42 protein-coding genes, 1 other RNA gene and 1 pseudogene are annotated in these 48800 nt (G+C 73.8%); 19 read left to right on the forward strand and 25 right to left on the reverse strand.

The genetic code is table 11. The features are described 5' to 3' along the window. Window positions 1-145 precede the first annotated feature (145 nt). From ABZ873_RS22120 to ABZ873_RS22130, 3 genes are read left to right on the forward strand one after another with little or no spacing between them, the layout of a single operon-like run. Window positions 146-1030: a Nif3-like dinuclear metal center hexameric protein gene (locus ABZ873_RS22120; RefSeq protein WP_360874712.1), complete on the forward strand. Its 885-nt coding sequence runs from the start codon at window positions 146-148 to the stop codon at window positions 1028-1030. Beyond that, window positions 1027-1770, forward strand: a complete 744-nt coding sequence (locus ABZ873_RS22125) for a C4-type zinc ribbon domain-containing protein (RefSeq protein ID WP_360874824.1) — start codon at window positions 1027-1029, stop codon at window positions 1768-1770. The genes ABZ873_RS22120 and ABZ873_RS22125 overlap by 4 nt, the downstream gene beginning before the upstream one ends. Further along, on the forward strand, window positions 1770-3080 hold the full coding sequence (locus tag ABZ873_RS22130; protein WP_360874716.1) for a bifunctional RNase H/acid phosphatase: 1311 nt from the start codon (window positions 1770-1772) through the stop codon (window positions 3078-3080). The genes ABZ873_RS22125 and ABZ873_RS22130 overlap by 1 nt, the downstream gene beginning before the upstream one ends. A 5-nt stretch (window positions 3081-3085) precedes the next feature. On the opposite strand, the gene ABZ873_RS22135 is transcribed toward ABZ873_RS22130, so the two are convergent. From ABZ873_RS22135 to ABZ873_RS22145, 3 genes are all read right to left on the reverse strand, one after another. Continuing rightward, the gene (locus ABZ873_RS22135; RefSeq protein WP_360874718.1) at window positions 3086-3652 is read right to left on the reverse strand and encodes a Uma2 family endonuclease; all 567 of its coding nucleotides are present in this window, start codon (window positions 3650-3652) and stop codon (window positions 3086-3088) included. Window positions 3653-3784: 132 nt separating this feature from the next. Continuing rightward, window positions 3785-4186: RNase P RNA component class A (rnpB, locus tag ABZ873_RS22140), an RNA gene on the reverse strand. An 85-nt stretch (window positions 4187-4271) separates the two neighbouring features. Further along, window positions 4272-5726 carry an RNB domain-containing ribonuclease gene (locus tag ABZ873_RS22145; RefSeq protein ID WP_360874721.1) on the reverse strand — a complete coding sequence of 485 codons (1455 nt, stop codon included), beginning with the start codon at window positions 5724-5726 and terminating at the stop codon, window positions 4272-4274. 101 nt (window positions 5727-5827) lie between these two features. On the opposite strand from ABZ873_RS22145, the gene yaaA reads away from it, so the two are divergent. Then, entirely contained in the window at window positions 5828-6631 is an 804-nt protein-coding gene (gene yaaA / locus ABZ873_RS22150; RefSeq protein ID WP_360874724.1) for a peroxide stress protein YaaA, read from the forward strand. Window positions 6632-6724: 93 nt separating this feature from the next. Here yaaA and ABZ873_RS22155 read toward each other — a convergent pair whose 3' ends face one another. Together ABZ873_RS22155 and ABZ873_RS22160 are read right to left on the reverse strand one after the other, a co-directional pair. Beyond that, the gene (locus tag ABZ873_RS22155) at window positions 6725-7477 is read right to left on the reverse strand and encodes a bifunctional DNA primase/polymerase (protein WP_360874727.1); all 753 of its coding nucleotides are present in this window, start codon (window positions 7475-7477) and stop codon (window positions 6725-6727) included. Between the two features lie 169 nt (window positions 7478-7646). Beyond that, window positions 7647-8258: a TetR/AcrR family transcriptional regulator gene (locus ABZ873_RS22160; RefSeq protein WP_360874730.1), complete on the reverse strand. Its 612-nt coding sequence runs from the start codon at window positions 8256-8258 to the stop codon at window positions 7647-7649. Window positions 8259-8349: 91 nt separating this feature from the next. Between ABZ873_RS22160 and ddaH the strand changes: the two genes are divergently transcribed. Next, complete coding sequence (gene ddaH / locus ABZ873_RS22165; RefSeq protein ID WP_360874827.1) at window positions 8350-9225, forward strand: dimethylargininase; 876 nt, start codon at window positions 8350-8352, stop codon at window positions 9223-9225. A gap of 68 nt (window positions 9226-9293) precedes the next feature. On the opposite strand, the gene ABZ873_RS22170 is transcribed toward ddaH, so the two are convergent. Both ABZ873_RS22170 and ABZ873_RS22175 read right to left on the reverse strand, forming a co-directional pair. Continuing rightward, window positions 9294-10307: a small ribosomal subunit Rsm22 family protein gene (locus ABZ873_RS22170; RefSeq protein WP_360874733.1), complete on the reverse strand. Its 1014-nt coding sequence runs from the start codon at window positions 10305-10307 to the stop codon at window positions 9294-9296. After that, the gene (locus tag ABZ873_RS22175) at window positions 10304-11626 is read right to left on the reverse strand and encodes a Bcr/CflA family multidrug efflux MFS transporter (RefSeq protein ID WP_360874736.1); all 1323 of its coding nucleotides are present in this window, start codon (window positions 11624-11626) and stop codon (window positions 10304-10306) included. Before ABZ873_RS22175 ends, ABZ873_RS22170 begins: the two co-directional genes overlap by 4 nt. Window positions 11627-11735: 109 nt before the next feature. Here ABZ873_RS22175 and ABZ873_RS22180 point away from each other — a divergent pair, with 109 nt between their 5' ends. The 3 genes from ABZ873_RS22180 to ABZ873_RS22190 all read left to right on the forward strand — a co-directional run bounded on the left by ABZ873_RS22180 (window position 11736) and on the right by ABZ873_RS22190 (window position 14026). Further along, window positions 11736-12497: an SDR family oxidoreductase gene (locus tag ABZ873_RS22180; protein WP_360874739.1), complete on the forward strand. Its 762-nt coding sequence runs from the start codon at window positions 11736-11738 to the stop codon at window positions 12495-12497. An 84-nt stretch (window positions 12498-12581) separates the two neighbouring features. After that, window positions 12582-13445 carry a PhzF family phenazine biosynthesis isomerase gene (locus ABZ873_RS22185; RefSeq protein WP_360874742.1) on the forward strand — a complete coding sequence of 288 codons (864 nt, stop codon included), beginning with the start codon at window positions 12582-12584 and terminating at the stop codon, window positions 13443-13445. Beyond that, entirely contained in the window at window positions 13442-14026 is a 585-nt protein-coding gene (locus ABZ873_RS22190; protein WP_360874744.1) for a GNAT family N-acetyltransferase, read from the forward strand. Before ABZ873_RS22185 ends, ABZ873_RS22190 begins: the two co-directional genes overlap by 4 nt. On the opposite strand, the gene efeU is transcribed toward ABZ873_RS22190, so the two are convergent. The 6 genes from efeU to ABZ873_RS22220 form a co-directional block, all read right to left on the reverse strand. After that, entirely contained in the window at window positions 13974-14822 is an 849-nt protein-coding gene (gene efeU / locus ABZ873_RS22195; protein ID WP_360874747.1) for an iron uptake transporter permease EfeU, read from the reverse strand. The two genes, ABZ873_RS22190 and efeU, sit on opposite strands and share 53 nt — an antisense overlap. 25 nt (window positions 14823-14847) lie before the next feature. Further along, complete coding sequence (efeB, locus tag ABZ873_RS22200) at window positions 14848-16152, reverse strand: iron uptake transporter deferrochelatase/peroxidase subunit (RefSeq protein ID WP_360874750.1); 1305 nt, start codon at window positions 16150-16152, stop codon at window positions 14848-14850. Window positions 16153-16183: 31 nt separating this feature from the next. After that, window positions 16184-17332, reverse strand: coding sequence for an iron uptake system protein EfeO (gene efeO, locus ABZ873_RS22205; protein ID WP_360874753.1), 1149 nt, complete (start codon window positions 17330-17332; stop codon window positions 16184-16186). 282 nt (window positions 17333-17614) lie between these two features. After that, a complete protein-coding gene (locus tag ABZ873_RS22210; RefSeq protein ID WP_360874830.1) occupies window positions 17615-18439 on the reverse strand; it encodes a heme ABC transporter ATP-binding protein in 825 nt (274 codons plus the stop codon). Window positions 18440-18525: 86 nt separating this feature from the next. Then, window positions 18526-19809 (reverse strand): iron ABC transporter permease, encoded by a 1284-nt coding sequence (locus tag ABZ873_RS22215; protein WP_360874756.1) that lies wholly within the window; start codon window positions 19807-19809, stop codon window positions 18526-18528. 1 nt (window position 19810) lies between these two features. Beyond that, window positions 19811-20827, reverse strand: coding sequence for an ABC transporter substrate-binding protein (locus tag ABZ873_RS22220; protein WP_360874759.1), 1017 nt, complete (start codon window positions 20825-20827; stop codon window positions 19811-19813). Window positions 20828-20943: 116 nt separating this feature from the next. Between ABZ873_RS22220 and ABZ873_RS22225 the strand changes: the two are divergent. The 3 genes and pseudogenes from ABZ873_RS22225 to ABZ873_RS22235 all read left to right on the forward strand — a co-directional run. Further along, window positions 20944-22320, forward strand: a pseudogene (locus ABZ873_RS22225) (HtaA domain-containing protein); the annotation flags it as partial. A gap of 689 nt (window positions 22321-23009) precedes the next feature. Beyond that, window positions 23010-24482 (forward strand): HtaA domain-containing protein, encoded by a 1473-nt coding sequence (locus ABZ873_RS22230; RefSeq protein WP_360874762.1) that lies wholly within the window; start codon window positions 23010-23012, stop codon window positions 24480-24482. A 19-nt stretch (window positions 24483-24501) separates the two neighbouring features. Then, window positions 24502-25173: a PhzF family phenazine biosynthesis protein gene (locus tag ABZ873_RS22235; RefSeq protein ID WP_360874765.1), complete on the forward strand. Its 672-nt coding sequence runs from the start codon at window positions 24502-24504 to the stop codon at window positions 25171-25173. Between the two features lie 70 nt (window positions 25174-25243). On the opposite strand, the gene ABZ873_RS22240 is transcribed toward ABZ873_RS22235, so the two are convergent. Both ABZ873_RS22240 and map read right to left on the reverse strand, forming a co-directional pair. Further along, entirely contained in the window at window positions 25244-25891 is a 648-nt protein-coding gene (locus ABZ873_RS22240; RefSeq protein WP_360874767.1) for a biliverdin-producing heme oxygenase, read from the reverse strand. 144 nt (window positions 25892-26035) lie between these two features. Continuing rightward, window positions 26036-26893 carry a type I methionyl aminopeptidase gene (gene map, locus ABZ873_RS22245; protein ID WP_360874769.1) on the reverse strand — a complete coding sequence of 286 codons (858 nt, stop codon included), beginning with the start codon at window positions 26891-26893 and terminating at the stop codon, window positions 26036-26038. Window positions 26894-26973: 80 nt separating this feature from the next. Between map and ABZ873_RS22250 the strand changes: the two genes are divergently transcribed. After that, complete coding sequence (locus ABZ873_RS22250) at window positions 26974-27210, forward strand: hypothetical protein (protein ID WP_360874772.1); 237 nt, start codon at window positions 26974-26976, stop codon at window positions 27208-27210. Window positions 27211-27244: 34 nt separating this feature from the next. On the opposite strand, the gene ABZ873_RS22255 is transcribed toward ABZ873_RS22250, so the two are convergent. Beyond that, window positions 27245-27850 (reverse strand): hypothetical protein, encoded by a 606-nt coding sequence (locus ABZ873_RS22255; protein WP_360874775.1) that lies wholly within the window; start codon window positions 27848-27850, stop codon window positions 27245-27247. A 116-nt stretch (window positions 27851-27966) separates the two neighbouring features. Here ABZ873_RS22255 and npdG point away from each other — a divergent pair, with 116 nt between their 5' ends. Next, window positions 27967-28671 (forward strand): NADPH-dependent F420 reductase, encoded by a 705-nt coding sequence (gene npdG, locus ABZ873_RS22260; RefSeq protein WP_360874778.1) that lies wholly within the window; start codon window positions 27967-27969, stop codon window positions 28669-28671. A 109-nt stretch (window positions 28672-28780) separates the two neighbouring features. Here the strand turns inward: npdG and ABZ873_RS22265 are convergent, their stop codons facing one another. Next, entirely contained in the window at window positions 28781-30781 is a 2001-nt protein-coding gene (locus ABZ873_RS22265) for a TerD family protein (RefSeq protein ID WP_360874782.1), read from the reverse strand. Between the two features lie 295 nt (window positions 30782-31076). Between ABZ873_RS22265 and ABZ873_RS22270 the strand changes: the two genes are divergently transcribed. Continuing rightward, window positions 31077-31265 carry a hypothetical protein gene (locus ABZ873_RS22270; protein ID WP_360874784.1) on the forward strand — a complete coding sequence of 63 codons (189 nt, stop codon included), beginning with the start codon at window positions 31077-31079 and terminating at the stop codon, window positions 31263-31265. 3 nt (window positions 31266-31268) lie between these two features. On the opposite strand, the gene ABZ873_RS22275 is transcribed toward ABZ873_RS22270, so the two are convergent. Further along, window positions 31269-32078, reverse strand: a complete 810-nt coding sequence (locus ABZ873_RS22275) for a site-2 protease family protein (protein ID WP_360874787.1) — start codon at window positions 32076-32078, stop codon at window positions 31269-31271. A gap of 73 nt (window positions 32079-32151) precedes the next feature. On the opposite strand from ABZ873_RS22275, the gene ABZ873_RS22280 reads away from it, so the two are divergent. Next, the gene (locus ABZ873_RS22280) at window positions 32152-35859 is read left to right on the forward strand and encodes a BTAD domain-containing putative transcriptional regulator (RefSeq protein ID WP_360874790.1); all 3708 of its coding nucleotides are present in this window, start codon (window positions 32152-32154) and stop codon (window positions 35857-35859) included. 56 nt (window positions 35860-35915) lie between these two features. On the opposite strand, the gene ABZ873_RS22285 is transcribed toward ABZ873_RS22280, so the two are convergent. The 3 genes from ABZ873_RS22285 to panB all read right to left on the reverse strand — a co-directional run bounded on the left by ABZ873_RS22285 (window position 35916) and on the right by panB (window position 38834). Further along, the gene (locus tag ABZ873_RS22285) at window positions 35916-36764 is read right to left on the reverse strand and encodes an ABC transporter permease (protein ID WP_360874792.1); all 849 of its coding nucleotides are present in this window, start codon (window positions 36762-36764) and stop codon (window positions 35916-35918) included. Further along, on the reverse strand, window positions 36761-37774 hold the full coding sequence (locus ABZ873_RS22290) for an ATP-binding cassette domain-containing protein (protein ID WP_360874795.1): 1014 nt from the start codon (window positions 37772-37774) through the stop codon (window positions 36761-36763). The genes ABZ873_RS22285 and ABZ873_RS22290 overlap by 4 nt, the downstream gene beginning before the upstream one ends. 190 nt (window positions 37775-37964) lie before the next feature. After that, entirely contained in the window at window positions 37965-38834 is an 870-nt protein-coding gene (gene panB, locus ABZ873_RS22295; protein ID WP_360874798.1) for a 3-methyl-2-oxobutanoate hydroxymethyltransferase, read from the reverse strand. Between the two features lie 353 nt (window positions 38835-39187). On the opposite strand from panB, the gene ABZ873_RS22300 reads away from it, so the two are divergent. Further along, window positions 39188-40216 carry an endonuclease/exonuclease/phosphatase family protein gene (locus ABZ873_RS22300; protein ID WP_360874801.1) on the forward strand — a complete coding sequence of 343 codons (1029 nt, stop codon included), beginning with the start codon at window positions 39188-39190 and terminating at the stop codon, window positions 40214-40216. Between the two features lie 60 nt (window positions 40217-40276). Here ABZ873_RS22300 and ABZ873_RS22305 read toward each other — a convergent pair whose 3' ends face one another. Both ABZ873_RS22305 and ABZ873_RS22310 read right to left on the reverse strand, forming a co-directional pair. Continuing rightward, window positions 40277-42031, reverse strand: coding sequence for an NAD+ synthase (locus ABZ873_RS22305; protein ID WP_360874804.1), 1755 nt, complete (start codon window positions 42029-42031; stop codon window positions 40277-40279). 138 nt (window positions 42032-42169) lie between these two features. Beyond that, window positions 42170-44392, reverse strand: coding sequence for a hypothetical protein (locus ABZ873_RS22310; RefSeq protein ID WP_360874807.1), 2223 nt, complete (start codon window positions 44390-44392; stop codon window positions 42170-42172). Window positions 44393-44693: 301 nt separating this feature from the next. On the opposite strand from ABZ873_RS22310, the gene ABZ873_RS22315 reads away from it, so the two are divergent. The 3 genes from ABZ873_RS22315 to ABZ873_RS22325 all read left to right on the forward strand — a co-directional run bounded on the left by ABZ873_RS22315 (window position 44694) and on the right by ABZ873_RS22325 (window position 47555). After that, window positions 44694-45473 carry a hypothetical protein gene (locus ABZ873_RS22315; protein WP_360874810.1) on the forward strand — a complete coding sequence of 260 codons (780 nt, stop codon included), beginning with the start codon at window positions 44694-44696 and terminating at the stop codon, window positions 45471-45473. Between the two features lie 397 nt (window positions 45474-45870). Further along, window positions 45871-46572 carry a DUF998 domain-containing protein gene (locus tag ABZ873_RS22320; RefSeq protein ID WP_360874812.1) on the forward strand — a complete coding sequence of 234 codons (702 nt, stop codon included), beginning with the start codon at window positions 45871-45873 and terminating at the stop codon, window positions 46570-46572. Next, complete coding sequence (locus tag ABZ873_RS22325; RefSeq protein ID WP_360874815.1) at window positions 46569-47555, forward strand: alpha/beta hydrolase; 987 nt, start codon at window positions 46569-46571, stop codon at window positions 47553-47555. Before ABZ873_RS22320 ends, ABZ873_RS22325 begins: the two co-directional genes overlap by 4 nt. Here the strand turns inward: ABZ873_RS22325 and ABZ873_RS22330 are convergent. Further along, window positions 47540-47959, reverse strand: coding sequence for a CBS domain-containing protein (locus ABZ873_RS22330; RefSeq protein WP_360874818.1), 420 nt, complete (start codon window positions 47957-47959; stop codon window positions 47540-47542). The two genes, ABZ873_RS22325 and ABZ873_RS22330, sit on opposite strands and share 16 nt — an antisense overlap. Window positions 47960-48144: 185 nt before the next feature. Next, a partial coding sequence (locus ABZ873_RS22335; protein ID WP_360874821.1) for a DUF305 domain-containing protein occupies window positions 48145-48800 on the reverse strand: 656 nt, incomplete at its 5' end.

Below are 48800 nucleotides of genomic sequence, written 5' to 3' on the forward strand. Positions count from 1 at the left end.
CACTCTTACCCACCCCGAGGACCGACCTATCTGGTGGCCGGGCTGCACGCGGGGCGGGACGCGGGGCCGGGCGCCGGGCCGGACCCCGGCCGGACGCCCGGCCCGCGCTGACCGGGGCGCCTTCGGCGGACGGTAGCCTTGGCCCGTGCCCCGTCTCTCTGAAGTCATCGCCGCGCTGGACGCTCTCTGGCCCCCCTCGCGGGCCGAGCAGTGGGACGCGGTCGGAACCGTGTGCGGTGATCCCGAAGCCGAGATCACCCGGGTCCTCTTCGCCGTGGACCCCGTCCAGGAGATCGCCGACGAGGCCGTCTCCCTGGGCGCCGACCTGATCGTCACCCACCACCCCCTCTACCTGCGGGGGACCACCACCGTCGAGGCCGGCACCTTCAAGGGCCGCGTCGTGCACACGCTGATCAAGAACGACATCGCGCTGCACGTCGCCCACACCAACGCCGACACCGCCGACCCCGGCGTCTCCGACGCCCTCGCCGGCGCCCTGGACCTGCGCATCACCGGCCCGCTCGTGGCCGACCCGAGCGACCCCGAGGGCCGCCGCGGCCTCGGCCGGATCTGCGAGCTGGACCGGCCCGAGACCCTGCGCGAGTTCGCCGCCCGGTGCGCCGCCTGGCTGCCGCCGACCGCCCAGGGCATCCGCGTCGCCGGGGACCCGGACATGCTGATCCGCCGCGTCGCCGTCAGCGGCGGCTCCGGGGACAGCCTCTTCGCCGAGGTGCGCGCCGCGGGCGTGGACGCCTTCGTGACCTCCGACCTGCGCCACCACCCGGTGTCCGAGGCGCGCGAGCAGAGCCCGCTGGCGCTCGTCGACGCCGCGCACTGGGCGACCGAATGGCCCTGGTGCGAGCAGGCGGCGGCACAGCTCGACGCGATCTCCGAGCGCCATGGCTGGGGCCTGCGGACCCATGTCTCGCGCACGGTCACCGACCCCTGGACGGTGCACGCGCCGTCCGTCACTCCCTCTGCTGTCCCTGCTGTCCCTGCTATCCCTGCTATCCCTGGAGCCCCCAACTGAACGCCGAGCCCGCCGACCAGATCCGACTTCTCGACGTCCAGGCGCTGGACGTCCGGCTGTCTCAGCTCGCCCACAAGCGCAAGTCGCTGCCCGAGCACGCCGAGCTGGACTCCCTCACCAAGGACCTGAGCCAGCAGCGCGACCTGCTCGTCGCCGCCCAGACGCAGGCGAGCGACACGGCGCGCGAGCAGACGAAGGCGGAGCAGGACGTCGACCAGGTCCGCCAGCGCGCGGCCCGCGACCAGCAGCGGCTCGACTCCGGCGCGGGCATCTCGGCCCGGGACCTGGCGAACCTGCAGAGCGAGGTCGTCTCCCTCGCCAAGCGGCAGGGCGACCTGGAGGACGTGGTCCTGGAGGTCATGGAGCGCCTGGAGGCCGCCCAGGAGCGGGTCTCCGAGCTGACCGGCCGCGTCTCCGGCCTGGAGGCGAAGACGGCGGACGCGACCGAGCGGCGTGACGCGGCCACGGCCGAGATCGACGCCGAGGTCGCCAAGGTCACCAAGGACCGCGAGGTGATCGTCACCTCGATGCCGGCGGACCTGATGGCGCTGTACGAGAAGATCCGCGTCAAGCAGGGCGGGGTCGGGGCGGCGCGCCTCTACCAGCGGCGCTGCGAGGGCTGCCGGCTGGAGCTGGACATGGCCGAGGTCAACGAGATCAAGGCCGCGGCGCGCGACCAGGTCGTCCGGCACGAGAACTGCGGCCGCATCCTGGTCCGCACGGCCGACTCGGGCATCTGATGCCGGAGCCACGTTTTGTCGTCGAGGCGGACGGCGGGTCCCGGGGCAACCCGGGGCCGGCCGGCTACGGCGCGGTCGTCCTCGACCCGGCGTCGGGCGAGACACTGGCGGAGCGCGCCGAGTACATCGGCGTGGCGACGAACAACGTGGCGGAGTACAAGGGTCTGATCGCGGGCCTGACGGCGGCCCGCGAGCTCGCGCCGGACGCGGTGGTCCTGGTCCGGATGGACTCGAAGCTCGTCGTCGAGCAGATGTCGGGCCGCTGGAAGATCAAGCACCCGGACATGAAGCCCCTGGCGGCGGAGGCGGCCCGCATCCTCCCGCGTGCGCAGGTGACGTACGAGTGGATCCCGCGCGAGCGCAACAAGCACGCGGACCGCTTGGCGAACGAGGCGATGGACGCGGGCAAACGCGGCACCCAGTGGCAGCCACCGGCCCCGTCGGCCCCGCCGGTCCCCTCGCCCCCGCCGGGCGACGCGGCAGCGGGCGCGGCAGCGGCCCGCGCAGCCCTGGCCGCGGCCCGCGGCGCCACACCGGGGGGCGAAGCCCCCACCGAGCCCGACGCGGCTTCGGCCGCAGGGCCCGACACCCTCTCCCCGGAGCCCGGCTCCGAACCTGGCGCGGCCACGGCCGGTACGCCGGCCACTGTGGCGCCCGCGGGTGGGCAAGGGTGGGGCCCCGACATGGGGGCGCCTGCCACCTTTGTGCTGTTGCGGCACGGGGAGACGGCGCTCACGCCGCAGAAGCGGTTCTCCGGGAGTGGGGGGAGTGACCCCCAGCTGTCCGCGGCCGGGCGGCGGCAGGCGGCCGCCGTGGCCGAGGCGTTGGCCGCGCGGGGCACGATCCAGACCGTGCTCAGCTCACCGCTGCGCCGCTGCCGCGAGACCGCTCAGGCCGTCGCGGACCGGCTCGGACTCGGCGTGACCGTCGAAGAGGGTCTGCGCGAGGTGGACTTCGGGGCCTGGGAGGGCCTGACCTTCGGCGAGGTCCGGGACCGCTTCCCGGACGACCTCCAGGCATGGCTGGACTCCCCGGAGGCCGCCCCCACCGCCGGCGGCGAAAGCTTCGCGGCCGCCACCCGCCGGATCTCCGCCACCTGCGACCGGCTCCTGGCCGCGCACGCGGGCCGTACGGTCCTGCTCGTCACCCACGTGACCCCGGTCAAGATCCTGGTCCGCCTCGCCCTCGGCGCCCCACCGGAATCCCTGTTCCGCATGGAACTCTCGGCGGCGTCCCTCTCCGCGGTCTCCTACTACCGCGACGGCAACGCCTCCCTCCGCCTCCTGAACGACACCTCCCACCTGCGGTAGGGCCGTTACAGCCCGGCGGTGTCGATCTCGATGCCGAACGGCTCGGGGAGGGCGACGGGCGTGCCGAACGGATGCGGGCCCTCCTCCGTCGCGTACCCGTCGTGAACGGGCCCGGAGAACAGGGTCCAGGTCCCGTCGACGCGGTCCACGAGCAGGTGGAGCGGCACGCCGAACTGCCCGTACCGGCGACGCTTCTTGACCCGGTCGTCCGCCGCGTTCGACTCGGAGGTCACCTCCACCACGAGCAGCGCCTCGTCCACCGGCAGGGATGTGGCGCCCTTGGCGATCTCCTGCGGGACGATCGCGATATCGGGCAGGTACCAGTTCTCGGTACCCGGCAGGTCGAGGTTCCCCGAACCCTTGACGCACTTGAGCTCGCGGGCCCGGCGCGCGAGGCCGTCCCGGACGAGGTCCACGGTGTTCTCGTGGTCCCAGGTGGGAGCCATGATCTCGAATTCCCCCTCGACGAGCTGAGCGCGCACGCCGCTCTCGTTGAGCCGCTGGACGGCGAACTTCAGCGAGGTCTCCCGGTCGACGGGCAGGTACTCGCGGTGCCGGTGCTGTGCGGACATCGTGGGTGCTCCCAGGGGTCTACGCGGCGGGTACCGGTCAGGGGGAACGTACCGCCGACGGACGCGCGGCGGCGGTGCTTCCGAGCAACCGTAACCCGATCCGGGGACCCGGACGGGGAGGGAGAGGGAGGGCAGACGAGTCGGCCTGTACGCCGGGTTCTGTCGCCCGGGGACCTCGCGGTCGCCGGGGAGACGGCCATCCATCTAGGACCGGCGTTGCCGCCGGCCTCGTGCGGTCTACCCGCGAACTCGGGCGGGCAGCCCTCAAGCGTTCGCGCAGACCCGTCCGGGGACGGATCCTCTTGACCTTGCTCCGGGTGGGGTTTACCTAGCCGCCTGGGTCACCCCAGGCGCTGGTGGTCTCTTACACCACCGTTTCACCCTTACCGAGGGCCGAAGCCCCCGGCGGTCTGTTTTCTGTGGCACTGTCCCGCGGGTCACCCCGGGTGGGCGTTACCCACCACCCTGCCCTGTGGAGCCCGGACGTTCCTCGGCGGGATCCGAGGATCCCGACGCGGCCGCCCGGCCGACTCGTCTGCCGTGGGGGACATGTTACCCGCCCGGCGTGAGCCGCTGATCCCGCGGTCCCTCGGTCCCCCGGCCCTCGCGCCTGCGGGGATCACGCCGGCGTGAAGAGGATTTTCGCCGTGCCCGGGTCCGCCTCCGTCAGGCGGACCCGGATGCGCTCGCCCAGGGGGAGGTCGCCGTCGTCCGAGTGGATGCGGCCGATCACCGCCGGGTCCGTGAGGTGGACCGTGCCCGCCCGGGGCTCGCGGTCCTTCACGTCGATCACCGTGGCCTCGAAGGTCTCCCCGACGCGGTCCTTGAGTACGGCCGCCTCCACGAGGTCCACCGACTCCCGCTCCACCGTGTTCGCCAGCCGGCTCCCCTCCGCCATCCGCTCCGGCAGCCCGGCGAGGCCCGCCACCGCCCATTCCGGCGGCTCCGTACCCGCGGCCGCCGCCACGCACAGCTCCCCGGCGTACCGGTCGACGAGCCGGCGCAGCGGCGCCGTGCAGTGGGCGTACGGGGCCGCCACCGCGGAATGGATCGCCGGGTCGGGGGTCTCGCCGCCGGTGAAGACGGTGTAGCCGGCGCCGCGCAGCAGGGCCGTGCACTCCTGGAGGAAGGCGGCGTGGGCGGGCCGGTGCGGATCGAGGGAGCGGACGAGTTCCGCGTACGGGACATGGTGCGGCCAGTCGATCCGCAGGGCCGCCGCCGTGCGCCGGAGCCGGCCGACGGCCCCGTCGGGGGCGGTGGGCAGGGTCCGCAGGATGCCGGTGCCGGTGGCCAGCATGAGATCGGCGGCGGCCATGCCGGTCAGCAGGGACAGCTGTGCGTTCCAGCCGTCGGCGGGCAGCGGGGCGCGGTAGGAGAGGCGGTAGGTGCCGTCCTGCTCGACGACCTCCTGTTCGGGCACGTCGAGGGAGATGCCGCCGCGCTCGCGCTCCAGGGCCTCCCGCAGCCGGCCGATGTCCGCCAGCAGGGCGAGGGGTTCCCCGGCGGCGCCGGTGCCGGTGCCGGTGTCGACGGCCTTCTGCACGCCCTCGTAGTCGAGCTTGGCCCGGCTGCGCACGAGGGCGCGGCGGACGTCGGCGGTCTCGACCCGGCCGTCGGCGTCCAGGTCGAAGCGCCACAGCAGGGCCGGCCGGTCCTGGCCGGGCAGCAGGCTGGCGGCGCCCTCGGAGAGCACGGGCGGGTGCAGCGGGATCCGGCCGTCGGGGAAGTACAGGGTCATCACGCGGCGGTGGGCCTCGGCGTCGAGCGGGCCGCCGGGGGCGACGAAGGCGGCCACGTCGGCGATGGCGTAGTGCACGCGGTAGCCGCCGGAGGCCCGCCGCGCCAGGTGCATGGCCTGGTCCAGGTCGACGGAGGCGGGCGGGTCGACGGTGAAGAGCGGCAGGTCGGTGCGGTCCAGGTCCGGCAGCCGGGGGCGGGCGGTGGCCCGCTCGGCCTCGGCCAGCACCTCGGGCGGGAACCCGGCGGGCACCCCCAGCTCCTCCCGCAGCGCGCGCAGCGCGGCCCGCAGGGCGGTCCCGTCCGCGCCGGTCATGTGCATCTGACGCCGTGGCATGGACCGAGCCTAGAGGCGACGGGGCCGGAGGGCGCGGCGGGACGTCTACCCTGGGCCGGGGGCCGCACCCCCGCGCCGTGCCGTACCGAAGGAGAACCACCGTGCTCGTGCTGCTGCCGCCCTCCGAGGGAAAGGCCGCCGGGGGCTCCGGCGCCCCGCTGGAGCCGGCCGAGCTGTCGCTGCCCGGTCTGGCCGCGGCCCGCGCGACCGTCCTGGCGGAGCTGGTCGACCTGTGCGCGGGGGACGAGCTCAAGGCCCGTGAGGTGCTGGGGCTGAGCGAGGGGCTGCGCGGCGAGGTCGCCAAGAACGCGGAGCTGCGCTCGGCGGGGGCCCGCCCGGCGGGGGAGATCTACACGGGCGTGCTCTACGACGCCCTGGACCTGGCCGGTCTGCCCGCGGCGGCCCGGACGGCCGCCGAGGAGGCGCTGCTCGTCTTCTCGGGGCTGTGGGGCGCGGTGCGGATCACCGACCGGATCCCCTCCTACCGCTGCTCGATGGGCGTGAAGCTGCCCGCGCTGGGCGCGCTCGGCGCGTACTGGCGGGCGCCGATGGCGGAGGTGCTGCCCGAGGCGGCCGGGGACGGGCTGGTGTTGGACCTGCGCTCGGCGGCGTACGCGACGGCGTGGAAGCCGAAGGGCGAGGTGGCGGGCCGCACCGCGACCGTACGGGTGCTGCACTCCCAGATGGTGGACGGCGTCGAGAAGCGCTCCGTCGTCAGCCACTTCAACAAGGCCACGAAGGGCCGCCTGGTACGGGACCTGCTGGTGGCGGGCGCGGCTCCGGCCGGTCCGGCCGAGCTGGTGACGGCCCTGCGGGACCTGGGCTACGTGGTCGAGGCCGAGGCCCCCGCGAAGGCGGGCCGGGCCTGGTCGCTCGACGTGGTCGTGACGCAGATCCACCACTGAGACAGGTCCACCACTGAGGCGGATCCGCTCCTGACGGCCTGCGGTGGCCGGGGCGCGCCCCGGCCACGGGGTCGGTACCCCCGGCCCACCGGGTCAGTGCCGCCCGAGGGGCCAGGCCACCGCGTCCGGGCTCCGCTCCGCGGTGTCCGCGTACTGGGCGCAGGCGTCGGTGAGGGTTTCGAGCAGGGTGAGCGGGTCCGGCAGGGGGTGTTCCATGCCGCGGATCCACCGCACCGCGTGGTCACCGGGGAGGGCGGCGGGCGGCAGCAGCACATAGCTGCCGCGGCAGTGCCAGCGCAGGCCCGGGTGCTCGTCCATGGTCTCGGGGTGGCAGTCCAGGGCGCAGGGCCACCACTCGTCCTCGTCCTCGGGGGTGCCGCGGGTGGCGGTGAAGAAGAGCATGCGGGCCTGGTCGCCGGTGCCGCCCGATTCGGCGACGGGGCCGACCTTGATGCCGGCGAGGAGGAGGCGGTCGAGGGCGTCGGTGCCGGCTTCGAGGGGGACGTCGAGCACGTCGTGGACCATGCCGGTCGCGGTGATGAAGTTGGCCTGGGGCTGGTTGCGGGCCCAGCGCTCGATCTGCGCGCGGTCGGTGGTCGACTGGGTCTGCCAGGCGAAGGAGACCGGATGCCGGGCCGGGGTGGGACAGCCGATGCGGTCGCACGAACATCGGTATCCGGCCGGATGGGCGGCGGGGGCGATCGGCAGCCCGGCGGCGGCCACGGCCAGGAGGAGTTCCTCGCGCTCGCCCGCGGGGTCTTCGGCGGCGGGTTTGCGCCGCCGGCGCAGCCACTGGGAGATCCTGCTCTGCTCGCCGCGCTCGGCGCGGCCGGATTCAGACCCCATCTATCCCCTCACCTCACCGTTGCCCGGCAGACCTTCACATGGTCCCACCATCCTGAGCCCCGGGTGACCGCTCCCGAGGACTGGGGGGCGGGGGAGGGCCGGGGCGGAACCACCGCAAAGGTGAGGAAGCAGGGCATACGGTCCCGGGTGAACGCCGGTGGTCCGGCGCCTAGCGGGCGGTGACGTTTGCCACCCCGCCCAGCACCCGGTCCACGAGCGCGTCGGTGAAGGCGTGGGTCAGCGGGCCCGTGCGCAGCAGCCAGCGGTAGGTCAGCGGGCCGAGCAGCATCTCGACCGTCAGCCGCAGATCGGTGTCGGGGGCGAGCCGGCCGGCCTCGCGGGCGGCCCGCAGCCGCTCCTCGTACAGGGCGAGCTGCGGCTCCAGTACCCGTTCGGTGAACTGGGCGCCCAGCTCGGGATCGGTGGCCCCGGCGGCCGTGAGGGCGCGCGCGGAGGCCGCGTACTTCTCGTCGGTGAACTCGTCGACCGTGGCCCGCAGGACGTACTTGAGGTCGGCCGCGAGGTCCCCGGTGTCCGGGAAGCCGGTCCACTCCGCCTCCGCCTCGGCCTCCCCGGCGAGGGCGAGCGAGGCGTCGAGCAGGACGGCCGCCTTGGAGGGCCACCAGCGGTAGATGGTCTGCTTGCCGACGCCGGCGCGGGCGGCGATGGCCTCGATGGTCAGCTTGTTGTAGCCGACCTCCCCGACCAGGGCGAGCGCGGCGTCCAGGATGGCGCGGCGGGAGCGGTCGCTGCGGCGGGTGGCGTCAGGGGTCTTCGTCATGCCCCGAACATAGCAAAGCGAGACGTCTCGTCTCCTCTCGCCCTGTCATGCGGGCTTCCGCGAAACCACCCCATCGGTCCACTGTGTTGTCCTGGTTCCGGAGAGACGATTCTCTTCAGAACTCGACCCGAGTCGTGAAAGTCGTGAGGAGCCTTCTTTGCGCAGAGACGCCACACCCCGGCGCTACCTGATGTGCCCACCCGCACACTTCAAGGTCACGTACTCCATCAACCCGTGGATGGACCCCACGAAACCGGTGGACCTGCCCCTCGCACTCGCCCAGTGGGAGGACCTGAGGGACCGCTACCGCGCCCTCGGCCACACCGTCGACACCCTCGAACCGGACCCCGCCCTGCCCGACATGGTCTTCGCGGCGAACGGCGCGCTGGTCGTCGACGGCCGGGTCCTCGGGGCCCGCTTCGCCTACCCCGAGCGCACCGGCGAGGCCGAACGGCACCTCGCGTGGTTCCGCGCGAACGGCTACCGCGACATCCACGAACCGGCCCACATCAACGAGGGCGAGGGCGACTTCGCCGTCACGGCCAGCTGGATCCTGGCCGGCCGGGGCTTCCGCTCCAGCCCGCTCTCGCACGACGAGGCCCAGGAGTTCTTCGGCCGCCCCGTCATCGGGCTCGACCTGGTCGACCCGCGCTACTACCACCTGGACACCGCGCTCAGCGTCCTCGACGGCGACGAGGTCATGTACTACCCCGACGCCTTCTCCCCGGGCAGCCAGGGCGTGCTCAAGCGGCTGTTCCCCGACGCGCTGATCGCCGGCGCCGACGACGCGGCCGCCCTCGGCCTCAACGCGGTCTCCGACGGCCGGCACGTGCTGCTCCCGCAGGCGGCGACCGGTCTGCTGGCGCCGCTGCGCGACCGCGGCTTCGAGCCGGTCCCGATGGACCTCGGGGAACTGCTCAAGGGCGGCGGCAGCGTGAAGTGCTGCACCCAGGAGCTGCGCCCCTAGCGGCTCAGGCCGCCAGCGGCCCGGGCCCCTGGTGGCTCAGGCCCCCAGCGGCTCAGGCCCCTGGTGGCTCAGTCCCCGGAGGGCGGCGGCCAGGCCATGCCCCAGTCGGCGTCCCGCGCGGCCTTGTACAGGTCGCCGTGGCGCTTGGTCACACTGACCCGGGTCAGGCCCGAGCCCTCGCCCTCCGCGGGACCGCACAGCTCCAGCAGGACCAGCCCCTTCCGGATCTGCGGCCTGCGCGTGATCCGGGAGGCGGCCGGCTCCACCGGGAAGCGGGTCGCGGCCACGTAGCTGAACTTCTCGTCCTCGTACGGCAGGGAGCCGCCCTTGACCTGCCGGTGCAGGGAGGACCGGCTGACCCGCGCCGAGAAGTGGCACCAGTCCCGCCCCTCCTCGATCGGGCAGGCCCTGTCGTGCGGGCAGGGCGCGGCCACCCGCATCCCGGCCGCGATCAGCTGCTCCCGGGCCTCGCGGATGCGCAGGTACCCCTCCGGCGTGCCCGGCTCCACGAGCACCACCGCCCGGCCCGCCCGCGCCGCCTCGGCGACGACGGCCGTACGGGCCTGCGGGGTCAGCTCCCCGAGGACGTACGAGACGGTCACCAGGTCGGCCTCGGGCACGGCCAGTCCCGCGCCGATGACGGCCCGCCGCCACTCGGCGCCGCGCAGCACCGCCGAGCCGGAGGCCGCGGCCAGTTCCCGGCCCAGGGCGAGCGCGGGCTCGGCCCAGTCCAGCACGGTGGTCTCCCGCGGGCCGTCCCAGGTGGCGTCCACCGCCCAGGTCGCGGCGCCCGTACCGCCGCCCACGTCCACGTGCGAGGCAGGGGACCAGCCCGGGGCGGCCTCCACGAGCCCGTCCAGGGCGGCCCGGACGGCCTCGAAGGTCGCGGGCATCCGGTACGCGGCGTACGCGGCGACGTCGGAGCGGTCGCGCAGGACGGGCGCGTCGGTCGGGGTCCGCCCCCGGTAGTTGGCGATCAGCCGCTCGACTGCGGCCGCGGCCTGCTTGGGCGGCAGCCCGTCGAGCAGGCCGCCCAGCGTGCTGCGGAGGGTGTCGGCGGAGGTGGGGACGGAGACGTTCACCCGCCGATTTTACGGCCGGGAGCGGCCTGCGCCTCCCGCTGCCGCCAGGGCCGGCACAGGCCCAGGAAGCAGCTGATCGACAGCACCGCGCACGCCAGCTGCACCAGGGCCATCGGTACGGCCGTGTCCTCGCCCGCGATCCCCACCAGCGGCGAGGCGATCGCGCCGATCAGGAAGGAGGAGGTGCCGAGCAGCGCGGAGGCCGACCCGGCGGCGTGCGGGGTGCGCATCAGGGCCTGCGCGTTGGTGTTCGGCAGCACCACGCCCATCGCGGACATCAGCACGAACAGCGCGGCGGCCACGGGCGCCAGCCCGACCTCGCCGAAGACCCCCGTCGACATCAGCAGCAGCGACACCGCCGCCGAGAAGACCACCGCGAGCCCGAGGCCCAGCACCTTGTCCAGGCGCACCCGGCCCACCAGCAGCTTGCCGTTGATCTGGCCGACGAGGATCAGCCCGACCGAGTTGAGCCCGAAGAGCAGGGCGAACGCCTGCGGCGAAGCCCCGTAGATCTCCTGGATCACGAACGGGGAGGCGGAGATGTAGGAGAAGAGCACGGCGAAGGCGAAGCCGCCGGTCAGGGTGTAGCCGGTGAAGACGCGGTCGCCCAGCAGCCCGCGCATGGTCCGCAGCGCGGAGCCGACGCCTCCGGTGTGCCGGCGCTCGGGCGGCAGGGTCTCCCCGAGCCCGCGCCAGACCGTGAGGGTGAGCACGGCGCCGACCACGGTGAGGACGAGGAAGACGCCCCGCCAGTCGGAGAAGCGCAGCACCTGCCCGCCGATCAGCGGGGCGACGATCGGGGCGGCGCCCGAGATGAGCATCAGGGTGGAGAAGAACCGCGCCATCTCGTCGCCGTCGTACAGATCGCGTACGACGGCCCGCGCGATGACGACCCCGGCGGATCCGGCCAGGCCCTGGAGCAGCCGGAAGGAGATCAGCAGCTCGGCGCTGGGTGCGAACGCGCACAGGGCGGTGGCGAGCACGTAGACGGCCATGCCGAAGAGCAGCGGCCGGCGGCGGCCCCACCGGTCGCTCATCGGGCCGATGACCAGCTGGCCCAGCGCCATACCGGCCAGGCAGGCGGTCAGGGTGAGCTGGATGGTCGCGGCGGGGCTGTGCAGGGCGTCGGTGACCTGCGGCAGGGCCGGCAGGTACATGTCCATGGACAGCGGCGGGAGGGCGGTCAGCCCGCCGAGTATGAAAGTGACCAGCAGCCCGGTGCGCCGGGCCGCTTTCAGGGGCGCCGAAGGGGCGGAAGCGGAGGGCGAACCGGGCGACGAGCCCTGCGAGGGAGCCGCCGCGGGACCTCTCTCCGACATACGGGACTCCACTCTTCTCATCTGCTCATACGCACCCTTGACCGCCCCATGCTCTCAGCAATCGGAACGTCCGGGGACCGGAGCGCCCTGTGACGTACCCTGCGGCCCCATGGACGAACCTACGAAGAAGATCGCCGTGGTGACCGGCGCCGGCTCCGGAATCGGCCGCTCGGTGGCCCTCACGCTGGCCGCCGCCGGATGGGCCGTGGCCGTGGCGGGCCGCCGCACCGGCCCCCTGGAGGAGACCGCCGCCGCGGCCGGACCGGAGGCTGACGTGCTGTGCGTCCGGGCGGACGTCGCGGACCCGCGGGAGGTCACTGGACTGTTCGAGTCGGTCCACGCCCGCCACGGCCGCCTCGACCTGCTCTTCAACAACGCGGGCACCTTCGGCCCCGGCGGTGTCGCCTTGGAGGACCTGAGCTACGAGGCGTGGCGCTCGGTGGTCGACGTCAACCTCACGGGCGCCTTCCTCTGCGCGCAGGCCGCCTTCCGGCAGATGAAGCGGCAGGACCCGCAGGGCGGCCGCATCATCAACAACGGCTCCATCTCCGCGCACGTGCCGCGCCCGCACTCCGTCGCCTACACCGCGACCAAGCACGCGATGACGGGCCTGACGAAGTCCCTGTCGCTGGACGGGCGGCCGTACCGCATCGCCTGCGGCCAGATCGACATCGGCAACGCGGCCACCGAGATGACCGAGCGCATGACGACGGGCATCCTCCAGGCCAACGGGCAGCTGGCGGTGGAGCCGGTGATGGACGCGGCCGACGTGGCCCGCACGGTGCTGCACATGGCGGAACTCCCGCTGGAGGCGAACGTGCAGTTCGCCACGGTGATGGCCACCGCGATGCCGTACATCGGGCGGGGCTGAGCCGGGTCCCGGCCGGGCGGCCCCGGGGCCGGGCCCGGCGGATCTCCGTTGCCACCGCGCGCGCCGGGCGCCGATCATGGCCGCATGACCGACACCGAGGTACTGCGCTACACCGCGTTCTCCGGCGACCCGGACGGCGGCAACCCCGCCGGGGTCGTCCTCGACGCGACCGGGCTGGACGAGGCCGCCATGCTCGGGATCGCCGCCGGGCTCGGCTACAGCGAGACGGCCTTCCTGACCGCCCCGCCCGAAGGGCTCGGCGGCACCGAGGGCCGCTCCTTCACCGTGCGCTACTTCAGCCCCAGGGCGGAGGTCCCCTTCTGCGGGCACGCCACCGTCGCCACCGCCGTCGCCCTGGCCGAGCGGACCGGTCCGGGCGAGCTGCTGTTCGCCACCCGCGCGGGCACGGTCCCGGTCTCCGTCACCGCCGAGGGCGGCCGTACGTGGGCCACGCTGACCAGCGTCGTCCCGCACACCGAGGAGATCGGCCCGGCCGACCTGGCCGAGGCCCTGGCCGCGCTGGACTGGCCGCCCGCCGGTCTCGACCCGGCGTTCCCGCCGCGCATCGCCTACGCCGGGGCCCGCCACCTGGTGCTCGGCGCGGCCACCCGGGCCCGGCTCGCCGCCCTGGACTACGACTTCGCCCGCCTGGAGGCCCTGATGCGGCGCCTGGACCTCACCACCGTCCAGCTGGTGCACCGGGCGGGCCCGGCGGAGTTCCACGTCCGCGACCCCTTCCCCGTCGGCGGGGTCGTGGAGGACCCCGCGACCGGCGCCGCGGCCGCCGCCTTCGGCGCGTACGCCCGGGAGGCCGGGCTCGTGCCCGAGGAGGCCGTACTGACCCTGCACCAGGGCGAGGACATGGGGCGGCCCGGCCTGCTCACGGTCACCCTGCGCGCGGACGACCCCCGCGTCCGGGTCTCCGGCGAGGCGGTCCGGATCCCGTGAGCGCGGCCCACGGCCCGCGTGTGCTCGCCTTCGCCGAGGCCGAGGTGCCCGCACCGCTGGCCGCGCAGGTCGCCGCCCTGGAGGCGGAGGCATGGCCGGGCTCGGCCCCCGGGCACGATCCGGCGCTGGCGCCGCGCAGCCTGCTGCTCACCGACCCGGCGGGCACGGTCCTCGCCGCGCTGTCCCTGCTGCACAAGGAGATCCGCCTCGGCGGGCGGAGCCACCGGGCGGCCGGGCTCAGCTCCGTCGTCACCCGGGCCGCGGTCCGCGGGCGGGGCCACGGCGGGCGGCTGGTGGCGGCGGCCCGCGCCGTACTGGCCGCCGACGGGGCCGTGGACCTCGCGCTGTTCAGCTGCGACCGGCCCCTGGCCCCCTTCTACACCGCGGCCGGCTTCGCCCCGCTGCCCGGCACGGTCCTGGTCGGCGGCACGCCGGAGGAGCCGCTGGCCACCGACGCCCCGGGCTTCGACAAGGTGGTGCTCGCCGCCTTCTTCACCGACAGCCCGGACCACCGGGCCCGGACGGCCTTCACCGGGGTCCGTGTTCCTCTGCACCCGGGGGCCGTCGACCGGCTGTGGTGACCTGCCCCGCGAAGAACAGCACCAGCACGGGCACCAGGTACACCACCCACACCACGACCTGGAGGACTGTCGGGTCGGGCTGGAAGTTGAGGACGCCCTTGAGGAGGGTCCCGTACCAGCTGTCCGGCGGGATGGTCTCGCTCACGTCGAAGGCTTTGTTCCCCAGGCCCCCCAGGAACCGGGCCTCCTGGAGGTCATGGACCCCGTACGCGAGCACGCCCGCGGCCACGACCACGAGCATCGCGCCCGTCCAGCGGAAGAACTTCGCCAGGTTGATGCGCAGGGCGCCCCGGTAGAAGAGGTAGCCCAGCACGATCGCCGTCCCGATGCCCAGCAGTACGCCGATCAGCGGCGCCGAGGAGCCCTCACCGCTGGCCCGGACCGACGCCCACACGAACAGCGCCGTCTCCAGGCCCTCCCGGCCCACGGCCAGGAACGCGGTGGCCACCAGCGCGCCCGTGCCCATGGCGAGGGCGGTGTCCAGCCGGCCGTGCAGCTCGGCCTTGAGATGCCGCGCGGTGCGCTTCATCCAGAAGACCATCCAGGTCACCAGGCCCACCGAGACGATCGACAGGCCGCCGCCGATCAGCTCCTGCGCCTCGAAGGTCAGCTCCTGCGTACCGAATTCGAGCAGCGCGCCGAAGGCCAGCGAGAGCGCGCAGGCGATCCCGATGCCCAGCCACACCGGACGCAGGGCGTCCCGGCGCTCGGTCTTCACCAGGTAGGCGACGAGGATGCAGACGACCAGGCTGGCCTCCAGGCCCTCGCGCAGGCCGATCAGATAATTGCCGAACACGGCGTTCTTCCCCTCCGGAGGACACTCACGCGAACAGCGTCCGGCCCCACCAGTCGTCCTTGTCGCGGACGCCCGGCGGGACGGCGAAGACGGCCGAACCCACGTGCTGGATGTATTCGTTGAGGACGTCCGACTTGGCCAGGCTGCGCTGGACCGGGAGGAAGCCCGTGCGGATGTCACGCTGGTAGGCGAGGAAGAACAGGCCCGCGTCGAGGCGGCCCAGGCCGTCCGTGCCGTCGGTGAAGGAGTAACCGCGGCGCAGGATCGTCGCACCGTTGTTGCTGTCGGGATGCGCGAGGCGGACGTGCGCCTCCGGCTTCATCGCCTTGAGGAAGGGCTCGTCGCGCTCCTTGGACTTGCCCACGGGGGCGCCCTCGCCCTTGTCGCGGCCGAAGATGTCCTCCTGCTCGCGCAGCGAGGTGCGGTCCCAGGTCTCGATGTTCATCCGGATGCGGCGCGCCACCAGGTAGGAGCCGCCGGTCATCCAGTCGCTGCCGTCGCCCGCGCCCACCCAGACGTGCTGGTCGAGAGCCGCCCGGTCGGTGCCCGAGATGTTCCGGGTGCCGTCCTTGAAGCCCATCATGTTGCGCGGGGTCTGCTCGTCCGGGGTGGTCGAGGAGGTCTTGCCGAAGCCGAGCTGCGACCAGCGCATGGCGACCCGGCCGAAGCCGATACGGGCCAGCTGCCGGACGGCGTGCACGGCCACCTGCGGGTCGTCCGCGCACGCCTGGACGCACAGGTCCCCGCCGGAGCGGGCCGGGTCCAGGTTGTCCCCGGGGAACAGCTCCAGGTCCACCAGCGCCCCGGGGCGCCGGCCCTCCAGCCCGAAGCGGTCCCGGGCGAAGAGACCGGGGCCGAAGCCGAGGGTCAGGGTGAGCCGTGACGCCTTGAGGCCGAGGGCTTCGCCGGTGTCGGTGGGCGGGGCCTCCGGCAGGCCCTCGTACGCGTCACCGACCGGCAGGCCCGCCGTCAGCAGGCGGGCCGCCGCCGTCCACTCCTTGAGCAGCCGGACCAGCTCCGCGCGGTCCTTCGTCTTCACGTCGAAGGCCGCGAAGTGCAGCCGGTCCTGCACGGCGCTCGCGATACCGGCCTGGTGCTCGCCGTGGAAGGGCACCGCCGACCCGGCCGCGGCCGCGGAGACGATGTCCGGGCCGCCGCCGAAGGCCACCGAGGCCCCACCGGCCGCGGCGGCGCCGAGCGCGAGCCCGGCCCCGCCCCAGCCCAGCACGGCGCGCCGCGAGGGGGCGGCGCCCTGCTGGCGGGGCTCCTGCGGGTCCTGCGGGTCCCGCGGGTCCTGCGGTTCCTGCGCCGCCGTGTCCGAGCCGGTCATCGTGGGCCTCCGCGCTGTTTCCGTTCCGCCGTTACTTCGAGACCGCGGCGGCGAGCTTGGAGAGCGGCTCGGCGAGCGCGTTGACGCCGTCCGACAGTTCCTTGCGCTCCGCCTCGCCGACCTTGTCGTACGAGGTGAACTCGTAGGAGGTCTTGTCGGTGCGGTACTTGTCCAGCAGCGTGTTCAGCGCCGCGAACTGGGTGTCGAGCTGCTTGGACAGCTCCGGGTCGTTCTTCGAGGCGATCGGCTTCAGCAGCTCGTACGCCTTCTGCGCGCCCTCCACATTGGCCTTGAAGTCCACCAGGTCGGTGTGGGAGTAACGCTCCTCCTCACCGGTGACCTTGCCGGTGGCGACCTCGTCCAGCAGCTCCTTGGCGCCGTTGGCGATGGAGGTCGGGGTGATCTCCGCCTGGCCGACCTTCTTCTGCCAGTCGGTCAGGTCCGCGATCAGGGTGTCCGCGAGCTTCTTGTCCGTGTCGTCGATCTTGTTGTCGGCCCACAGGGACTTCTCCAGGCGGTGCCAGCCCGTCCAGTCCTTCGCCGGGTCCTGGCCGGCCTCCAGGCCGTCCTCGCGGACGTCGACCTTCGGGTCGATGTCGCCGAAGGACTCCGCGACCGGCTCGGTGCGCTCCCAGCCGATGCGGGAGGGGGCGTACGCCTTCTTCGCGGCCTCGATGTCACCGGCCTTGACGGCGTCCGCGAACGCCTGCGCCTTCGGCAGGGTCTCCTCGGCCTGGGCGACCACGTAGGCGCGGTAGGCGGCGACCGCCGCGTCCATCTCGGGGCTGCGCTTCTCGCCGCCGCCCTGGCCGGTGGCCTTGACCTTCTGGGCGAAGCCCTCGCCCTTCATGCCGGGCTTGCAGACGATCTCGTAGTCGCCGGCCTTGATCTCGGCGGTGATGGACGCCTTGGTGCCGGGGCCGATGTTCTCGCGCTCGGTCACGATGCGGGCGTCCGGGAAGAGGACGTAGACCTCGGTGACCTTGGCGCCCTTGTTCTCGACGTCGAGCTGCACCTTGCCCGCGGGGAACTCGGTCTTCGAGACCTCGCAGGCGCTGTCGGAGGCCGCCACCTTGATCGCGCCGTCGGATCCCGCGTCGCTCTTCTGGGAGCAGGCGGTGACGACGGTCAGTGCGGCCGCCACGGAGGCGGCAGCGACGGTGAGGCGGGCGGGGCGCATGGCGGGCTCCTGGACGTCGGGCGTCGGCCCTCCCAAGGGGGAGAGGTCGGTGAGGCTGACCTAACTTAACCGAGGCTTACCTCTCCCATACCCCGCCGTGCAGTGATTCAGCTCGCACCTTTCGGCGGGGGACACGGGGCCGTCACGGGTGCTCCACGGCGCCCTCAAGGCGGGGTCAAGAACGGGTCAAATGCGGACTCATTTCCGCATGGCGGAAGTCGAGGTGGGGGTGGGCGGGGCGAGTGGGGCGGGTGGGGCGAGCGGGACAGGTCGCGGGCCTGGCTACGCGCCACCGCGTACGGGGACCACCAGCGGGGCCCCGGTCCGGGGGTGCGGCAGCACCTCCACCGGCTGCCGGTACACCCGGCTCAGCAGCGCGTCCCGGAACACCTCGGCCGGAGGGCCGTCCGCCGCGATCCGGCCGCCGTGCAGGACGGCCGCCCGGTCGGCGTAGGCGGCGGCCAGCCCCAGGTCGTGCAGGACGACGACCACCGCGTCCCCCGCCTCCGCCCGCTCACGGCACAGCCGCAGCACGAGCTCCTGATGGCGCAGGTCCAGGGCGGCGGTCGGTTCGTCCAGCAGGAGCAGCGGGGCCCGCTGGGCCAGGACGCGGGCCAGCGCCACCCGGGCGCGTTCGCCGCCGGAGAGCGCGGAGAAGGGGCGCGCGGCGAACTCGGTGACCTCGGCGGCGGCCATGGCGGAGGCCACGGCCTCCTCGTCGGACTCGGCCAGGGGGGTACCGGCCCAGGGCGCGCGGCCCATCCGTACGACGTCCTCCACCGGGAAGGGGAAGGACAGCTGGGCGGCCTGGGGCAGGACGGCGCGGCGCAGCGCGAGGTCCGGGGCGCTCCAGTCGGTCACCGGGCGGCCGTCCACGCGTACCTCGCCGGAGGTGGCGGGCAGGTCGGCGGCGAGGGCGCCGAGCAGGGTGGACTTGCCGGCGCCGTTCGGGCCGACCAGGGCCAGTACCTCGCCGGCGCGGGCGGTGAGCGCGATCCCGGTCAGGACCTCGCGCTGCCCGAGCCGGACGTGCAGGTCCACGGCCTCGGCGAGGGCCGCGCCGGGGGCGGGGCGGCCGGGGACGGTCCGGCGGCGGCGGGAGAGCAGGCGGGTGAAGGGGCCGGGGGTTTCGGTGGTGCTGGTGATGTCGGCGGTGGGGCTGGTGGGGCTGGTGGGGCTGCCGGTGGTGGGGGTCACGCCCAGCCTCCTTGCTTGCGGCGGGTGCGACGCAGCAGCCAGAAGAAGAACGGGCTGCCGATGAGGGCGGTGAGCACCCCGAGGGGAAGCTCGGCCGGCTGGGCGAGCGTACGGGCGGCCAGGTCTCCCGCGACCAGGACCACGGCACCGGCCAGCGCGCTGCCCGGGACCAGGAAGCGGTGGCCGGGGCCGTTGGCCATGCGCAGCAGGTGCGGGACGAGCAGGCCGATGAAGGTGATGACACCGGCCACGGCCACGGCGGCGGCGGTGAGCAGCGCGACGACCAGGATCAGGGCGAGGCGCAGCCGTTCGACGTCGACACCGAGGTGGCGGGCGGGGCGTTCGCCGAGGGAGAGCAGGTCCAGGCGGCGGGCGTAGAGGGGGGCGGCGAGCAGGCCGGCGAGGGCGCAGGGGAGTACGGCGAGCACCTTGGGCCAGGTGGCCTGGGCGAGGGAGCCGAGCTGCCAGAAGGTGATCTGGTTGACCTGCCCGCTGTCGGCGAAGAAGACGAACAGGCCGATGAGGGCGCCGGCGAAGGCGTTGACGGCGATGCCGGTGAGGATGAGCGTGACGACCTCCGTCCGCCCGCCGTTGCGGGAGAGGAGGTAGACGGCGCTGACCGTGATGAGGCCGGCGATGAACGCGCAGGCGGTGACGGTCCAGTTGCCGAAGAAGGTGAGGCCGAGGCCGATGGCGGCGACCGCGCCGACGGCGGCGCCGGCCGAGATGCCGATGACGCCGGGCTCGGCGAGGGGGTTGCCGAAGACGCCCTGCATGAGCGCGCCGGCGCAGCCGAGGCTCGCGCCGACGAGCAGGGCGAGCACGACGCGGGGGAGGCGTACGTTCCACAGCACGCTCTCGCCGACGCGGTCCAGGGGGGCGCCGCCCAGGCCGAGGTGGTGCTGGAGGGAGGCGAGGACGTCGGTGGTGGGGATGTGGTAGGCGCCGATTCCTGCGGAGAGCAGGGCGAGGAGGAGCAGGGCGGCGATGAGGGCGGTGGTGAGGAGGGCGGCGCGGCCGCCTGGCTTTCCGCCTGCCCGGCCGCCTGCCCGGCCGCCTGCGGCGGGCTTGGCCGTGTGCTTCGGCGCGGGCGGTTCGGCTGCGGGCGGCTCGGCTTCGGTGGGGCCGGGCGCGCGCCGGGGCGTCTCCTCGGGCGCCGAACGGGACTCGGGGCCGGCCGGTGCGGCGGTGGTGCGTTCGGCGCCCTGCGGGGAGCGCCCCGGCACACACCCGGCCCCGGGTCCCGTTTCCGGCGCGGGCGTGGTCGAGGTGATGTCCACGTCAGGACGCCTTGCCGTAGAGCTGGGAGACCAGGGAGGTGAGGACCTGGTCCGTGCGGGGGCCGTAGTTGAGGAGGACGCCGTCGTCGACCGTGACCACGCGGCGGTCCATGCCGGCCGGGGTCTGGGCGACGCCCGGGATCTTCACCAGGCCGTCCACGCCGCCGACGGATTCGAGCCCCTTGGACATGACCAGGATCGCGTCGGGGGCGGCGGCCGCCAGGGCCTCGCTGGTGATCGGGGTGAAGTCCTTGCCGAGCCCGGAGTCCTTGCCGGTGTCGACCGCTCCGGCGGCTTCGAGGAGTGAGGCCGCGCCGGAGTCCGAGCCGCCCAGCAGGTACACGGAAGCGGTGCCGCGCAGGTAGAGGAAGGCCACCCGGGGCTGCTTGCCCGAGGAGGCCGGAACGTCCTTGCGGGCGGCGGCGATCCGCTCGGCGGTGCGCTGGTTGAGCTGCGCGCCCGCCTCCTTGACGCCGAGCGCGGCGGCCACGGCGCCGATCCGCTTCGGTACGTCGTCCAGCGCCTTGGCCGGGGCGACGACCAGCACCGGGATCCCGGCGTCCCGGATCTGCTGGACGGCTTCGGCGGGGCCCGTGGTGGTCTCCGCGAGGACGAGCGTCGGGCGCAGCGAGAGCACGCTCTCGGCGGAGACCTGGTGGCCACGTGTCACCACCGGCAGTGCGGCGGCCTGTTCGAAGGTGGCGGTGATGTCCCGGGCGACCACGCGCGGGCCGAGCCCGAGGGTCTGGACGATCTCGTTGAGGCTGCCGGTGAGCGGGATCACGCGGTCGGCGGAGGCGACGGTGACCTGGGTGCCGTCGGCGCCGGTCACCGTGGCGGGCAGGGCCGGTTCGGGCGCCGGAGTCAGTGGCTCCACCCGGTCCGGTACGGCCGCTGCCGAAGGGGCGGATGTGCCCGGGGTGGTGGCCGTACCTCCGCAGGCCGTCAGCGCGAAGGCCAGTGCTGCCACGGCGAGCGCGAGACGGGGAAAGCGGTGTGACGCGGCGGGCGTAGGCACGAAGGCACCGTCCTGATCGTCCGACTGAGGTTCTGGGGACCGGGGGGTTCTCATCCGGTCGGGGTTTAGCTTAGGTTAGCCTAACCTTGCTCGCTAGACCCTTGGAGGGGGCATTCATGCCCACGAGACCCGCCCGTACGCTCCTCGTCGCCCTGCTGGCGGGCCTGTTGGGGGCGCTGCTCCCGGCCGGTTCCGCACAGGCGGGCACCGTACAGGGCGGTCGACTCGACTGGGGCATCAAATCGTCTTTCCAGAGTTATGTCACCGGTCCGATCGCAAAAGGCGGTTTCAAGCTGAAGGGTGGCGCGGCGACGGTCGGCGGCAGCCTGTTCCGTTTCCACTCGGCGGCCGGGTCGTACGACCCGCAGAGCGGCAGCTTCGAGGCGTCGTACTCGGGCGGCGTGAGCTTCCAGGGGCACCAGAAGCCGGACGGCGCGTACGAGCTGGACATGACCCTCAGCCGGCCGACGGTACGGATCAACGGGGGCAGCGGAACGCTGTACGTGGACGTCTCCAGCAAGGCCAAGGGCAGCGGGGCGGTCAGCGACCGCTCCCAGGTGCCGTTCGCGACGCTCGGGCTCGGCGGGATCAACATGAAGGGCGCGGGCAGCCCGCTGACCCTCACGAACATCCCGGCCACGCTGACGGCCCAGGGCGCGGAGGCGTTCGCCGGGTACTACCCGGCGGGGGCGCGGCTGGACCCGATCTCCCTCTCGGCGGACGTCCGCAGCGCGCCGACGCAGTCGCCGGAGGCGCAGCCGAGTGCCTCCGCTTCCGCTTCGGCTTCCGCTTCTGCTCCGGCCGAGGCGGGTGCGGCTGCGGGGACGTTCGCCGACGCGGCGGTGGACTGGGGGGTCCGCCGTACCTTCCGCGAGTACGTCACCGGCTCGATCGGGCAGGGCAAGTGGACCCTGGCCGAGGGTGCGCAGGACGGCGGTGCGCTGTTCCGCTTCCCGCAGGGCAAGGGCGCGTACGACGCGGCCAAGGGCACGCTGGACGCGGCGTTCGCCGGGTCGGTGCAGTTCACCGGGGCGCACCTGGACCTGACGCTCGGCAAGGTCGGCGTGAAGGTGGAGAACGGCAAGGGTGTCCTCTCGGCCGACGTCACGAGCGGCGGCGCCACGAAGAACGCGGTCCCGCTGATCGAATTCGACGCCAAGCCCCTCAAGGTGGACGGCGGCCTGGCCACCCTCACCGAGGCCCCGGCCACGCTGACCGAGGGCGGCTCGCAGGCGTTCAACTCGATGTACAAGGCCGGCACGGAGATGGACCCGATCACGCTGGCGATCGCCCTGGACCCCGCCACGAAGCTCCCGCCCCTCCCGGACCTGGGCTCGACCCCGACGGCAGCCCCGTCCCCGACCTCTGAGGCGGCCACCCCGGCGGCGAAGCCGTCGAACACCCCGCCGTACGCGGTGATCGCCACGGCCGCCGCCCTCGCCCTGATAGCCGCAGCCGCCGCCTTCCTCCTCCTCCGCCACCGCCGAGCCACCACCTCCGCCGCCTCGACCCCGACCGCCGTCCCCGGCGCCTCGGCTCCGGCCGGTACGTCCCCGACTGCCGCGCCCGGCGCCTCGGCCCCCGCCCCTGGCGGTTCGGCTCCCGCTTCCGCGGACTCCGCTTCCGCCTCCGGCGGTACGGCTCCCGCCGACGGCGCGGCCCCGTCCACCGACCCCGGCGGTTCGGCCCCCGCTTCCGCGGATTCCGCTTCCACCTCCGGTGGCTCGTCCCCCGAGGCCAAGGCTCCCGCTGCCGGTGGTGCCGTACCCGCCTCCGGCGGTGCGGCTCCCGCCGACGGCGCGGCGTCGACCACCGACCCCGGCGGTTCGGCTCCTGCCTCCGCGGATTCCGCTTCCGCCTCCGGTGGCTCGTCCCCCGAGGCCAAGGCTCCCGCTTCCGGTGGTGCCGTACCCGCCTCCGGCGGCTCGGCTCCCGCCGACGGCGCGGCGTCGACCACCGCCCCCGGCGGCGCGGCTCCCGCCGACGCGGCCATGCCCACCGCCCCCGGCGATGCCGACCCCGCGCCCGCCCCCGGTGGATCGGCCTCCGGCCAGGCGGCTTCGGCCGACGCCCCGGCCGACGCCGACCCCGCCCCCGGCGGTTCCGGCGGGCGTGGCGGCACCGCCTGATGGCGGCACAGACCCCTCACCACCCTTCCCTCCGTCCTTCAGGAGTTCCCGTCATGTCCACCGTCCGCCGCCGCCCGATCTCTCTCGCGGCCGCCGTTCTGACGGCCGCCGCGCTCGGCGCCACCGCCTTCGTCCTGCCCGCCAGCGCCGCGGCCGGGCCGCCGACCACGCCCGTGAAGATCGTCGGCGGCTCCCTCGACTGGGGGGTCCTCGCCAGCTACCGCGCCTACGTGACCGGCATGGCCAAGGGCACCATCACCGTCGCCGACGGCGCCGCCCAGAACGCCGACGGCACCTTCCGCTTCACCTCGCCCACCGGCCAGTACGACCCGGCCGGCGGCCACGTCGTCAAGGCCGCCTTCCAGGGCAGCGTCACCTTCTCCTCGCCCGCCCCGCCCACCGGCCACGGCTTCGAGGTGAAGCTCTCCGACATCCGGATCGACACCGGCACCAAGAAGCTCACCGCCGACGTCACCAAGTCCGGCACCACCGCCCAGGACGTCCCGCTGGCCAATGTCGCCTTCGCCGGGATGTCCATGACGGGCCTCGCGACCACCCTCACCAAGGAGGCCGCCGACGCCCTCGGTTCGGCCGGCTACGAGAACAAGACCGGCGACCCGCTCACCGCGAAGCTGGACTTCGAGAAGCCCGCGCCCGACCCGAAGCCCGACCCGAAGCCGGACCCCAAGCCCGACCCGAAGCCCGACCCGAAGCCCGACCCCAAGCCGGACCCGACCACGAGCCCCACCCTCCCGGCCGACGGCCCGCAGAAGGTGCTCAGCGGAAAGCTGACCTGGGGTGTGAAGGAGTCCTTCCGCCGCTACGTGCTGAGCGCCGGCTCGATCACCCCCTCCGGCGGCGCCGCCGCGAACGGCCAGCTCTTCGACTTCGCCTTCGGCAAGGGCGAGCTGGACGTCAAGAAGCAGAAGCTGAACGTCTCCTTCCAGGGGAACCTCCGCTTCCAGTACGCCGCCCACGGCATCGACATGAGCTTCGCCAACCCCCGCGTCGACGCCACCGGCAAGACCGGCACCCTCTACGTCGACGTCAAGAACAACGCCGGCAGCAAGACCGGCGTCCCCTTCGCCACCCTCGACCTGTCGAAGACCGAGTACAAGACGTACAAGGGCGTCCTCGCCCTGAACTCCGTCCCCGCCGCCTTCACCGCCGAGGGCGCGGCCGCCTTCGCCAACGACACCACCGGCTCCATGTACAAGGCGGGCGACCCGATCGACGCGCTCAGCTTCTCCGTGGCCGTCGACAAGGACGCCACCCTCCCGCCCACGGGCGGCACCACCTCCGGCGGCTCCACCGGCAGCACCACGGGCGGCTCGACCGGCAGCACCACCGGCGGCGGCACGGGCGGCTCGGCGGGCGGCAGCGCCGGCGGCTCCGTCGGCGGCAACCTCGCCAACACCGGCGCCGGCCTCCCGGCGGAAGCCCTGCTCGGCGCGGCCGGCGCGGCGGTCGCCGCCGGTGCCGGGGCGGTCCTGTTCGCGCGCAGGCGGCGTACGGCCCAGCTCTGAGCCGTGTTTGAATGCCCGCGTGAACGATCTCGATGTGCTGAGGGTCTTCTGCGCGGGTGACGGCCGCCACGGCAACCTGCTCGGCGTCGTGCGCGACGGCCGGACCTGCCCCGACGACGCGTCCCGGCAGGCGCTGGCCGCCGAACTCGGCTACAGCGAGACGGTGTTCGTCGACGACCCCGAACGCGGGGTCGTCGACATCCGTACGCCCGGCACCCGCATGCCCTTCGCCGGGCACCCCCTCGTCGGGGTGGCCTGGCTGCTCGACATCGAGGAGCTGCAGCCCCCGGCGGGATCCGTATGGGCCCGCGACGACGGCGAGTTCACGTGGATCACGGCCCGGCCCGAGTGGGTCGAGGGCAAGCGCACCGAGCAGTACGCGACCGTCGCCGAGGTGGAGGCGCTGCCCGCGCCGCCGCCGGGCGAGGGCTGGCTGTACGCGTGGGCGTGGGAGGACGAGGCGGCCGGCCGGGTCCGGGCGCGCGGCTTCCCGCGCCGCCCGGACGGTGTCATCACCGAGGACGAGGCCACCGGCTCGGCGGCGATCCTGCTCACGGCCCAGCTGGACCGCGCCCTGAACATCACCCAGGGCGCGGGCTCGCAGATCCTCACGGCCCCCGGCGCGGACGGCACGATCGAGGTGGGCGGCCGCGTCCGCTTCGCCCCCTCGGCCCACCCCGACCGGGACTGAGCAGCGGAACGGGCCCGGCGCGTCACGCACCGGGCCCGCTCTCTTCACAGCTCAAAAAGCCCCCGCAGGGTCAGGCGCTCAGCGAGAACTGCTCGCCCAACTCCCGGAAGACCGCGCCGTTGTAGTCGAAGGCGCGCTTGCACTCGTCGATGATCCGCTGCTTCTCCAGGTCGTCCGCGGCGATCGCGTCCAGCAGCTCGCGGTAGGTCCGCTTGAAGGCGGCCGGGTTGGAGATGTCCGCGAAGACGTAGAAGCGGACGCCGTCGCCCTTGCGCTCGAAGCCCCAGGTGCGCTCGGCCTTGTCCCGGATGATCTGCCCGCCCGACAGGTCGCCCAGGTAGCGGGTGTAGTGGTGGGCGACATAACCGCCGGGCCACTCGGCCGCACACTGCGCGACCCGGGCGGCATACGCCTCCGTGGCCGGCAGCGCCACCACGTCCTCCCGCCAGCCCGGCCCCAGCAGATGGGCGAGGTCCCGCTCGATCTCGGCGACGCGCAGCAGCTCGGGCCGGATGAACGGCCCGGCGACCGGGTCGTCCTTGAGTGCCTCGGCCGCGTCCTCCAGGGCCCGGTACACGAACCACAGCTGCTCGGTGTAGCGCGTGTACGCGTCCACGCCGAGTCGTCCGCCCAGCAGGTCGCTCATGAAGGTCGACGTCTCGGCCTCGGTGTGCTGCTCGTGCGACGCGACGCGGATGACCGTAGAGAAGGCGTCCAAGGCGGACCTCCAGAAAGAGGAAACAGGCGTGGCGGCAGCGCGCCGCCACACCTGATACTCCTACTTAGGTATGCCTAAGTCAATGTGTTCCCGACGTTCTGTCGGCAAAAAATCGGGGTACGCCGGCCCGCGCGCGCCCCCGTCTCACGGCAGGGTCAGGATGTCCGCCCCGGAGTCGGTCACCACCAGCGTGTGCTCGAACTGAGCGGTCCGCTTGCGGTCCTTGGTGACGACCGTCCAGCCGTCCTCCCACATGTCGTACTCGTGCGTGCCCAGCGTCAGCATCGGCTCGATCGTGAAGGTCATGCCGGGCTCGATGACGGTGGTCGCGTGCGGGCTGTCGTAGTGCGGGATGATCAGGCCGGAGTGGAAGGACGAGTTGATGCCGTGGCCGGTGAAGTCCCGGACCACGCCGTAGCCGAAGCGCTTCGCGTACGACTCGATGACGCGGCCGATGACATTGATCTGGCGGCCCGGCTTCACGGCCTTGATGGCCCGGTTCAGCGCCTCGCGGGTGCGCTCCACCAGCAGCCGCGACTCCTCGTCCACCTCGCCGCACAGGTAGGTGGCGTTGTTGTCGCCGTGCACCCCGCCGATGTAGGCGGTCACGTCGAGGTTCACGATGTCGCCGTCGCGCAGGACGGTGGAGTCGGGGATGCCGTGGCAGATGACCTCGTTGACCGAGGAGCACAGCGACTTCGGGTAGCCGCGGTAGCCGAGCGTCGACGGGTAGGCCCCGTGGTCGCACATGTAGTCGTGGGCGACCTTGTCGAGCTCGTCGGTGGTCACCCCCGGCGCGATCAGCTTGGCGGCCTCCTCCATCGCCTGGGCGGCGATCCGGCCGGCGATGCGCATGGCCTCGATGGTCTCGGCCGTCTGCACCTCCGGTCCGGTGTACGGAGTGGGCGCGGGCTTGCCCACGTACTCGGGCCGGCGGATGTTTCCGGGAACGGAACGGGCGGGAGAGAGCTCGCCTGGTACGAGCAGCGACTGACCGGACATGCAAGCGAGTGTATCCAGCGGTGATGGGGCAGCATGGCGGCATAGAGATCGTGAAGCGGCAGCGAGAGGAGCCCGGCACAATGGCCCTGTTCAAGAAGCGTCAGGTGGGCAAAGCGGGCGAGTGGTACTACTGCCTGGTCCACAAGAAGGTCGAGGAAGGCCCCGACTGCCCCGCCAAGGACCGCTTCGGTCCCTACGCCACCCCCGAGGAGGCGAACCACGCCATGGAGACGGCGCAGGAACGCAACCTCGAATGGCAGAACGACCCCAAGTGGAACGACAGGACCCGCGAGGACGAGGAGGGCACGGCCACCTGACCGGCCCCCTGCCCCGCCCCTGTCCCCGCACCGGTCACCAGCGGCTCGGCGGCGGCGCGGTCAGCTGATCGGCCAGCCGCGCCAGCCGGTCCCGCAGCCGCAGCCGCCCGCGCTGCCCCGGCAGGGTGTTCTCCCCGGCCGCCGCGCCCACCAGGTGCTGGACGGTGTCCAGGTCCAGCACGGCGCCGTCCTCCGGCACCGACAGGGAGTCGTGCGCCAGCGCGCCCAGCTCCCGGTCCCCGCCGTCCAGGGACAGTACGGTGGCCCCCGCGCGCCGCGCGTCGTGCACCCGCTCCAGCAGCGCCGCGCCGGGCTCCGCCGGGGACACCACCAGCAGCGTGTGCCCGCGCCCGGCCGCCGCCAGCCGGCCCAGCCCCACCGACAGGTGCGCCGGAGCCCCCGGCCGCACGTGGTGGCGTACCAGCGTCGGCGCCAGCTCCGGCAGCCCCGACCAGGCGGCCTCGTCCACCAGGTGCGCGGCCAGGTGCCAGGGCTCGTACTCCGCGGTGCCCACGAGCAGCAGGTTCCCGCCGGCCGGCAGCACGGAGCGGCGCAGCGAGCCGGCGAAGCGGCGCGCCGCGCCCGGCCACTGCGTACCGGCGAGCACCTCGCGCAGCAGCGCGACCCTCACGGCGTCCATGCGGGCATCCTGCCGTACCGGGCGGAGCCGGGGGAGCGCTTCGTTCCACTTACCGCCGTCCGGGGCGCCACCGCGTCCGCTGCGGGTCCGCCCTACCCGGCAGTACGCTCGCCCCCATGACTTCCTCAGACAGCACGCAGAAGCCGCCGGCGAAGGACCCGTGGGAGCTCCCGGACGTGTCCGGGCTCGTCGTCGGCGTCCTCGGCGGCACCGGCGACCAGGGCCGGGGCCTCGCCTACCGGCTCGCCCGCGCCGGCCAGAAGGTGATCATCGGCTCCCGCGCCGCCGACCGCGCGCAGACCGCCGCGCAGGAGCTGGGCCTCGGCGTCGAGGGCGCCGACAACGCCGAGTGCGCGCGCCGCAGCGACATCGTCATCGTCGCCGTGCCGTGGGAGGGCCACGCCAAGACCCTGGAGGCGCTGCGCGAGGACCTGGCGGGCAAGCTCGTCGTCGACTGCGTCAACCCCCTCGGCTTCGACAAGCAGGGCGCCTACGCCCTCCCCGTGGAGGAGGGCAGCGCCGCCCAGCAGGCCGCGGCCCTGCTCCCGGACTCCCGGGTCACCGCCGCCTTCCACCACCTCTCGGCCGTCCTCCTCCAGGACGCCGCGATCGAGGAGATCGACACCGACGTGATGGTCCTCGGCGAAGCCCGCGCCGACACCGACATCGTGCAGGCGCTGGCCGCCCGTATCCCCGGTATGCGCGGGGTCTTCGCGGGGCGGCTGCGCAACGCCCACCAGGTCGAGGGCCTGGTGGCCAACCTGATCTCGACCAACCGCCGCTACAAGGCCCACGCGGGCCTGCGCGTCACGGACGTCTGACCGGGCTTCCGCGTGGCGGGCCTCCTGCCCCCGGCGGGAGGCCCGCCACTCAGCCCCGGCGCCCGCCACTCAGCCCCGGCGCCCGCCACTCAGCCCCGGCGCCCGCCACTCAGCCCCGGCGCCCGGCCCGGACCTCGGCCGGGCCCAGCTGGGCGACCACCCCGTCGTAGAAGCGGCCGACGGCGTCGTCCACGCTCCGGATGAAACCGGACTCCGTATTGCCGCGCCCGCCTCCCATCCCCTTGATCAGCGACAGCCGGAAACCGCTGAGCGCGGCGCCGTCCTTCGGCAGCAGATCGCCCGGCTCCGGCCGCAGCCGCTCCAGCGTGCCGCGCGGCCCGTTCCCCGCCTCGACCAGGCTCTGCACATGCAGATCCGCCGGAGCCTCCGCCAGCAGCCGGACCAGCCGCTTCGCCGTCACCAGCGGGTACGAGCCCTCCGGCGCGGGCACGTCGATCGAGGTGCGCACCTTGCCCGTACGCAGATCGGCGCTCACCGCGATCACCCGGCTCGTCCCGTCGATCCGCAGCTCCGCCGCGAGCCGCCCGTCCGCACACAACCGCCCCGCCGCCTCCACCCGCCGGGTGCGCGGATCGCAGCCGCGCCGGGCCCGCTGCACCGGCAGCGCCTTCTGCCCGATCTCCCCGCCGAGCCGCAGGCAGACCTGCCGGATCAGCCGCTCCCAGCTCTCCACGACATCGACGGCCCGGGTGTCGTCCGGGCTGATCGTCTCGTCCTCGATGCCGCAGCGCACCGGCACCCAGGCGGGGCCCATGTTCTGGAAGCCGTGGCAGCCCGAGTTCTCGTGCCGCAGGTACTCCAGCAGCTCCTGGAGCAGCCAGGCGTGGGCGGCGTTCGCCAGACCCTCGTGGCGGATCAGCATCTGTGCCTGGTGGGCGACCTCGGCCCATGACAAGTGCCAGAGGCTCACCTTGTGCTTGCGCCGCCCGTCGGTCTTCACGTCCACGACCGCGGAGCCTTCGAGGGCCACGTCGTTGGAGAGCGTGATCACCGCCTCGTAACCGCGCCGGGCGGCGATGTCCACGTACTGCTGGACCTGCTCGGGCTTGAGGGCGTTGCCGTTGGTCTTGGTCTCCACCAGCGCCGTCCACAGCTTGCCCGCGCGCTCCACGCGGATCACACCGTCGGGCCGCTTCGGGGTCTCGCCGTGCGGCAGGGACACCTCGGTGAAGGTCTGCATCCGCCCGGCGGGGGCACCGAAACCGGCCGTCAGGCGGCGCCCGAACTCGGGGACCTGCGCCATGACGGACAGCAGCACGGAGGTGGCACGCGCCTCGCGCTCCCGGTCGCTCTTGAGCGTCGGCACGGGGAACAGCCGGGCGGCCCGCCAGGCGTCGTTCTCGGCGAGCGACTTCCGGGCCACCTTGGGGAGGGTGACCTTCTTCCGGGTCGTACGGGGGGTACGGGTACGGGCGCGCGCGGGAGCGTCCTGCGCGGCGGGCGCGTCGTGGGCGGGGACGGCCTGGGCGGGAAGGGTGGGCTCCGGTGCGGGAGGTGCGGCCTCCTCGGCCTCCTCGGCCTGCTGGGCGGCGGTCGCGGAGTCGTCGTCCTCCACCTCGATGCCGAAGTCCGTGGCCAGACCCGCCAGACCGGTCTCGTAGCCCTGCCCGACCGCGCGGAACTTCCACTCCTCGCCGCGCCGGTAGAGCTCACCGAAGATGAAGGCCGTCTCCACGCCCGCGTCGGTGATCGAGAACCGCACCAGCGGCTCGCCGGACCGGTCCGAGACGGTCATCCGCAGATCGTCCAGATCGCCGAAGCACGCCCCGCCGTACTGGCTGGCCGCCACCACGATCCGTACGACGTCCGGGGCCACGGCCGCCAGATCCACACTGATCCGGTCCTCGTCGCCCCCGTCGGTGGGCGTCTTCCCGAGCAGCTGCACGCTTCCGTCGGCGGCGGCCGGGTTGTTGTAGAAGTAGAAGTCGTTCTCGCCGCGGACCTTGCCGTTCGCGTCCAGCAGCAGCACGGACACATCGGCGTCGCCGGATCCGGAGGCGCTGCTCCAGCCGAGGCTCAGGACCACCGCGCCGGTGTCCTCGCCGAGGGCGGTCAGGCTGACGTTGGCGCCCTTGGAGATCTCCTGCATCTGGCCCCCCATTCGCCCGGCGCGTCCGTCGCGGGCGGAGCGGGCCGGAGTGTCGCTCGGTCGCGCGTCGTGTGAGGCGCGTCACGGGCGAACCGTAGCGCCGCGGGGCGGGGGTGGTCAGGCGAAACGGGAAATGCGGGCGCCCGGCTTCGGCTTCCGCTTCGGCTTCCGCTTCGGCCTTGGCTTCTGCTTTCGCTTCGGCCCGGGTTCCGACGGGTCCTTACGGCGGCACTGCGGGGCATGGGGGACACTGGACGGGCTCGACCCCCTTCCGTGTTCCCGAGGAGCTTTCCGCATGCCCCGCCTTGCCGTGTTCGCCGTTGTCGTCTGCCTCCTCGCGACGGCTGCGGCCGTCGTCGCCTTCGTGGAGGGCAGTTTCCTCGGCATCGTGTGGGTGCTGCTCGCGGGCCTGACGTCGAACATGGCCTGGTACTACATCCGCAAGGCGAAGGCCGAGAAGGCCGCGGCCGCGCGCAACGCCTGACGGCTACTGGCCGCGGCCGAGGGGGACCTCGCAGACGCCGCTCGCGTCCTGCCAGAAGCTGTACAGCTCACGCCCGCAGTAGCTCTCCAGGTCCGAGACGCCCAGCGCGCCGAGCAGGTCGTACACCACGCCGAAGAAGAACGCGTTCACGGCCGGGATCCACAGCAGCGCGAACACCGCGATCAGGCCGAACGGGGCCAGCGGCTCCAGCTCGCGCCGCGCCCGGTGCGAGAGCCAGGGCTCGATCACCCCGTAGCCGTCGAGGCCCGGAACCGGCAGGAAGTTCAGGATCGCGGCCGTGACCTGGAGCAGCGCCAGGAAGGCCAGCGCGAAGCGGAACGCGGGCGGCACGCCGTCGAGGGCGTCCAGCCAGAACGGCGCCGTGCAGACGAGCGCGAAGGCCACGTTCGTCAGCGGGCCCGCCGCCGAGATCAGGCTGTGCTTCCAGCGGCCGCGGATCCGGTCGCGCTCGATGAAGACGGCGCCGCCGGGCAGGCCGATGCCGCCCAGGATCACGAACAGCACGGGCAGCACGATGCTGAGCAGGGCGTGGGTGTACTTGAGCGGGTTCAGGGTGAGATAGCCCTTGGCGCCGACGGTGAGGTCGCCGCCGTGCAGGGCGGTGCGGGCGTGCGCGTATTCGTGCAGGCAGAGCGAGACGATCCACGCCGACGTCACGAACAGGAACACCGCCAGCCCGGTGCTCGTCGAGTAGCCCGTCCACGTGGCCCAGCCGGTGACCGCCATGACGGCGACGACACCGAGGAATACCGCACTGATCCGCCGCTCGTCGCGGCCGCCCTGATGACCCATGCGGCGAAACCTATCCCGGGCGGCGCGGGGAAAACGGTTCGGGGTCGGGCGGGGGTGCGGGGACAATGGGCCGGTGCGTTACGCGATTCTCGGCCCCGCCCTGGCCCTCCACGACGACGGGACCCCCGTACCCGTCGGCGGAGCGCGCCTGCGGGCGCTCCTGACCGCGCTCGCGCTGCGGCCCGGGCGGGCGGTGCCGGCGGGGCTGCTGATCGACGAGGTATGGGCCGACGACCCGCCGGCCGACGCGGTGGCGGCCCTCCAGGCGCTGGTGGGGCGGCTGCGGCGGGCGCTGGGGCGGACGGCGGTGCGGTCGGCGGAGGGCGGGTACCAGCTGGCGGCCGAGCGGGAGCAGGTCGACCTGTACCGCTTCGAACGGCTGGCCCGCGCGGCCGGCGAGGCCGGTGACCCGGCGCAGGCGGCCGCGCTGTACGAGGAGGCCCTCGGCCTGTGGCGCGGCCCGGCCCTGGCCGACCTGCCCGAACCGGGCGCGGAGTCCGCGCGCTGGGAGGCCGTACGGCTGGACGCGCGGCGGGGCCGGCTCGCGTCGGCCCTGGCCCTGGGCGAGGCGGAACGGTCCCTCCCGGAGCTGACCGCGCTGTGCGCGCAGCAGCCGCTGGACGAACCCCTCCAGGCCCTCCGCATCCGCGCCCTCCGCGACGCGGGCCGCCCGGCGGAAGCCCTGGCCGCCTACGAAGAAGTCCGCCGCAACCTCTCCACCCGCCTGGGCACCACCCCGGGCCCCACCCTCCAGTCCCTCCACCGGGCGCTCCTCAACCCCCCGCCGCCTCCGACGGCCGGGCACGACGCCGGGGGCACGCCGACGCCCCCGGGCCCCGGCACGAGCACCCACCCCGCCCCCGGCACGGCCGGCTATCCCGCACCCGCGGTGGCCGCCCGGGCCGGCTCCGCCCCGGGGGTCTACGACGGCACCGGTACGCCAGGGCACGCAATGCCCGCTACGGGCACCGCCCCCGGCACGGGCGCGCACCCGGAACCCGGTAGGCCCGCGCATCCCGGATCCAGCGCGCACTCCACGCCCGCCGCGGGCGGCCACCCCGCCCCCGGTGCGTACGCCGCTCCCGGCGCGGGTGCGTACGCGGGACCGGGCGCGGCCCCGCACTCCGCCCCTGGCGGCGGCCACCCCGCCTCCGGCGAGGGCACCCACCCCGCCTCCGGCGAGGCCGGGTCCGCCGGGGCGGGCGGGTACGCGGGCACCCCGCCCCACCCCGCCGGGCCTCACGCCAGTGGGAATCTGCGGGCTCGGCTCACCACCTTCGTCGGGCGGGAAGATGACATTCGGGTCATCGGGGACGATCTGGCGCGGGCGCGGCTGGTGACCCTGCTCGGGCCCGGTGGGGCCGGGAAGACGCGGCTTTCGCAGGAGGCGGCCGAGGCGCATGCGGGGCGGGGGGACTGGCCCGACGGGGTGTGGCTCGTGGAGCTGGCGCCCGTCGACGATCCCGAGGACGTCGCCGAGGCCACGCTCGCCGCGCTCGGCGCCCGCGAGACCAAGCTGCGCGGCGCCGCCGCCGAGGAGCTGCGGGCGCTGACCGACCGTACCGCCGACCGCCCCCTCGACCGCCTCGCCGAGCACTGCGCCCGCCGCCGGCTCCTGCTGCTCCTCGACAACTGCGAGCACGTCATCGACGCCGCCGCCGAGCTCGCCGAACGGCTCCTCACGCACTGCCCGGACGTCCGGATCCTGGCCACCAGCCGTGAACCGCTCGGCGTGCCGGGGGAGTCCCTGCGGCCCGTGGAACCGCTGCCCGACCCGATCGCGCTGCGGCTGCTCGGGGACCGCGGGGCCGCCGCCCGCGCCGGATTCACCGTCGCCGAGGACCCGGCCGCGGCCGCCGAGATCTGCCGCCGCCTCGACGGGCTCCCGCTCGCCATCGAGCTGGCCGCCGCCCGGCTCCGGCTGCTGACCCCGCGCCAGATCGCGGACCGGCTGGACGACCGCTTCCGCCTGCTCACCAGCGGCTCCCGCACCGTCCTGCCGCGCCAGCAGACCCTGCGCGCGGTCGTCGACTGGTCCTGGGACCTCCTCGACGCCGCCGAGCGGACCGTCCTGGCCCGGCTCTCGGTCTTCGCCGGCGGCTGCGACCTCGCCGCCGCCGAAGCCGTCTGCACCGACGCGGAGCAGGGCCCCGCCCTCGACGCCGCCGACGTCCTCGGCTCCCTCGTCGACAAGTCCCTCGTCGTCGCCACCCCCACCCCCGACGGCTCCGGCATGCGCTACCGCCTCCTGGAGACCGTCGCCGAGTACGCCGCCGAACGCCTCGCCGAGCACACCGGCGACCGCGAGGCCACCGGGCACCGCCACCTCGTCCACTACCGCGAACTCGCCCGTACCACCGAGCCCCTGCTCCGCGGCCACGGCCAGCGCGCGGCCACCGACCGGCTCGCCACCGAGTACGAGAACCTGCGTACGGCCCTGCGCCGGGCCGTCGCCACCCGCGACACCGACGAAGCCCTCTGCCTGATCCACTCCCTCGGCTGGTACTGGCACATGCACGACCTGCGCTCCGAGTCCCGGCACTGGTCCGAGGCGGTCGGCGCGCTCGGCCCCAACCCCTTCGACCCGCCGCACGTCCCCGCCGAGCCCGTCCACGAACGCCTCGTCGACACACCCCCGCCCTACTCCGGGGAAACCCTCACCGAGGGCTGGCGGGCCCTGCGCCTGGTCATGCTCGCCTCCCGCGACCAGACCCAGGAGAACTGGGACGCCCCCGAGATCCGCGCCCAGGTGGACGGCGTCCTCGCCACCTACCGCCCCGGCCTCCCGCAGACCTGCCGGACCCCCGCCTCCCTGTGGATCTACGCCGTCATGATCTCCGGAGACCCCGGGCTGCTCCGCCTCGTCGTGGACGAGACCGTCGCCACCGCCCGCCGCTTCGACTACGGCTGGGAACTCGCCTCCGCCCTCCAGCTCCGCGCGAACATCCTCGCCAACCGCGCCGACTGGGCCGGCGACGCCTCCCGCGACGCCGACGAGAGCCTGGCCCTCTTCCGCGAACTCGGCGACGCCTGGGGCTGCGCCGAGGCCCTGGCCGCCCGCGCCGAGGCCCGCGAGAAACGCGGCGAATTCGTCCTGGCGGCCCGCGACTACCGGGAGGCCATCGCCTACGCCGAACGCCTCGGCGCGATGGCCCAGGTGACGGTGCTGCGCGTCCGTATGGCCGGGACGCTCACCGAGTCGGGCCAGTTCGAGGAGGCCGAGGACATCCTGACCGGGATCACCGCCACCCCCCGGCAGTACGGCAACGAGGCGATGCCCGCCGCCCGGATGTTCCTCGCCGGGATCCTCGGCCGCACCGGCCGCATCCCCGAGGCCCGCCGGCAACTCCAGCTGCTGCGGGACGACTTCGAATTCGGGTCCTTCGCCATCTTCGACGCCTTCCTGCTCGGCACGATGGCCTGGCTGGACAACCAGGAGGGCCACCACGAGGAGGCCCTGGTCCTGCTGCGGCAGGCCATGCGGACGGCCCTGGACCCCATGGCCCGGCTCGTGGCCCCGCAGATGCCCGCCGTCTACCTGGTCACCGGAGCCGTGGCCCTCACCGCGCTCGGCGACCCGCGCCGCGTCCACGACGGCGCCCGGCTGCTCGGCGCCTACCGCGCGCTGCTGCCGCCCGCGCACTTCCCGGTGTCGACCGAGCGCGAGGACTTCGCCCGCGCCGAGAAACTGGCGCGGGCGATCCTCGGTGAGGCCGCCTACGAGGCGGCGTACGCCGAAGGCGGCGGCCTCACCGAGGAGGAGGCCACCGCCCTCATCTGACCCGGCCCCCGGCCGGTGTCCGCCCGGGACGCGATCCGAACGGATCGGCCCGCGGGTCAGGTCTTCTGGCGGAACTTCCGCACCGCGAGCGGCATGGCCACCACCGTGATCGCCAGCGACCAGCCCAGCGTCATCCACACCGAGTCGCCCACCGGCATCCCGTTGATCAGCGCCCTGGCCGCGTCGGCCAGATTGGACAGCGGGTTGTAGTCCGTGAACGCCTGCAGCCAGTCCGGCATCGTCGTCGGCGGGGCGAAGATCGAGCTGCCGAACTGCAGCGGCATCAGGACCAGCATCGCCATGCCCTGGACGGCCTGCGCGGTCTTCATGGTGAGACCGAGCAGGATGAAGATCCACATCAGCGCGCTGCCGAAGACGGCGGACAGCCCGATGGCGAGGAACAGGTCCAGCACGGAGGACTTGATCGACAGGCCGAGGATGAAGCCCACGGCCAGCAGGATCGCGATGGCCACCATCATCCGGCCCAGCTCGACCACGATCTTGGCGAGGAGTACGGACGACCGCGCGATCGGCATGGACCGGAACCGGTCCATCACGCCCTTCTTGAAGTCGTCGTTGACCCCGGTGCCCACCGCCATGGCGATGTTCATGCCCATCATCGCCATCAGACCCGGCACCACGTAGTTCACGTAGTCCGCCTGGTTGCCCTTGCCGGAGATCGCGCCGCCGAAGACGAACACGAACAGCAGCGTGAAGATGATCGGCATGAACAGGACGTCGAACATCGACTCGGGGTCCTGCTTGATCTGCAGCGCGTTGCGGCGCACCAGCGCGCCGATGTGCCGCAGATTGGCCCGCAGGCCGATCCGGCCCTCGCCGGAGGGGCTGTCCGCCGCCCGGCCGGGCGCGGCGGGCGCGGGCTTCGTGGTGGTGACGGTGCTCATGCCGCGACCTCCTGGTTCCGGTCGGTGGGGGCGGGGTCCTCGGCGACGGTGGGCTTCTGGCCGGTGATGGCCAGGAACACCTCGTCGAGGCTGGGCAGGTAGGTGCCGAGGTCGGCGATGGCGTACCCGCGGGCGGCCAGCAGGCCCACCACGGCGGTCAGCTGCTCGTCGCTCAGGATCGGGACGAGGAGCACGCCCTCGTCCGGCACGGCCTGCGAGCCGGCCACGCCGTCCAGACCGGCCTCCGCGAGCGCGCGGGCCATGCCCGGCAGGTCCGAGGCGGCCGCGGGCCGGATCCGGAGCGTCCGGCCGCCGACGCGGGCCTTGAGCTCGTCGACCTTGCCCCGGGCGATGACCTTGCCGCGGTCGATGACCGTCAGCTCGCTCGCGAGCTGCTCGGCCTCCTCCATGTACTGGGTGGTGAGCAGCACGGTGGCGCCCTCCGCCACCAGCCGCTGCACCTCGTCCCACACCTCGTTGCGGGTGCGCGGGTCGAGGCCGGTGGTGGGCTCGTCCAGGTAGATGACGGCCGGGCGGCCGATCAGGGAGGCGGCGAGGTCCAGCCGGCGGCGCATACCGCCGGAGTAGTTCATGGCGGCCTTCTTCGCCGCCTCGGTGAGGGAGAACCGCTCCAGCATCTCGTCCGCGCGGCGGCGGGCGTCCTTGCGGGAGAGGTCGAGCAGCCGCCCGATCATGTAGAGGTTCTCCCAGCCGGAGAGCTTCTCGTCGACCGAGGCGTACTGGCCGGTCAGGCCGATGGTCCGGCGCAGCTGCCGGGGCTGGCGGACCACGTCGAAGCCGGCCACGACCGCCGTTCCGGCGTCCGGGGTGATCAGGGTGGACAGGCAGCGGACCAGGGTGGTCTTGCCCGCCCCGTTGGGTCCGAGGACCCCGAGGACGGTGCCCTCGCGGACCTCCAGGTCCACGCCGTCGAGGGCCTTGGTCTCGCCGTAGTGCTTGACCAGCCCCCGTACCTCCACGGCGTTGGGCTTGTTGTCGTTTCGCGTCATGCCCCCTATGGGAGCAGGCCCCACTGACAAAGCACCGACAGCCGACCGACAAACGTACGACAGACCTCCGACAGACCTCCGACAGATCTCCGGCCCGCCTACAGCAGCCGTACGACAGGGGCCTACGCCACTCATGGCGACGGCCCGCCGACACGGAGCCGGCGGGCCGTCGCGGCGCACACGCGCGCGCTCAGTGGAAGGCGTGCTCCGCCTGCGGGAACGTGCCCCCGACGACGTCCTCGGCGAAGGCCCGGGCCGCGCCGGTCATCGTCTCGCGCAGCTGCGCGTACTGCTTGACGAACTTCGGCATCTTCCCGCCGGTCAGACCCATCATGTCGGTCCACACCAGCACCTGCGCGTCGCAGTCGGCGCCCGCGCCGATGCCGACCGTCGGGATCTGCAGGGACCGGGTCACCTCGGCCGCCAGCTCCGCCGGTACGAGCTCCAGCACCACCGCGAAGGCGCCCGCGTCCTGCGCCGCCTTCGCGTCGCGCAGCAGCTGGTGCGCGGCCTCGTCGCCGCGGCCCTGCACCCGGTAGCCCATGGCGTTCACGGACTGCGGGGTCAGGCCCAGGTGGGACATGACGGGGATGCCGGCCTGCACGATCAGCTCGGTCTGCGCGAGCGAGCGCTCGCCGCCCTCCAGCTTCACGGCGCCCACCCCGGCCTCCTTGACCAGGCGCGTCGCGCTGCGCAGCGCCTGCACCGCGCCTTCCTGGTACGAGCCGAAGGGCAGGTCCCCGACGACCAGCGCGCGGCTCGTGCCGCGGACGACGGCCGCCGAGAGCATGCTCATCTGGTCCATGGTCACCGGGACCGTGGTGTCGTAGCCGAGGTGGCAGTTGCCCATCGAGTCACCGACGAGGATCACCGGGATCCCGGCCTCGTCGAAGACGGACGCGGTCATCGCGTCGTAGGCGGTGAGCATGGGCCACTTCTCGCCGCGTTCCTTGGCGAGGGTCAGGTCGCGGACGGTGATGCGCCGGGTGCCCGTGCCTCCGTACAGGGTGGGGGAGGCCGCGGCTGCGGGTTCGCGGGCAGGCGAAACGGCGTGCGTCATTGCAACTGCTCCTTGTGTCATCTCGAGGCGCCCTCACGGCGTCCCCGGACTCACCCACCATGGTGGCACCACCGGGGCCGTCGGCGGTAGTGGGCCGCCTCACGCCGCGCCCCGCCCGCCCCGCCCGGCTCCCCGGCGCGCCACGCCCGCCCGTCCGGCTCCCGGACGCGCCACGCCGGGCCCTCCAATGTGCGCGTTTCGTGACAAGCGGAACCCGCTGCGTACGGCAGTTCGTCCTCCCGGACATACGACCGTCACCGCACGGTCGTGAGAGGGAGCACGGAAGGCTCCGGTTCATCGCCTAGGGTCAAGGGGCGGGGACGGAGCGCGAGCACGGCAGTGAGGGCAGTGGCATGGCACAGGCGTACATGACGGAATCGGGGAACGGCGGCTCGGAGCCCGAGCCCTCCGGATCCCGCTTCCGGCGCCGCCTGGACGACCTGCGCCGCGACCCCGGCATCTGGCGCCGCGGCTGGGTGCTCGCCGCGATCGCGGTCCTGCTCTGCCTGGTCATGGTGCTGCACGCGGAGCTGCCCAACGACGTGGGCAACCTGGGCAGCCTCACCGAGACCTTCCTGCCCTGGCTGGGCCTGGCCATCCCGCTGCTGGTGGCGGGCGCGGTGTTCCGGAAGTCGGCGACGGCGCTGCTGGCCGTCCTGCTGACCACGGCGGTCTGGCTGAACCTCTTCGGCGGGCTCGTCACCGACAAGTCCGGCACGGGCGGCAACCTGGTCGTCGCCACCCACAACGTCGACGCCGACAACCCCGACCCGCGCGGCACCGCCGAGTCCGTCGCCCGCTCCGGGGCCGACGTCCTGGCCCTGACCGAGCTCAAGGGCAGCGTGGTCCCCGTCTACGAGAAGGCCCTCGCGGGCACGTACAAGTACCACTCGGTCGAGGGCACCGTCGGGCTGTGGAGCAAGTACCCGCTGAGCGCGAGCGCCCCCGTCGACATCCGGATGGGCTGGACGCGCGCCATGCGCGCCACCGTCGCCACCCCGCAGGGGCCGGTCGCCGCCTTCGTCGCCCACCTGCCGTCGGTCCGGGTCAAGCTGAACGCCGGCTTCACCGCCAACCAGCGCGACAACAGCGCCGACGCGCTGGGCGCCGCGCTCGCCGCCGAACCGCTCAAGCAGGTCGTCCTGCTCGGTGACCTGAACGGCACGATGAACGACCGGGCGCTGTCCGAGGTCACCTCGCAGATGCGCTCCACGCAGGGCGCGGCGGGCGACGGCTTCGGGTTCAGCTGGCCGGCGCAGTTCCCGATGGCGCGGATCGACCAGATCATGGTGCGCGGCGCCAGGCCGGAGGCGTCGTGGACCCTGCCGCGCACGGGCAGCGACCACCTGCCGGTCGCCGCCCGGCTGACGGTGAAGCCGTAGCGGACCGGCCGGCGGTGGGGCCGTGGCGGGTCCGCCGGCGGTGGGGCCGTGGCGGATCCGCTACGCCTGCTCCCGCCAGCCGTTCGTGATCGGCAGCCGGCGGTCCTTGCCGAAGCCCTTCGCGGAGATCTTCGTGCCCGGCGGGTACTGGCGCCGCTTGTACTCGGCGGTGTCCACCATCCGCAGGGTCTTCGCGACCAGCGCGGCGTCGTATCCGGCCGCCACGATCTCGTCCAGCCCCTGGTCCCGGTCCACGTACAGGGCCAGGATCGCGTCGAGCACCGGGTAGTCCGGCAGCGAGTCCGTGTCCACCTGCCCCGGGCGCAGCTCGGCGCTCGGCGGCTTCACGATCGAGTTGTCAGGGATCGGCGGGGTCTCGCCGCGCTCGGCGGCGGCCCGGTTGCGGTGCCGGGCGAGCCGGAAGACGTCGCTCTTGTACACGTCCTTGATCGGGCCGTACGCGCCGACGGAGTCCCCGTAGAGGGTGGAGTAGCCGACGGCCAGCTCCGACTTGTTGCCCGGGGCCAGTACGAGGTGCCCCTCCTGGTTGGAGACGGCCATCAGCATCGTGCCGCGCAGCCGGGACTGGAGGTTCTCCTCGGCCAGACCGGTCAGGCCGAGCGAGCCCATGTAGGCGTCGAACATCGGCTCGATCGGTACGGTGCGGAAGTTGAGGCCGGTGCGCTCCGCGAGGTCGGCGGCGTCGCCCTTGGAGTGCTCGGAGGAGTACTTCGAGGGCATGGAGATGCCGTACACGTTCTGCGCGCCGACCGCGTCGCAGGCGATCGCGGCGACGAGCGCGGAGTCGATGCCGCCGGAGAGCCCGATCAGGACGGAGCGGAAGCCGTTCTTCGTGACGTACGCGCGCAGGCCCACGACCAGCGCGTCGTACACCTCCTCGTCGTCGTCGAGGCGTTCGGCGTACCCGCCGGGGACGACCGGATCGTACGGCTCCACCGGCTCCTCGGACAGGATCACGCGGTCGATGCGCAGCCCGTCGGCCACCACGCCCTCGGGGGCGTCGGGGAGCGCGGCGGGCAGGTCGAGGTCGACGAGGACACAGCCCTCGGAGAACTGCGGGGCGCGGGCGATGACCTCGCCGTCGGCGCCGACGACGATCGAGTCGCCGTCGAAGACCAGCTCGTCCTGGCCGCCGATCATGGCGAGGTAGGCGAGGGTGCAGCCGGCCTCCTGGGCGCGCTTGCGCACCAGTTCCAGGCGCTGGTCGTCCTTGTTGCGCTCGTAGGGGGAGGCGTTGACCGAGATCAGCAGTCCGGCCCCGGCGGAGCGGGTGGCGGGGACGCGGCCGCCGTCCTGCCACAGGTCCTCGCAGATGGCGAGGGCCACGTCGACGCCGCGCACCCGGATCACCGGCTGCGTGTCGCCCGGTACGAAGTAGCGGAACTCGTCGAAGACGCCGTAGTTGGGCAGGTGGTGCTTGGCGAAGCGCAGGGCGACCCGGCCCCGGTGCAGTACGGCGGCCGCGTTCTCGGGGGAGCCGGCGGGGCGGCCGAGCCGGGGCACGGCCTGTTCGGTGCGGTCGAGGTAGCCGACGACGACGGGCAGCTCCCCGAAGCCCTCGTCCGCCAGCCGCCGCGCGAGCGTGCGGAGCGCGGAGCGGGAGGCTTCGACGAAGGAGGAGCGCAGGGCCAGGTCCTCGACGGGGTACCCGGTGAGCACCATCTCGGGGAAGGCCACCAGGTGGGCGCCCTGCTCGGCGGAGTGCCGGGTCCAGTGGACGACGGAGTCCGCGTTGGCGGCGATGTCGCCGACGTGCGCGTCGATCTGATTCAGCGCGAGGCGTAGTTGAGGCACGGGAGCCAGTGTAATCGTCTTTCTGACGCGATGTCCTGGACCCGGGGTGTTGCGGGTGGGGAGGCGGGCGGGGACCGACCGCCGGGATCGGCCACGGGGATCGACCGCGCCCGTCCTCCCCGCCCGCGCTCCGGCGGCTCAGCGGGCGATGGGCCCGGAGTACATCACCCGTTCGAGGCGGGTGCCGGCGGAGATGTCGGCGGTGATGCTCTTCGTGCCCTCGGGGATCTCGAACGCGACGACGCCGCTGGCGCTCTCGCCGGGCAGGATCGACCCCTTGATCATCTTCGGCACGGCGCTGCCGCCGCTGCCGCCGCTGTCGAAGACCAGGTCGGCGGTCATGCCCTTGTCGTCGCGGACGTTGGGCATGGCGTAGATCACCTCGTGCGGCGCGGTGGAGCCGTTGGTGATGGTGACGGTGAGCTGGACGGCGTTCTTGACCCGCTCGCGGGCGAGGCTCCCCTTCGGCTGGTACGCGGTCGGGGCGGAGAGGCTGACCTTGACGCCGTTCGGGTAGGTGAAGGTCTCCCCGAAGGGCAGCGCGCTGGTCAGGCCGGGGACCTGGGAGGGCGAGGGCGGGGCGGTGGGCCAGTCCTCGTCCTCTCCGGGGTAGAACTCGTCACCCTCCCCGTCGAACCCGAAGTCATGGTCGCGCCCGTACCCGTGATCGCCGGTCCGCTCGAAGCGGCCGGGCTCGTCGATGACGGCGACGGTGATGAAGAAACCGCCGACGGAGGCGAGCAGTCCGAGCCCGCCGAGGACGGTGCCGACGATGGCCATCACCCGGTTCGGCGCGCCCTTGGAGGCGCGCACGATTCCGCCGATGCCCAGGCCGATGGCGAGGAGGGCGAGCAGGGTCCCGGCCCAGAAGAGGAACGGGATCACCCCGAGGAAGATCCCGAAGCTCCCGAGGATCACGGCAGCCACGGCCAGCCCGTTCCCCGCGGGGCGGGGCGCCGACGGAACAAACCCCGGGTACGGCCCCTGCCCCACGGGCGGCTGCCCCCAGGCATCACCGCCACCCCCGTGGCCTGCGGGTACGGGCTGCGCGGCCTGCGCGGCATAGGCAGCCTGAGCCTCCCGCCCGGCGGCAAGATCAGCGGCGGTAGGCGGCGCAAAGGCGGACCGCACGGGGGCGGGGTAGGGGTAGGCGTGCGCGTGCGGCGCGCCGGGGGCCGGGGGAGCCTCGGCACCGAGAACGGAGCCGCCGTCCCCCGGGGTCGGCCCCGCTGCGGCGGGGGCTCCGGGGGCGGTGCCCTGCGCGGCGGCGGGAGCCGGAGCATCGGCACCGGGAGCGGAGGCGCCGTCCCCGGGGGTCGGACCCGCTGCGGCGGGTGTAGCAGCGGCATCGGCCGGGGCTGCGCCGGTGGGTGCTGCGGCCTGCGCGGCGGCGGGAGCCGGAGCCTCGGCACCCAGAGCGGAGCCGCCGTCCGCCGGGGTCGGCCCTGCTGCGGCGGGGGCTCCGGGGGCGCTGCCCTGCGCGGCGGCGGACGCGGGAGCCTCGGCTGCGACGGCGGAGGTGACGTCCCCCGGGGTCGGCTCCGTAGCGGCGGGGGCCGGGGCCTCAGGGGCGGCGTTCTCCTGAACGGCAGTTGCGCCAGCACCTTCTGCGGCGGAAGCCTTGCCGAAGTTCACCGCCGGGGCACCCGAACCCTCCGCAACGGCCTCCCCCGGCACCTTGCCGAGCGGCACCACCGGACCGGGAGAGTCCGCCACTACGGGCTCAGCAGCGGCCTCGGCGGAAGCCTTGCCGAAGGACACAGCCGGAGCGGGGGAGTCCTCCATGACAGCCTCAGCCGGGCTCTCGACAGAGGCGTCGGCGGCCTTGTCGAACGACAGCGTCGAGCCGGCCGAGTCGCCAGCCCCAGACTCCGCCGCCCCCTCGGGCGCCACGGTGGCGTCAGCGGCGGGAGTGGCCACGGCCCCGGCCTCGGAACCCTGAGCGTCCGGCAGAACCACGGTGTCGTCGGCAGCCACCGGCGCGGCGGGCAGGACCACAGTGGCGTCGGCCCCGGCCTGGGCGTCGGCCGCCGCAGGCGCGGCGGAGTCCGCCGGGCCCGACGCGGCCGGAAGCACCATGGTGGCGTCGGCGGAAGCCGGGGTGGTGGTCGGCAGGGTGACGGTCGCGTCAGCGGCGGCCTCGTCCGCGCCCTGCGCGTCACGGCCGCCGGCCTCCGACGCAGTCGGCAGCACCACAGTGGCGTCGGCCGGCTCACCGGCCGCCCGCACCTCCGGAGCCGAGTGCTTGGTCAGCGACAGGTCGTCCGTGCTCGGCGGATCCGATTCGGGGCTGGAGTTCGGGGTGTTGGGCGGGGTGGTCATACCGGCGAGGACGTCCTTTGTCGCAGCTGTCGTGATCACAGCAAGAGTGCCACGCCAAACGCGCACGCCTGTCCGATTTACCGCCCGCTCCCCGCGCCCGCGCCCCACGCACCGACATCCCGCACCCACCCCCGGCACGGGCCACACCCCGCACCCCCATACCGGCACCCCGCACCCGGCACCTGACGCACGCGCCCGGCAGCCCGTATGAGTTGCCACCCACTTGAAGTCGCAGTTCAAAAGGCTGGTGCGACCGGTCATCCGGGTACTCGCGCGGCCCCTCGCAGAAGGGCGGATTCGCGCCTGGGACCATCAGCGGATGTCCGAGGAACCGAATCCGATGTCTCGTCTGTGGCCGCTCGTGCCGCCTGGGGCCACCGACTGGCTGCTGGAGCTGTGCGGCGACGGCCTCACCGGGTTCATGCCTCCGGCGATGCCTGACGCGGTGTGGGTGCTCAACGCCGTGTACGAGCACGAGCAGGGACAGACCGAAGTGTCGTACGACGAGTACCACCAGGCCCGTCTCGCCGACGGGAGCACCCGGCCCCACACTGTCGGAGGCCACGACCTCGACACCGTGAGCATCGCCACGGGGGGAGGTCTGGGCCGCGCCCGGCACCCCGGACCCGGCTGGCGGCGGCTGCGATGGGCCGAGCTCGCCCGGCGGACCGGCGACCCGATGGTGCCCGACGGACTGATGCCCTCCTACCGCTGCTTCCCCTCGGCCAAGAAGAAGGGCAGCTGGCCACTGAGCATGATCCCGCCGACCGAAGGAAGCCTGGACCGGGAGACCTGGAGCCGGCTGGTCACTGTCCTCACCCACTACAGTCCCGCAGGCGCCGACACCCGCTGCCTGGCCTACTACAACCCGCTGACGCTCGGAGCCGTCGACTTCGACAACCTCCACGTGCGTGCGGGTCGCCTCGGCGATGCCGAGATCCTTTACGACCAGTCCGAAGCGGACTTCAGCCCCTCCAACCTCTGGGCCGATGACCACTCCTGGATCCTGTGCACCGACTACGACCTGTGGGCTACCAAGATCGCCGGTCCTCCAGCCCTCGTCAACGCACTGCTGAACGACTCCGAGATCGAGGCCGTTCGTCTGCCCTGGGCACACTGACAACCAGCCGCGTCCGCTCCTGTCCCCAGCGGAGCCGGGCTGCCGCACCCCCACCCCCACCGCGCCCCCACCGCCCCCGCGCGGCCCGGCTCACCCACGCCCCCCATGTGGCACGCGCCACCCACCGCCGACCCATCCCGCGCCCGGGCCCAGGCAACGCACTCCCCCCGGACCGCGTCCTCCAAGGCGTGGGAGGTGGCCGGGAGGTCCAGCGGCGGGGTCGTGGCCGTGCCGAGCAGCAGCGGGAGCAGCAGCGCGGTGGCGAGTAGCGACAGCGGCCAGAGGGGCCCGGCGGTACGCCGAGCACTGCGCGTCATGGCCGGAACCCTGCCCGGGGTGGGTATCCGATCTCAGGACCGACCGCCCCGGAACCTGCCTGCCTAGGATCAATCACACTATGTCCCCACATGGGCTCTCTCCACGCGCCGCCTGGCCCGTCGCCCTCCTCATCGGCCTCGCCGGCGCGGCGTACACGGCGTGGGTGCTCGAAGTCGTCCTCTCCACGGGCCTCAACCCCATCGAGACGTACGTCAGCGAGCTCGCCGCCCAGGACCAGCCGCTCGGCGGCCTCTTCCGGGCCACCGACTTCACCGCCGGCCTGCTCGCCTTCGCGGGCGGCCTGCTCGCGCTCACCCGCCTGCTCAAGCACGCAGAGTCCCGCCGCCTCTGGGCGGTCGTCGGCTGGGCCGGGGTCACCCTCTTCGGCGCGGCCACCGCCGCCGACGCCTGGCTCCCGCTGAGCTGCACGCCCACCGCCGACCCCGAGTGCGCGGCGCGCGAGACGGCCGGGCTGGTGCCCGCCACCCACCAGGCCCACGCCGTCAGCAGCAGCCTCGCCATGACGGGCGCCCTCGTCGGGCTCGTGGCGCTGACCGTCGCCGCCCGCCGCTACGGCTGGTTCGCGCCGCTCGCCCGCTTCGGCCCGGCCCTCGTCGTCCTCGAACTGCTCGCCACCGCCTGGACCCTGTCCGCGATCGCGATGTTCACCGCCGGGCGCGGGACCTGGGCCCTGGGCGCCGGTCAGCGGCTCCAGGTGCTGCTCGTGGCAATCTGGCTGGGTCTGCTCGCCTACTCCGTGCACAAGGAAGGCCGTACATGACCCGCTCCCCGCACCCGGCCGGCCGCTTCGTCCGGGTCGACGGGGTCCCGCTGCACGTGGTGGTCGAGGGGCGCGGTCCGGTGTGCGTGCTCGCGGCCGGGCTGGCCATGGCCTGGTTCGACTGGGACGAGGTGGCCGCGCTGCTCGTGGCGCGGGGCCGTACCGTCGTCCGCTTCGACCGGCCCGGCCACGGCCTCAGCGGGCCCGCCGCCGAGCCGCCGACCACCGCGGGCGAGGCCCACCGCATCGCCGGCCTCCTGAACGCCCTGGACGCCCTGGACGCCCTGGACCTCACGGACCGCACCGGCCCGTCCAGCCGCACCGGCCCGTCCGGCCCGTCCGGCCCCACCGGCCCCGGCGCCCCCGTCACCCTCGTCGGGCACTCCATCGCCGCCTTCCACACCGAGGCGTTCGCCCGCCTCTACCCCGAACGCATCGCCGCCCTGGTCCTGCTCGACGCCAGCGTGGAGGAGGATCCCCGTACGGTGCTCCCGCGCGCCCTGCGCACCGGCGCCGCCCGCGCCCTCGGCCGGGCCGTGACCGCCGTCGGCCTTCCCGCCGCGCTGGGTCCCGCCGCCCGCCGGGCCACCGTACGGGCCTCCCGCACCGGCGGCTCCGACCCGGCCGCGCCCGACCTCGTACGCCGCTGCTACCGCACCGGCCGCGTCTGGCGCGGCGCCCTCCTGGAGAACTCCCGCTACCCGGACATGGCCGCCGAACTGCTCGGCCTGCGCGGGATCCGCCCGCTGACCGCCCCCACCACCGTGCTCGCCGGGTACGACGGCTCCGCGCGCCGCGGCGCCCTGGACTGGCTGGCCCGGCAGGCGGACCTCGCCGACCTGCTCGGCGCCCGCTTCGAGGTCGCCGAGCCGGCCGGGCACCTGGTCATGCTGGACCGCCCGGAGCAGGTGGTCCGGGCGGTCCTGGATGCGGAGCCGGGGGGCACGGGCGAAAGCCGTGGTGCGGGTCAGCGCCGGGCGTAGACCTTCTCCACGAAGCCCGCCAGCTGGTCCTCCGACAGGTGCTGGGCGAGATCCGCCTCGCTGATCATCCCGACCAGCCGCTTGTTCTCGATCACCGGCAGTCGCTTGATCTGGTGGCTCTCCATCTCGTCCAGCACCGCCGACACGTCCGCGTCCGACTCGATCCAGCGCGGCGTGCCCTGGCAGAGGTCACCGCAGGTGACCTGCGCCGGGTCATGGCCGCGGGCCACGCAGCCCACCACGATGTCGCGGTCGGTGATGATGCCGCACAGCCGCTCCGAGGAGTCGCTGACCGGCAGGGCCCCCACGTTGAGCCGGGCCATCAGCTGCGCCGCCCGGTCCAGGGTCTCGGTCGCCGGGATCCACTGGGCCCCGGCGTGCATGATGTCTGCGGCGGTGGTCATCGCTGAACCTCCCTGAACGCCGTCCACCACCGGGCACGGCCGCACCCGGCGAGGCGTCCCCCGGGACGCTGTCCCGCCGAGCGCACGCCGTACGGGTGAGAGGGGCACACGCCCGTACGGGTGAGCCGAGCACACGCCCGTACGGGTGGGAGGGGCGCCTCCCCCCACCGTACGAGCGTGTCCCGTCACCCGCGCGGTGTGGCCCCGCGCTGTTTCAGCATGTCCGCCATGAGGGTGATCTCCGAGCGCTGCGCGTCCACCATGCCCTGCGCCAGCGCCCGCTCGACGGGCGTCACGCACTGCCGTGCGCAGCCCTCCGCCATCGCGACGCCGCCCAGGTGGTGGTCGGTCATCAGCTGGAGGTACAGCACCTCCGCGTCCCGGCCCGAGGCCGCGCCCAGCCGGGCCAGCTCCTCCTTGGTGGCCATGCCGGGCATCAGCGCCCCGGGCTTGGCCGCGCCGTGCCCGGCGTGCTCGCCGCCGGAGCCGGAGCCCGCGGTGGTGCCTGAGCCCGCGGTGGTGCCGTGCCCGCCCGCGCCCGTCATCCACGACATCGGCGGCTCGTCCGCCACCACCTTCGGCAGCCCCCACAGGTCCAGCCAGCCGAAGAGCATGCCGCGCTGGTTGGCCTGGGTGTTGGCGATGTCGTAGGCGAGGGTGCGGACGGGCTCGTCCTGGGTGCGGTCGCGGACGATGAAGGACATCTCCACCGCCTGCTGGTGGTGGACCGCCATGTCCCGGGCGAAACCGGCGTCCGCCGAGTGCAGCCCCGGCGTCCGGGGCGCCGCCGGGGCCGGGGCAGGATCGTGGTCAAGGTCGGCTCCTCCTCCCTGACCACCGC

Origin of the sequence: Streptomyces sp. NPDC047014 (assembly GCF_040644195.1) — a bacterium.
In the GTDB taxonomy this organism is placed as follows: Bacteria; Actinomycetota; Actinomycetes; order Streptomycetales; family Streptomycetaceae; genus Streptomyces.

Bases quoted from the DNA above. Each gene is read 5' to 3' on its own strand.
- ABZ873_RS22160 (WP_360874730.1), bottom strand. From the start codon at position 8,258: ATGACGAAGACCCCTGACGCCACCCGCCGCAGCGACCGCTCCCGCCGC.
- ABZ873_RS22135 (WP_360874718.1), bottom strand. From the start codon at position 3,652: ATGTCCGCACAGCACCGGCACCGCGAGTACCTGCCCGTCGACCGGGAG.
- ABZ873_RS22325 (WP_360874815.1), top strand. From the start codon at position 46,569: ATGACCCGCTCCCCGCACCCGGCCGGCCGCTTCGTCCGGGTCGACGGG.
- ABZ873_RS22180 (WP_360874739.1), top strand. From the start codon at position 11,736: ATGGACGAACCTACGAAGAAGATCGCCGTGGTGACCGGCGCCGGCTCC.
- ABZ873_RS22275 (WP_360874787.1), bottom strand. From the start codon at position 32,078: ATGGGTCATCAGGGCGGCCGCGACGAGCGGCGGATCAGTGCGGTATTC.
- ABZ873_RS22130 (WP_360874716.1), top strand. From the start codon at position 1,770: ATGCCGGAGCCACGTTTTGTCGTCGAGGCGGACGGCGGGTCCCGGGGC.
- ABZ873_RS22230 (WP_360874762.1), top strand. From the start codon at position 23,010: ATGTCCACCGTCCGCCGCCGCCCGATCTCTCTCGCGGCCGCCGTTCTG.
- efeB (WP_360874750.1), bottom strand. From the start codon at position 16,152: ATGACCGGCTCGGACACGGCGGCGCAGGAACCGCAGGACCCGCGGGAC.
- npdG (WP_360874778.1), top strand. From the start codon at position 27,967: ATGACTTCCTCAGACAGCACGCAGAAGCCGCCGGCGAAGGACCCGTGG.
- ABZ873_RS22315 (WP_360874810.1), top strand. From the start codon at position 44,694: ATGTCTCGTCTGTGGCCGCTCGTGCCGCCTGGGGCCACCGACTGGCTG.
- ABZ873_RS22155 (WP_360874727.1), bottom strand. From the start codon at position 7,477: ATGGGGTCTGAATCCGGCCGCGCCGAGCGCGGCGAGCAGAGCAGGATC.
- ABZ873_RS22320 (WP_360874812.1), top strand. From the start codon at position 45,871: ATGTCCCCACATGGGCTCTCTCCACGCGCCGCCTGGCCCGTCGCCCTC.
- ABZ873_RS22175 (WP_360874736.1), bottom strand. From the start codon at position 11,626: ATGTCGGAGAGAGGTCCCGCGGCGGCTCCCTCGCAGGGCTCGTCGCCC.
- ABZ873_RS22185 (WP_360874742.1), top strand. From the start codon at position 12,582: ATGACCGACACCGAGGTACTGCGCTACACCGCGTTCTCCGGCGACCCG.
- ABZ873_RS22255 (WP_360874775.1), bottom strand. From the start codon at position 27,850: ATGGACGCCGTGAGGGTCGCGCTGCTGCGCGAGGTGCTCGCCGGTACG.
- ABZ873_RS22265 (WP_360874782.1), bottom strand. From the start codon at position 30,781: ATGCAGGAGATCTCCAAGGGCGCCAACGTCAGCCTGACCGCCCTCGGC.
- ABZ873_RS22270 (WP_360874784.1), top strand. From the start codon at position 31,077: ATGCCCCGCCTTGCCGTGTTCGCCGTTGTCGTCTGCCTCCTCGCGACG.
- map (WP_360874769.1), bottom strand. From the start codon at position 26,893: ATGTCCGGTCAGTCGCTGCTCGTACCAGGCGAGCTCTCTCCCGCCCGT.
- ABZ873_RS22145 (WP_360874721.1), bottom strand. From the start codon at position 5,726: ATGCCACGGCGTCAGATGCACATGACCGGCGCGGACGGGACCGCCCTG.
- ABZ873_RS22330 (WP_360874818.1), bottom strand. From the start codon at position 47,959: ATGACCACCGCCGCAGACATCATGCACGCCGGGGCCCAGTGGATCCCG.
- ABZ873_RS22290 (WP_360874795.1), bottom strand. From the start codon at position 37,774: ATGACGCGAAACGACAACAAGCCCAACGCCGTGGAGGTACGGGGGCTG.
- efeO (WP_360874753.1), bottom strand. From the start codon at position 17,332: ATGCGCCCCGCCCGCCTCACCGTCGCTGCCGCCTCCGTGGCGGCCGCA.
- ABZ873_RS22285 (WP_360874792.1), bottom strand. From the start codon at position 36,764: ATGAGCACCGTCACCACCACGAAGCCCGCGCCCGCCGCGCCCGGCCGG.
- panB (WP_360874798.1), bottom strand. From the start codon at position 38,834: ATGACGCACGCCGTTTCGCCTGCCCGCGAACCCGCAGCCGCGGCCTCC.
- ABZ873_RS22250 (WP_360874772.1), top strand. From the start codon at position 26,974: ATGGCCCTGTTCAAGAAGCGTCAGGTGGGCAAAGCGGGCGAGTGGTAC.
- ABZ873_RS22300 (WP_360874801.1), top strand. From the start codon at position 39,188: ATGGCACAGGCGTACATGACGGAATCGGGGAACGGCGGCTCGGAGCCC.